53 protein-coding genes (2 of these 53 only partly in view) are annotated in these 55,642 nt (G+C 65.1%); 13 read left to right on the top strand and 40 right to left on the bottom strand.

What is annotated here, in order from left to right:
* Both PFLCHA0_RS07170 and yiaY read right to left on the bottom strand, forming a co-directional pair.
* Positions 1 to 198, bottom strand: the 5' portion of a protein-coding gene (locus PFLCHA0_RS07170; protein ID WP_015634481.1) for a PA3715 family protein. 540 nt of this gene lie to the left of the window's left edge; only the first 198 of its 738 coding nucleotides appear in the window; the start codon lies at positions 196 to 198; its stop codon lies off the left edge, out of view.
* Positions 199 to 356: 158 nt separating this feature from the next.
* Positions 357 to 1,505, bottom strand: a complete 1,149-nt coding sequence (gene yiaY / locus PFLCHA0_RS07165; RefSeq protein ID WP_011059741.1) for an L-threonine dehydrogenase — start codon at positions 1,503 to 1,505, stop codon at positions 357 to 359.
* Positions 1,506 to 1,663: 158 nt separating this feature from the next.
* Between yiaY and PFLCHA0_RS07160 the strand changes: the two genes are divergently transcribed.
* The gene (locus tag PFLCHA0_RS07160) at positions 1,664 to 2,683 is read left to right on the top strand and encodes a DUF4917 family protein (RefSeq protein WP_041752724.1); all 1,020 of its coding nucleotides are present in this window, start codon (positions 1,664 to 1,666) and stop codon (positions 2,681 to 2,683) included.
* 109 nt (positions 2,684 to 2,792) lie between these two features.
* Here the strand turns inward: PFLCHA0_RS07160 and PFLCHA0_RS07155 are convergent, their stop codons facing one another.
* A complete protein-coding gene (locus tag PFLCHA0_RS07155) occupies positions 2,793 to 3,335 on the bottom strand; it encodes a helix-turn-helix domain-containing protein (RefSeq protein ID WP_015634479.1) in 543 nt (180 codons plus the stop codon).
* A 161-nt stretch (positions 3,336 to 3,496) separates the two neighbouring features.
* Here PFLCHA0_RS07155 and PFLCHA0_RS07150 point away from each other — a divergent pair, with 161 nt between their 5' ends.
* Together PFLCHA0_RS07150 and PFLCHA0_RS07145 are read left to right on the top strand one after the other, a co-directional pair.
* Positions 3,497 to 4,279 (top strand): aldolase, encoded by a 783-nt coding sequence (locus tag PFLCHA0_RS07150; RefSeq protein WP_011059738.1) that lies wholly within the window; start codon positions 3,497 to 3,499, stop codon positions 4,277 to 4,279.
* A 31-nt stretch (positions 4,280 to 4,310) separates the two neighbouring features.
* Positions 4,311 to 5,198 (top strand): dihydrodipicolinate synthase family protein, encoded by an 888-nt coding sequence (locus PFLCHA0_RS07145; protein ID WP_015634478.1) that lies wholly within the window; start codon positions 4,311 to 4,313, stop codon positions 5,196 to 5,198.
* Positions 5,199 to 5,266: 68 nt separating this feature from the next.
* Here PFLCHA0_RS07145 and PFLCHA0_RS07140 read toward each other — a convergent pair whose 3' ends face one another.
* From PFLCHA0_RS07140 to PFLCHA0_RS07050, 19 genes are all read right to left on the bottom strand, one after another.
* Complete coding sequence (locus tag PFLCHA0_RS07140; protein WP_011059736.1) at positions 5,267 to 5,800, bottom strand: hypothetical protein; 534 nt, start codon at positions 5,798 to 5,800, stop codon at positions 5,267 to 5,269.
* Complete coding sequence (locus PFLCHA0_RS07135; RefSeq protein WP_041751997.1) at positions 5,800 to 6,444, bottom strand: hypothetical protein; 645 nt, start codon at positions 6,442 to 6,444, stop codon at positions 5,800 to 5,802. Before PFLCHA0_RS07135 ends, PFLCHA0_RS07140 begins: the two co-directional genes overlap by 1 nt.
* A 272-nt stretch (positions 6,445 to 6,716) precedes the next feature.
* The gene (locus PFLCHA0_RS07130) at positions 6,717 to 7,055 is read right to left on the bottom strand and encodes a YegP family protein (protein ID WP_015634476.1); all 339 of its coding nucleotides are present in this window, start codon (positions 7,053 to 7,055) and stop codon (positions 6,717 to 6,719) included.
* 62 nt (positions 7,056 to 7,117) lie between these two features.
* The gene (locus PFLCHA0_RS07125) at positions 7,118 to 8,449 is read right to left on the bottom strand and encodes an LLM class flavin-dependent oxidoreductase (protein WP_041752723.1); all 1,332 of its coding nucleotides are present in this window, start codon (positions 8,447 to 8,449) and stop codon (positions 7,118 to 7,120) included.
* Between the two features lie 13 nt (positions 8,450 to 8,462).
* Positions 8,463 to 9,890 (bottom strand): MFS transporter, encoded by a 1,428-nt coding sequence (locus tag PFLCHA0_RS07120; RefSeq protein ID WP_015634474.1) that lies wholly within the window; start codon positions 9,888 to 9,890, stop codon positions 8,463 to 8,465.
* Between the two features lie 130 nt (positions 9,891 to 10,020).
* Entirely contained in the window at positions 10,021 to 10,770 is a 750-nt protein-coding gene (locus PFLCHA0_RS07115) for a tRNA-dependent cyclodipeptide synthase (RefSeq protein WP_011059731.1), read from the bottom strand.
* 4 nt (positions 10,771 to 10,774) lie between these two features.
* The gene (locus PFLCHA0_RS07110) at positions 10,775 to 11,551 is read right to left on the bottom strand and encodes a 2OG-Fe(II) oxygenase (RefSeq protein ID WP_011059730.1); all 777 of its coding nucleotides are present in this window, start codon (positions 11,549 to 11,551) and stop codon (positions 10,775 to 10,777) included.
* A 292-nt stretch (positions 11,552 to 11,843) separates the two neighbouring features.
* The gene (locus PFLCHA0_RS07105; RefSeq protein WP_015634473.1) at positions 11,844 to 12,911 is read right to left on the bottom strand and encodes an aliphatic sulfonate ABC transporter substrate-binding protein; all 1,068 of its coding nucleotides are present in this window, start codon (positions 12,909 to 12,911) and stop codon (positions 11,844 to 11,846) included.
* A 52-nt stretch (positions 12,912 to 12,963) separates the two neighbouring features.
* Positions 12,964 to 15,432 (bottom strand): TonB-dependent receptor plug domain-containing protein, encoded by a 2,469-nt coding sequence (locus PFLCHA0_RS07100; protein WP_015634472.1) that lies wholly within the window; start codon positions 15,430 to 15,432, stop codon positions 12,964 to 12,966.
* 25 nt (positions 15,433 to 15,457) lie between these two features.
* On the bottom strand, positions 15,458 to 15,955 hold the full coding sequence (locus PFLCHA0_RS07095; protein ID WP_015634471.1) for a RidA family protein: 498 nt from the start codon (positions 15,953 to 15,955) through the stop codon (positions 15,458 to 15,460).
* An 88-nt stretch (positions 15,956 to 16,043) separates the two neighbouring features.
* Positions 16,044 to 17,621, bottom strand: a complete 1,578-nt coding sequence (locus PFLCHA0_RS07090) for a flavin monoamine oxidase family protein (RefSeq protein ID WP_015634470.1) — start codon at positions 17,619 to 17,621, stop codon at positions 16,044 to 16,046.
* Between the two features lie 266 nt (positions 17,622 to 17,887).
* Entirely contained in the window at positions 17,888 to 19,099 is a 1,212-nt protein-coding gene (locus tag PFLCHA0_RS07085; protein ID WP_015634469.1) for a dipeptidase, read from the bottom strand.
* 304 nt (positions 19,100 to 19,403) lie between these two features.
* Positions 19,404 to 20,366, bottom strand: a complete 963-nt coding sequence (locus tag PFLCHA0_RS07080) for an ABC transporter substrate-binding protein (RefSeq protein ID WP_011059724.1) — start codon at positions 20,364 to 20,366, stop codon at positions 19,404 to 19,406.
* A 12-nt stretch (positions 20,367 to 20,378) separates the two neighbouring features.
* Positions 20,379 to 21,188, bottom strand: a complete 810-nt coding sequence (locus PFLCHA0_RS07075; RefSeq protein WP_015634468.1) for a class II aldolase/adducin family protein — start codon at positions 21,186 to 21,188, stop codon at positions 20,379 to 20,381.
* 161 nt (positions 21,189 to 21,349) lie between these two features.
* Positions 21,350 to 22,288, bottom strand: a complete 939-nt coding sequence (locus PFLCHA0_RS07070; RefSeq protein WP_011059722.1) for a D-isomer specific 2-hydroxyacid dehydrogenase family protein — start codon at positions 22,286 to 22,288, stop codon at positions 21,350 to 21,352.
* Positions 22,285 to 23,490, bottom strand: coding sequence for an acyl-CoA dehydrogenase family protein (locus PFLCHA0_RS07065; RefSeq protein WP_015634467.1), 1,206 nt, complete (start codon positions 23,488 to 23,490; stop codon positions 22,285 to 22,287). Before PFLCHA0_RS07065 ends, PFLCHA0_RS07070 begins: the two co-directional genes overlap by 4 nt.
* Positions 23,487 to 24,266, bottom strand: a complete 780-nt coding sequence (locus tag PFLCHA0_RS07060; protein WP_011059720.1) for an ABC transporter ATP-binding protein — start codon at positions 24,264 to 24,266, stop codon at positions 23,487 to 23,489. Before PFLCHA0_RS07060 ends, PFLCHA0_RS07065 begins: the two co-directional genes overlap by 4 nt.
* Before the next feature lie 3 nt (positions 24,267 to 24,269).
* Positions 24,270 to 25,091: an ABC transporter permease gene (locus PFLCHA0_RS07055; RefSeq protein WP_015634466.1), complete on the bottom strand. Its 822-nt coding sequence runs from the start codon at positions 25,089 to 25,091 to the stop codon at positions 24,270 to 24,272.
* A 222-nt stretch (positions 25,092 to 25,313) separates the two neighbouring features.
* Positions 25,314 to 26,213 (bottom strand): LysR family transcriptional regulator, encoded by a 900-nt coding sequence (locus PFLCHA0_RS07050; RefSeq protein WP_011059718.1) that lies wholly within the window; start codon positions 26,211 to 26,213, stop codon positions 25,314 to 25,316.
* A gap of 106 nt (positions 26,214 to 26,319) precedes the next feature.
* On the opposite strand from PFLCHA0_RS07050, the gene PFLCHA0_RS07045 reads away from it, so the two are divergent.
* From PFLCHA0_RS07045 to PFLCHA0_RS07015, 7 genes are all read left to right on the top strand, one after another.
* Complete coding sequence (locus tag PFLCHA0_RS07045) at positions 26,320 to 26,949, top strand: cysteine dioxygenase family protein (protein ID WP_015634464.1); 630 nt, start codon at positions 26,320 to 26,322, stop codon at positions 26,947 to 26,949.
* On the top strand, positions 26,946 to 28,529 hold the full coding sequence (locus tag PFLCHA0_RS07040) for a rhodanese-related sulfurtransferase (RefSeq protein WP_015634463.1): 1,584 nt from the start codon (positions 26,946 to 26,948) through the stop codon (positions 28,527 to 28,529). The genes PFLCHA0_RS07045 and PFLCHA0_RS07040 overlap by 4 nt, the downstream gene beginning before the upstream one ends.
* 252 nt (positions 28,530 to 28,781) lie before the next feature.
* On the top strand, positions 28,782 to 29,330 hold the full coding sequence (locus tag PFLCHA0_RS07035) for an RNA polymerase sigma factor (protein ID WP_011059715.1): 549 nt from the start codon (positions 28,782 to 28,784) through the stop codon (positions 29,328 to 29,330).
* Positions 29,327 to 30,289, top strand: a complete 963-nt coding sequence (locus tag PFLCHA0_RS07030) for a FecR family protein (RefSeq protein WP_015634462.1) — start codon at positions 29,327 to 29,329, stop codon at positions 30,287 to 30,289. Before PFLCHA0_RS07035 ends, PFLCHA0_RS07030 begins: the two co-directional genes overlap by 4 nt.
* A gap of 123 nt (positions 30,290 to 30,412) precedes the next feature.
* Entirely contained in the window at positions 30,413 to 32,974 is a 2,562-nt protein-coding gene (locus PFLCHA0_RS07025; RefSeq protein WP_015634461.1) for a TonB-dependent receptor, read from the top strand.
* Positions 32,975 to 33,184: 210 nt separating this feature from the next.
* Complete coding sequence (locus PFLCHA0_RS07020) at positions 33,185 to 33,475, top strand: hypothetical protein (protein ID WP_225368733.1); 291 nt, start codon at positions 33,185 to 33,187, stop codon at positions 33,473 to 33,475.
* Positions 33,476 to 33,484: 9 nt separating this feature from the next.
* Entirely contained in the window at positions 33,485 to 34,105 is a 621-nt protein-coding gene (locus PFLCHA0_RS07015; RefSeq protein ID WP_015634459.1) for a hypothetical protein, read from the top strand.
* A 3-nt stretch (positions 34,106 to 34,108) separates the two neighbouring features.
* Here the strand turns inward: PFLCHA0_RS07015 and PFLCHA0_RS07010 are convergent, their stop codons facing one another.
* From PFLCHA0_RS07010 to PFLCHA0_RS06975, 8 genes are all read right to left on the bottom strand, one after another.
* On the bottom strand, positions 34,109 to 35,317 hold the full coding sequence (locus PFLCHA0_RS07010; protein ID WP_011059710.1) for an ABC transporter substrate-binding protein: 1,209 nt from the start codon (positions 35,315 to 35,317) through the stop codon (positions 34,109 to 34,111).
* Positions 35,317 to 36,324 (bottom strand): CobW family GTP-binding protein, encoded by a 1,008-nt coding sequence (locus PFLCHA0_RS07005; protein WP_015634458.1) that lies wholly within the window; start codon positions 36,322 to 36,324, stop codon positions 35,317 to 35,319. Before PFLCHA0_RS07005 ends, PFLCHA0_RS07010 begins: the two co-directional genes overlap by 1 nt.
* The gene (locus PFLCHA0_RS07000; protein WP_011059708.1) at positions 36,321 to 36,620 is read right to left on the bottom strand and encodes a hypothetical protein; all 300 of its coding nucleotides are present in this window, start codon (positions 36,618 to 36,620) and stop codon (positions 36,321 to 36,323) included. The genes PFLCHA0_RS07005 and PFLCHA0_RS07000 overlap by 4 nt, the downstream gene beginning before the upstream one ends.
* Before the next feature lie 13 nt (positions 36,621 to 36,633).
* Entirely contained in the window at positions 36,634 to 37,383 is a 750-nt protein-coding gene (locus PFLCHA0_RS06995; RefSeq protein WP_015634457.1) for an SDR family NAD(P)-dependent oxidoreductase, read from the bottom strand.
* Between the two features lie 96 nt (positions 37,384 to 37,479).
* The gene (locus PFLCHA0_RS06990; protein ID WP_015634456.1) at positions 37,480 to 38,241 is read right to left on the bottom strand and encodes an SDR family NAD(P)-dependent oxidoreductase; all 762 of its coding nucleotides are present in this window, start codon (positions 38,239 to 38,241) and stop codon (positions 37,480 to 37,482) included.
* 12 nt (positions 38,242 to 38,253) lie between these two features.
* On the bottom strand, positions 38,254 to 39,594 hold the full coding sequence (locus tag PFLCHA0_RS06985; RefSeq protein ID WP_011059705.1) for an MFS transporter: 1,341 nt from the start codon (positions 39,592 to 39,594) through the stop codon (positions 38,254 to 38,256).
* 28 nt (positions 39,595 to 39,622) lie between these two features.
* A complete protein-coding gene (locus PFLCHA0_RS06980) occupies positions 39,623 to 40,504 on the bottom strand; it encodes a polysaccharide deacetylase family protein (RefSeq protein ID WP_011059704.1) in 882 nt (293 codons plus the stop codon).
* A gap of 45 nt (positions 40,505 to 40,549) precedes the next feature.
* Positions 40,550 to 41,908, bottom strand: a complete 1,359-nt coding sequence (locus tag PFLCHA0_RS06975; protein ID WP_015634455.1) for an amidase — start codon at positions 41,906 to 41,908, stop codon at positions 40,550 to 40,552.
* Positions 41,909 to 42,303: 395 nt separating this feature from the next.
* On the opposite strand from PFLCHA0_RS06975, the gene PFLCHA0_RS06970 reads away from it, so the two are divergent.
* A complete protein-coding gene (locus tag PFLCHA0_RS06970; protein ID WP_011059702.1) occupies positions 42,304 to 43,305 on the top strand; it encodes a GntR family transcriptional regulator in 1,002 nt (333 codons plus the stop codon).
* Positions 43,306 to 43,438: 133 nt separating this feature from the next.
* On the opposite strand, the gene PFLCHA0_RS06965 is transcribed toward PFLCHA0_RS06970, so the two are convergent.
* Positions 43,439 to 43,744, bottom strand: coding sequence for a ribbon-helix-helix domain-containing protein (locus PFLCHA0_RS06965; protein ID WP_011059701.1), 306 nt, complete (start codon positions 43,742 to 43,744; stop codon positions 43,439 to 43,441).
* Between the two features lie 14 nt (positions 43,745 to 43,758).
* Positions 43,759 to 44,340 (bottom strand): DJ-1/PfpI family protein, encoded by a 582-nt coding sequence (locus PFLCHA0_RS06960; RefSeq protein WP_011059700.1) that lies wholly within the window; start codon positions 44,338 to 44,340, stop codon positions 43,759 to 43,761.
* A 196-nt stretch (positions 44,341 to 44,536) separates the two neighbouring features.
* On the opposite strand from PFLCHA0_RS06960, the gene PFLCHA0_RS06955 reads away from it, so the two are divergent.
* A complete protein-coding gene (locus PFLCHA0_RS06955) occupies positions 44,537 to 45,451 on the top strand; it encodes a DMT family transporter (RefSeq protein ID WP_041751995.1) in 915 nt (304 codons plus the stop codon).
* Here the strand turns inward: PFLCHA0_RS06955 and PFLCHA0_RS06950 are convergent.
* The 5 genes from PFLCHA0_RS06950 to PFLCHA0_RS06930 all read right to left on the bottom strand — a co-directional run bounded on the left by PFLCHA0_RS06950 (position 45,439) and on the right by PFLCHA0_RS06930 (position 49,927).
* Positions 45,439 to 46,656 (bottom strand): class I SAM-dependent methyltransferase, encoded by a 1,218-nt coding sequence (locus PFLCHA0_RS06950; protein WP_015634453.1) that lies wholly within the window; start codon positions 46,654 to 46,656, stop codon positions 45,439 to 45,441. The genes PFLCHA0_RS06955 and PFLCHA0_RS06950 overlap by 13 nt on opposite strands.
* 306 nt (positions 46,657 to 46,962) lie before the next feature.
* Positions 46,963 to 47,580 carry a TPM domain-containing protein gene (locus PFLCHA0_RS06945; protein ID WP_011059697.1) on the bottom strand — a complete coding sequence of 206 codons (618 nt, stop codon included), beginning with the start codon at positions 47,578 to 47,580 and terminating at the stop codon, positions 46,963 to 46,965.
* A 29-nt stretch (positions 47,581 to 47,609) separates the two neighbouring features.
* Complete coding sequence (locus tag PFLCHA0_RS06940; RefSeq protein WP_015634452.1) at positions 47,610 to 48,365, bottom strand: TPM domain-containing protein; 756 nt, start codon at positions 48,363 to 48,365, stop codon at positions 47,610 to 47,612.
* Positions 48,366 to 48,398: 33 nt separating this feature from the next.
* Positions 48,399 to 49,319 (bottom strand): TPM domain-containing protein, encoded by a 921-nt coding sequence (locus PFLCHA0_RS32050; RefSeq protein WP_015634451.1) that lies wholly within the window; start codon positions 49,317 to 49,319, stop codon positions 48,399 to 48,401.
* Complete coding sequence (locus tag PFLCHA0_RS06930; RefSeq protein WP_011059694.1) at positions 49,319 to 49,927, bottom strand: LemA family protein; 609 nt, start codon at positions 49,925 to 49,927, stop codon at positions 49,319 to 49,321. The genes PFLCHA0_RS32050 and PFLCHA0_RS06930 overlap by 1 nt, the downstream gene beginning before the upstream one ends.
* A 382-nt stretch (positions 49,928 to 50,309) precedes the next feature.
* Between PFLCHA0_RS06930 and bglX the strand changes: the two genes are divergently transcribed.
* Positions 50,310 to 52,601: a beta-glucosidase BglX gene (gene bglX / locus PFLCHA0_RS06925; protein ID WP_041116360.1), complete on the top strand. Its 2,292-nt coding sequence runs from the start codon at positions 50,310 to 50,312 to the stop codon at positions 52,599 to 52,601.
* Positions 52,602 to 52,844: 243 nt separating this feature from the next.
* Here bglX and PFLCHA0_RS06920 read toward each other — a convergent pair whose 3' ends face one another.
* The 3 genes from PFLCHA0_RS06920 to PFLCHA0_RS06910 all read right to left on the bottom strand — a co-directional run.
* Positions 52,845 to 54,002, bottom strand: coding sequence for a phospholipase D-like domain-containing protein (locus PFLCHA0_RS06920; RefSeq protein WP_015634449.1), 1,158 nt, complete (start codon positions 54,000 to 54,002; stop codon positions 52,845 to 52,847).
* A gap of 1 nt (position 54,003) precedes the next feature.
* The gene (locus PFLCHA0_RS06915; protein ID WP_015634448.1) at positions 54,004 to 54,585 is read right to left on the bottom strand and encodes a YceI family protein; all 582 of its coding nucleotides are present in this window, start codon (positions 54,583 to 54,585) and stop codon (positions 54,004 to 54,006) included.
* Between the two features lie 81 nt (positions 54,586 to 54,666).
* Positions 54,667 to 55,642, bottom strand: the 3' portion of a protein-coding gene (locus PFLCHA0_RS06910) for an OprD family outer membrane porin (RefSeq protein WP_015634447.1). 332 nt of this gene lie beyond the right edge of the window; 976 of the gene's 1,308 nt are visible here — the last part of the coding sequence; its start codon lies off the right edge, out of view; the stop codon is at positions 54,667 to 54,669.

Genomic DNA, 55,642 nt, shown 5'->3' with positions numbered 1-55,642 from the left:
GGTGTCGCTGGGGTCCGGAACCTGCTCGGACAGCAGGCTGATGCTCTGGTCGGCAAAGGCCGGCCAGTCCTTGCACAGGGAAAAGCCCGGGACTTCGGCATTGCGTGGCGGCGGCAGGCACTGGGCGGCGGCGGATGTGGCACCGGCCAGCAGGGCCAGGCTGCCCAGAAGCGGGGCCAGGGAAGAGCAACGGATCATTCACGACTCCTTGTGACAGGCGGATAGAGCGCCATTTCAGGTCGCACTATCCTCCGCGGCGCGGGCGCTTTCAACGCCGGGAGCAGTTGCTCGGGAGTCTGTGGTGCCGGGCGCGCGGATGAACCCTTCGCTGGCTTGCCAGCGAAGGGTCCCGTCCCTCAGAACGCGTTGCGGAAAATCTCCTCGATCTGCCGCTGATCCGCCGGACGCGGGTTGGTCAGGCCGCAGGCATCCTTGAGGGCATTGGCCGCCAATAGCGGAATGTCCTGCAACTTGGCGCCCAACTCGCGCAAACCGGCGGGAATCTCCACATCACGGGCCAGGGTGCGGATCGCCGCGATGGCCGCCTGGGCGCCCTCTTCCGGGCTGAAACCGCGAATGTCCGCTCCCAGCGCGTGGGCCACATCGGTCAGGCGCTGGGCGCATACCGTGGCGTTGAAGCTCTGCACATGGGGCAACAGCACCGCGTTGCACACGCCATGGGGCAGGTCGTAGAAGCCGCCCAGCTGGTGGGCCATGGCGTGCACGAAACCCAGGGACGCATTGTTGAATGCCATGCCGGCGAGGAACTGCGCATAGGCCATGTTCTCCCGTGCCAGCAGATCGTTGCCGTCGTGCACCGCCTGGCGCAGGTTGGCGCTGATCATTTCCACGGCCTTCAGGGCGCAGGCGTCGGTAATGGGGTTGGCCGCGGTGGACACATAGGCTTCCACCGCGTGGGTCAGGGCATCCATGCCGGTGGCGGCGGTCAGGCCCTTGGGCATCGCCACCATCAGTGCCGGATCGTTCACCGACAGCAACGGCGTGACGTTGCGGTCGACGATGGCCATTTTCACGTGGCGCGATTCGTCGGTGATGATGCAGAAACGGGTCATTTCGCTGGCAGTGCCGGCGGTGGTGTTGATGGCGATCAAGGGCAGTTGCGGCTTGGCCGACTGGTCGACGCCTTCGTAATCGCGGATCTGCCCGCCATTGGTGGCACACAGGGCAATGCCCTTGGCGCAGTCATGGGGCGATCCGCCGCCCAGGGAGATGACGAAATCGCACTGTGCCTGCTGCAATTGCGCCAGGCCCTGCTCGACGTTGGCAATGCTGGGGTTGGGCTTGGCACCGTCGAAGATCACCGAATCGATGTCCTGCATGGCCAGCTTCTCGGCCACCATGCTGGCCACGCCAGCCTTGGCCAGGCCCGTGTCAGTGACGATCAGCGCCTTGCGAAATCCATAGTTGCGGATGGCGCTCATGGCCTCGTCGAGACAGCCGATGCCCATGATGTTCACGGCTGGAATGAAAAAGGTGCTGCTCATCAGAAGGTCTCCCGGCGAATGCCGATTTCACGGTGTCGATGCAATGTTTGCCAAACAGGATCGACCGATCGGTCACCGGCGTTGTTGATCTGGCTCAAGGGTCGGTCGTGATAAAGTCGCCAGCCGAAATACCTCCAGCCTTGAGACCGATGACCGCGATGATGGATTTCCAGGAATTTGATGCCGAACTTGAAGACTGGAACGCCCTGGGTGCCAGCACACCGTTCAGTGGCCTGCTGATCGGCAACGGCGCCAGCCGTGCCGTGTGGGAAGACTTTGCCTACGACTCACTGTTCGAAAACGCTCGCACAGTGGAAGAAAAACCCCTCAGCCAGTCCGAGCTCAGCGTATTCGAGGCCCTGCAGACCCGCAGTTTCGAGCAGGTACTGGGCGCCCTGAAAACCACCAGCCGAGTCAACAAGGCCCTGGCAGTCAGCTCGGCGGCGCCGCGCAATCGCTACTACGCCATCAAGGAAGCGCTGATCAACACCGTGCACGCGGTGCACATTCCCTGGCGCCTGGTCCAGGAGCAGAGCCTGGCGGCGATCAACCAGGAACTGCGGCGCTATCCCACGGTGTTCACCAGCAACTATGACCTGCTCAACTACTGGGCCGTGCAACAGGACAGCCAAGGCATCGACGACCTGTTCCACGGTGCCGATCCGGCCTTCGAACTGGGCAGCGCCCCTAGCGCCCCGACCCGCATTCTCTACCTGCATGGCGGCCTGCACCTGGTGCGCAACCTGGACGGCAGCGCGCGCAAGCTGACCTCCACCGAAGGCACCCTGCTGGGCAGCTTCGCCATCAACAACACCCTCAAGACCCTGGACGACGTGCCGCTGTTCGTCAGCGAGGGGCCGCTGGCGGACAAGCTCAAGACCATCCGCAGCTCGGATTACCTGTCGTTCTGCTACCAGCAGTTGCTGGATCACAGCGGCGCGCTGTGCATCTTCGGCCACAACCTGGGGCCCCAGGACAGCCACCTGGTCCAGGCGATCCGCCAGTCGGCGACCCAGACCCTGGCGATCTCCATCTACCCGCGCAGCGCGGCGTTCATCCAGCACCAGAAACGCCACTACGCCAAGCTGTTCGAAGGCCTGGACCTGAGTCTGCGTTTCTTCGACTCCAAGACCCACGCCCTGGGCAACCCGGCCCTGTCGGTGCCCGTGGAGCGCTGAGCACTCCCGCCCTGTAGGAGCTGGCTTGCCAGCGAAGACGTCCGCCAGGGCGATGCATGTCTTGGTGCCCATTCGCCAACCAGCCGGCTCCTGGCGGTGCTGAACGCCTTCAGTCCTCGCTGCTGTGCACCACCACCAGCAACTGCGCCTGCTCGTCCCCCACGGAACGGATGCGGTGGGGTTTCTGCGCATTGAAGTGCAGTGCATCGCCACGGTTGAGAATCACCCGCTCGTTCATGAAATCCACTTCCACCTGGCCTTCGTGGACGAACAGGAACTCCTCCCCCAGGTGTTCCTTGAAGGTCTTGTCACTGAATTCCCGGGCCGGGTAGATGATGAACGGCAGCAGGTTGCGCTCGCTGACCTGATGGGCCAGCACCGCATAACCCGGGACCTGCCCATTGGCCGCCAGTGACTGGCGCTGGTCGCTGCGCACCAGGCTGTAGCTGTCGAGGCTGATGCTGTCCTCGGCGAACAGTTCCTCGACCTTGACGTTCAGCGCCTTGGCCAGCTTCAACGCGGCAGCGATCGACGGCGTGTTCAGCCCGCGCTCGACTTTCGACAGATAGCTCTTGGTCATCCCGGATTTCTCGGCCAGGGCTTCCAGGGTCACGCCCAGTTTTTTTCTCAGTAATTTCAAACGGATAGACATGTAGAGCGGTTAATCCATCTAGAAAACAACGATTGGCGCTTGCCAATGACACAAAGTGTCATATAGCCTCTTAAGTGTCATCGCAATTCACCAAGCGCCGTCGCAAGCAGCAGGTGAAGCGCAGATCCGACGTCCATTGCACTTCTCAAAGGACCTTCGACATGGCCAAGACATTAGCATTGCCCAAAGACCAACTGGTCAAGCAAGCCCTGACCCAGATGCAAAATACCCTGGCGGATAATACGTGGACCGACCGACAAAAGCTGGCCCTGACCTGCCGCATTCTGTTCGAGAACGGCCACGACTCGGGCCTCGCCGGGCAGATCACCGCCCGCGGCCCGCAACCGGGCACCTACTACACCCAGCAACTGGGCCTGGGCTTCGATGAAATCAGCGCCAGCAACCTGCTGCTGGTCAACGAAGACCTGGAGGTCCTCGAAGGCCACGGCATGCCCAACCCGGCCAACCGCTTCCACAGCTGGGTATACCGCGCCCGGCCGGACGTGAACTGCATCATCCACACCCACCCGACCCACGTCGCCGCGCTGTCGATGATCGAAGTGCCGCTTGCGGTGTCGCACATGGACCTCTGTCCACTGTACGAGGACTGCGCCTTTCTCGAAGCCTGGCCGGGGGTGCCAGTGGGCAACGAAGAAGGCGAAATCATCTCCGCCGCCCTGGGCGACAAGCGCGCGATCCTGCTTTCCCACCACGGCCAGCTGTCCACCGGCGCGAGCATCGAGGAAGCCTGCGTGATCGCTCAACTGATCGAGCGTGCGGCCAAGCTGCAACTGCTGGCCATGGCCGCCGGCACCATCAAGCCGATCCTCCCGGAGCTGGGCCGCGAAGCCCACGACTGGATTTCCAAGCCCAAGCGCCACAGCGCCGCCTTCAACTACTACGCTCGGCAAAACCTGAAAAAACACGCCGACTGCCTGAACTGATCCACCCCTTATGCCTTGCAGGAGTTGCACCATGCCTACTACCCAGATCCACGGCATCATCGGCTACACCGTCACCCCCTTCGGCCCCAACGGCGAAGGCCTGGACCTGGACGCCCTCGGGCGTTCCATCGACCGCATGATCGACGCGGGCGTCCACGCCATCGCCCCCCTGGGCAGCACCGGCGAAGGCGCCTACCTGAGCGACGCCGAATGGGACCAGGTCAGCGAGTTCAGCATCCGCCACGTGGCCAAGCGCGTGCCGACCATCGTCAGCGTCTCCGACCTGACCACCGCCAAGGCCATCCGCCGCGCGCGTTTTGCCGAAGCCAAGGGCGCCGACGTGGTGATGGTGCTGCCCGCCTCCTACTGGAAGCTCAGCGAAGCCGAGATCCTCGCTCACTACCAGGCCATCGGCGCCAGCATCGGCGTGCCGATCATGCTCTACAACAACCCGGCCACCAGCGGCACCGACATGTCGGTGGAACTGATCCTGAAGATCTTCCACGCCGTGGAAAACGTCACCCTGGTCAAGGAAAGCACCGGCGATATCCAGCGCATGCACAAGTTGCAACTGCTGGGCGAAGGCCAGGTGCCGTTCTACAACGGCTGCAACCCGCTGGCCCTGGAAGCTTTCGCTGCCGGTGCCAGTGGCTGGTGCACAGCGGCGGCGAACCTGATCCCGCAGCTCAATCTCGACCTCTATCAGGCCGTGCTGAGCAACGACCTGGCTCGCGCCCGGGCGCTGTTCTACCGCCAGTTGCCGCTGCTGGACTTCATCCTCAAGGGCGGTTTGCCGGCCACGGTCAAGGCCGGGCTGGAGCTCGCCGGGCTGCCCACCGGGGAGCCTCGCAAGCCGGTATTCGCACTGAACGAGGGCGGTCGCCAACAGTTGCAGACGCTGCTGCAGAGCCTGGGTTGATTTCCTGAAAAAAAGCCCGGACGGCTGACACCGTCCGGGCTTTGGCATGGGCCGCGATCACGCGTGGTTCAGTGACTGTCCAGCGCCACCGGGGCTTGGGCCTTGAACTGCGGGTCCTGCAGCATCTGCGCAATGAAGTCGTCGGTGATGCGCCGCACATGCTGGTATTGGCCGCCATCAGTGTTGGCCCAACCACGCCAGGAGCGGGTCTGGTTGCTGACCCGATACTTGGCCACCTCCTGGTCACCGCGGCTGACATGGAACATCACCTGGCTGTCCCAAGTGGTCCGGCCCGGTACGATAAACAAGGTCATGGCACTGAGCAGCCCCATGGGAATGTTCTGCCAGCCAAAGTAATCACTGTTGGCCATCACGATCACGTTGTAGCCATCGGCACTGAACCCCGGCTGCACCTGCTCGAAGGTGCCGCGACGACGCAGTTCGTCACGGATCAGGCCGGCAGGGATGGCCCCCATCACACTGACGCTGATCGCCGGTAGCCGCTGCTGATAATCCACCTCGGCCGGCTTGAGACTGTGGCTGGTCTGGCAACCGCCAAGCCCCAGCATCAGCACCATCAAAAACCACAATTGACTACGCATTACAGATCCCCCGACAGCATGGCCTTGAGCATCGACGCCTTGGGCCCCTGCTCCCTGACGATCAACGACGTGACCTCCTCCATCTTCTCCAGATCGACCCGTTGCAGGTCCGGCACCTGCGGGTATTTGGCGCGCACCAGGGCGGCGTCGCGCTCCAGGTGGTCGCTGTGCAGAAACACGCACTTGGCCCCCGACGCCGACAGGCAGCCGGCGCGAAAATCACCCAGGTAATAAGCCTTGCCGGCTTCCAGTTCCAACGGGATGGAGAAGTCTTCGCGGCTCCAGGCGGTGACGTTGCCGCGGTCGAAATGCAGGTTGTAGATCTCGTAGCGCCCGGGTTTGAGCGGCATCACGAACAGGCTGCCGATGCCGTGCCAGGTCTCGCGCACATCCCGTGGCGTGCGGCCGTAGATCTGGTTGTACAAGCGCGCCGAGGCGAACCCGTCACCGCCGCGCGGGCGAATCAGCAGCATTTGTTCGTTGGCGGTGTGCACCGCCTTCGGCCAGATGCCGACCACCCCCACCACATAGGCCACCCCCGACTGCGAGTCGGGGCGCATGCTCTCGGCAACTTTCGTGGAAGACAGGCTGTAGCAACCGCTCAACGCCAGCAGCGCGGCGAGTAATACGAGAGGGCGAATCATGAGGTCGCAGATCCCTTGGACAATGATTGATAACGTCAACCAGAGTGCCAGGCCTGCCGAGCGCCCGGTGACGGGCGCGGAGGATAAGGCAAATGATGGCATTGCGCCATAACTCCGCCGCCAATCGGCTGGCGGCCTGCCAGATCACAATACGCTGCCCTCGCCCGGCCTCCAGGCAAATGCCAGGTGCTTGTGAAAACCCGCTGGCAGCACAAAGCCCGAACGCTGCTTGGGTTCGGGCCTGGTGCTGTCGAGGGTGTGTGGAGCCGGGCCTAAACGGACGTCAGGTCCTTGATGTTGTGGCTGGGGCCGTTGGCCTTGACGCTGGCGATGCCCTTTTCCCGGGCCGCTTCCGAGGAATAGGTTTCACTGTTGCCGATGATCTGGTGGTTGGCCGCCTTGAGGGTGAAATAGGGTTTGCCATCCTTGGCGCTCTTGCGCTCGTAGCGCTCTTCCAGGGGACTGTTGGCCTGCACCGAGGCGATGCCGTTCTCGGCTGCGGCGCGGGTGGTGTACTGCTCGCTGCTGAGAATGACCTCGGCATTGGCCGCCTTGAGCACGAAGCGAAACTGGCCGTTGCTGCTTTTCTTCAACTCATACCATCCGGACATGCTGTAGCTCCTGGGTTGATCGATGGGCGTTGCGCCTTGAGAGTAAAGACTCTTTCAGCCATTCAGCCATTGCCCCGGTGGCTGAAGAAACGGTTTTCCACCCGCGCCAGCCCCAGGTGTTCGCGCAGGCTGTGGCCGGTGTAGCGCTGGCGAAACAGACCCCGGCGCTGCAGCTCGGGGGTAATCAGTTGCACGAAATCGTCGATGGCCCCCGGCAGATGGGTGAACAGCACATTGAAGCCGTCGGCGGCGTATTCCTGGTACCAGGTAGCCAGCTCATCGACGATCTGCCCCGGCGTGCCCACCAGTACCTTGTGCCCGCTGGCCGACAGGCTGCGCAGCAGTTGCGCCAGGCTCGGCCGCTCCCGGCGGATCAGTTCCTGCACCAGGTGCCGGCGGCTTTTATGCCGCTCGGTGGGGGCGGCATCGTCCAGCAACGGCACCTGCGCATGCAGGGGCAGATGCGACAGGTCGATACCCAGGTCCAGCAGGTAGGACAGGGCCTTGAGCTGTGCCTGAGGGTCCTGCAGTTCCTGCAATTGCTGGTACTTCTCCTCGGCTTCGTTGAGGGTGCGGCCCACCGTGGGGGCGATGCCGGGGAAGATTTTCAACTGCCCGGCATGACGCCCGTAAGCGGGAAGCCGTTCCTTGAGTTCGCGATAGAAAGCCTTGGCCTGCTGCAGGTCGGTCTGGGCGGTGAACACCAGCTCGGCGCAGCGCGCCGCCAGCTCACAGCCCGGCCCGGACGACCCGGCCTGGGCGATCACCGGCCAGCCCTGCAATGGCCGCGGTGCATTCAACGGCCCCTGTACCTGGAAGTACCGCCCCCGGTGCTGCAACAGGTGCATGCGCTCCGGGCGCAGCCACTGGCCGCTGGCCTTGTCCCGGGGAAAGGCGTCGTCGGCCCAGCTGTCCCACAGCCCGCTGGCCACACTGAAGAACTCCTCGGCCCGGGCGTACCGCTCGGCGTGGCTCAGGGGTTCGGGGTGGTTGAAGTTCTCGCCGCCGACCAGCCCGGTTACCAGGTTCCAGCCAGCCCGGCCCTCACTCAGGTGGTCCAGGGAGGCGAACTTGCGCGCCAGGTTGTAGGGCTCGTTGTAGGAGGTGCTGGCGGTGGCGATCAGGCCGATATGCCGGGTCACCACCGCCAGGGCCGGCAGCAGGGTCAGCGGGTCCCAGCGCAGGCTGTAGGAACTGCGGGCCAGTACCCGCGGGTCCAGGTCCCCCACCGCCACGTTGTCGTTGAGAAACAGGGCGTCGAAACAGCCCCGCTCCAGGGTTTGCGCGTAGTGCCGGTAGCGCTGGAAATTCAACGAAGCATCGGCATCCGCCTGGGGATGGCGCCAACTGCCGCCATGGGCGCCGGAGCCGGAGAGAAAGGCCCCCAGCCCCATCTGCCCGCCGCGCTCAGCCACGGCTGGTGCCCTCCTCGGCCGTCGGCACCGGCGCCGGGGCCGTGCGCAAGAGCAGGCTCACCGAGGCCCAGACCAGCAGCGTGACCACCGCCAGAAAGCCCATCACCGCGCGGTAACCATTGAGAAAGGCGCCCTGGGCATCGTCCAGCGGCGTGGCGGAAAAGTGATGGAACAGCCCCACCCCCACCGCCAGCCCGACACCGCCACCGACGTTGTGCAAGGTCATCAGCGAGCCCATGGCCACCGAGCCCACTTCCTGGGGCACCGAGGAAATCCCCAGCACCGTGGACGGCCCGAGAATGCTGGCCCACCCCAGGCCCATGACGACAAAGGCGCCCAGCAGATAAGGCAGCGAAGTCTGGCCATCGAAACCGGCCTGCAACAACGCCGACAGCACGAACAGCAGCAGCCCGGTCTTGATCAGCAGCGCCGGCCCCTTGCGATCCACCAGGCGCCCCACCAGCGGTGACAGCAGCGCCACCCCCAGGGTGGTGGGCAGCAACAGCAGGCCGCTGGCCTGCACCGTTTCGCCGCGGATCTGCGCCAGGTACAGCGGCATGACGAAAAACGCCACGCAGTAGAACAGCGCCAGGCCGAAACTGGCCGCCACCCCGGCAACGAAACGCCGGTTGGCGAACAGCTTGAGGTCGATGATCGGCGCGGCCACCCGCCGCTCCACCGCCAGGAATGCGCCCAGGGCCAGCACCGCCAGCGCCACCAGGGCCAGGGTCAGGGGTGAGCCCCAGCCCCAGCTGCCGCCCTGGACGATCACCAGCACCAGGCTCGGCAGGCCGATCAGCAACAGCAGCGCGCCCCAACCATCCAGGCGCGCCCCGGTCTCGGCCGAACGCGACTCCTTCACGCTGAAGCTGCAAATGCCCAGGCTCAGCAGTACGAAGGGCACGTTGATGAGAAAGATCCACTGCCAGCCGAAGGCACTGGTTATCAGCCCGCCCAACACCGGGCCGACCGCCAGCCCCACTCCATTGACCCCGAACAGCACGCCGAAGGCCCGACCCTGCTCGGCGGTCTCGAAGGTGCTGGAGACAATCGCCCCCGAGGCGGTATAGAGCACCGCGCATGCCAGCCCCTGGGCCACCCGCGCGCCGATCAGGGTATCGATCTGCCCCGCCAGCCCGGCCACCAGGGAGGCCAGGCCGAACACCGTCAGGCCGATGAACAGCACCCGCTTGCGCCCATGCAGGTCGGCCAGGCGCCCCACCAGCACCATGAAGCTCGACAGGGCCAGGATGAAGCCGTTGATCACCCATTGCAGGGCGTCCACCGAGGCCCCGAGGTCGGCCTGCAGGGCCGGTAACGCGGTGTTGACGATGGTGAAATCCACACAGCCGAGAAAACTGGCGATGCTCACACCGAGCAATGCCCACCATTTGCGTTGCTGTTGCGCAAAAACGCTCATGGAAACTCCTTGTCAGTCATAAAAAAACGCTCTGTAGGAGCCCGCTTGCCGGCGAACAGCCCCTTGAGTACGGCAACGCCGGCAGGGGCGCTTTCGCTGGCAAGCCAGCGCCTACATTGATCGCGGCGGATCAGATGGCGATGGCGCCGCTGGTCCAGTTGGGGTGAATGGCGCCGGGCAAGGTGAAGGGAATCGGGATCCCCCGCTTCTTGAACTTCAGGGGCAGCCAGCGCACCCGGTCCGGGCTGTGGGGTTCGATCAGCAACTCGCGGCTGGTGGCCATGGCCGTGGTCATCTGCTGCGGGTAGAGCACGTAGTGGTAACCCTCGTCGGCCCACAGCGGCAGGATGATCGGGATCTCTTCCAGGATGTACTCCCGGCACTGGGCCGCCGCCCGCTCGATGTCCGCGTGTTCGTCACGCAGGCGCAGGCGCTCGGTGAATACGCCGATGGTGCTGTCGATGGCGTCGCGCAGTTCCTCGCGCTGCTGGTAGACCTGGTTCAGTTGCTGGCGCAGCTCGGCATAGCGGTCGCTGGCCAGTTCCTGGTTCCAGCGGGTGATGTGGTACGGCACCCGCAGGCCGTCGAGGATGCTCTGGTTGCGCGCCAGCCAGGCATCGCCATCGCGGATCGCCGCCGACAGCGCCTCCCCGGGGGACTTGCCGTGCTTGTTGTGGCGTTGCAGGGTATCGGCCACCACCACCTTGACGTGGCTGAAGCCGGACTGGTTGATCAAGTGAATGGTGGACCGCAGCTTCTGGTCCTCGTGATATTCCTGGCCGACGCTGACCGCCAGTACCACGCGCTTGCCGTCGAATTCGTGCTCCTCGCCGCCCTTGTTGAAGTAGGCCTTGAGGTTGATTTCCTGCACCTTGCTCATGAGTTCAGCTCCAGTAGGCCAAAGGCTGGTGTTCGCCGTAGTAACCGATAAAGACCCCGAGGGTGACCCGGGTGCTGCTGGCCGAAGGGCGCACGGCGTGGATCAGCCGCGGGTTGAGGAGGATCAGGTCGCCAGGCTCGGGCTTGACCACGAAATCCGGCGGCGGCAGCAGGTGGCGTTCGATGCCGTAGGCCCGTTCGCCCTTGAGGCGGTTGTACTCCTGCTCGTCCGGCTCGATGCCCCAGATCTCCAGCTCGCCGCCATCCTCGGGGATCTCCAGGTAGATGTTGGTGGACAGCTGGGTCAGCAACTGCGGGCTGTGGCCCTCGGGGGCATTGCGTTCAAGCTTGTCGGTGTGGGGCGTGAGATCGACCCCCGAACCCTGGAAGCGGGCAATACCGACGAAACACTTCTGCCCGTCCACCTGCAACAGGTGCGCGCCCTGCGGCCAGACTTCGTCCAGCAGCAGGCGCAGTTCGTCGATGGGCGAGGCCAGTGGCCGGAACAGATTGCGGATCTTGCGAATGTTGGGCAGGGCCAGGGCGTGGTATTCGGCCCGGCTCTGCTCATCCTGGATCTCGATATAAGCCTTGCCGACCCGGACGAATTCCTGCTGCTGGCTGAAGGCACTGCGCAGTTCCTGCTGATACAGATGATCCCGCGCCACCTGCAAGGTATCCGGTGGGCAGAAACCTTTGAGCTGAACGCCGTAAGAGCGTTTTTCCACAACATCGAGGATATGCCGCGCTTCAAGTTTGTCGGCCGTAGTGACTGTGAACATGCAAGCTCCCTTAATTCCCTGGAAGTAGCGACGAAGTACAACATCGGTAGAACGTAATAATTTGTTTCAGGGCCACCTTAGGCAGTTGCGATGGCCTTGTGAAATATCCTTTATCTCTAATATCCAAACTTAAAAATGTATCGAAAATCAGGCAAATAGCGGCCACCACAGGCACTTTGAAAGTGCTGCGAGAAGATTATGAAATTTGCTGATAGTTAAATTAAGCGAAGGACATTATTGCTCTTTATTTATTTAAAACCTCCCGAGATCAATTAATAAAACTGCCACACACTCATTCAACTTCATTGAATTGAGCATCCATGTAAGCTGCGGCATCGAAAGTCTTCTGAATAATGCCCTCCTCGCGGTAGAGATCGGCGGTGTGCTGCACGTCCTCCACCACGGCCGGGCCTACGGCGATACGCCGGGGCACCGAGTAGCGATTGGAACGCTCATGCACCTCCACCGGCAAACCGCTGTAGCCGGCCTGGATCTTTGAAAACTCGCTCTGATGCTGGTTGGCCCAGGCATAGGCACGATCCAGGCGCTGCAGGAAGTCGGCGATCTGCTGCGGCTTGTCGCGAATCGCCTGGTCGTTGGCCACCAGCAGCATGTGCCCGGCGAACAGCCCTTCGCCACTGACCAGCACCCGGCTGCCGCCCTCCATCTGCACCATGCTGGTATAGGGGTCCCAGGTCGACCAGGCATCGGCCTGGCCGTTGCTCAGCAGGCTGCGGGATTCGGCCGGCTGGAGAAAGATGAACTGCGCATCCGCGCCGTGCAGGCCCACCGACCGCAGGGCGGCCAGGGCCAGGAAATGGCCGATGGAGCCCCGGGTGGTGGTGATGCGCCGGCCCTTGAGGTCGGCGGCCTGCTTCAGCGGCGAATCCTCCTTGACCACGATCGCCACCGCGGTCGGCGTGACCTTGAGCTTGATCACCCCCACGGTCTTGAGCGGCGCCCCGGCCGCGGCGGCAAACACAAAGGGCGCATCCCCCAGGCTGCCGATATCCACCGCCCCGGCGGCCAGGGCCTCGGCGGTGGGGGCCGCGGCAGCGAAGGAGGCGAACTCGATGGGGTACGGCACCTGCTCCAGCTCGCCTGCCGCCTGCAGCAGAATCTTCAGCGACTGCTTCTGGCTGGACACCCGCAGCGCCGGCTGCGCCAGTGCACTACCCAGCCACAAACACAACACCAGCCCTTGCAGGAGCCGGCTTGCCGGCGAACCGCCCCTGCCCCCTGCGCCCTTCATGCCGCCTTCGCTGGCAAGCCAGCTCCCACCAGGTAAACGACCTGCAGGACGCCACGGGTGTAGGAGCCAGCTTGCTGGCGAATGGCCCTTGAACCCTGCGCCAGTCATGCCGCCGCCTTCGCTGGCAAGCCAGCTCCTGCGAGAGTGATCGTGGTCATGCTCAGAACGCCAGGCTGACGCGGCTGTAGTAGTAGCCGCCGCCCAGGCCATAGGGCGAGAACATTCCGTATTCATAGGTTCCCGCCCAGGCCTTGAGGCCGATCTTGTCCGGGTACACGTCGAACAGGTTGTTGGCGCCCACGGCCACGGTGAGGTTCTGGGTCACGTCGTAGGCCACGTCCAGGTCGGTGATCCACTTGGCGCTGTAGGTGCGATCGTTGCTCGGGATGTTCGAGCCTTCGGTGTACTCGCCAAAGCGGGTCAACTGCAGGTTGGTGGTCCAGTCGCCGACCTTGTAGTTGCCGGAGAGGATCCACTTGTCCTTGGGCGTGGATTTAGTCAGGTCGATCTGCTGCTGGCGGTCGAACAGCACATACCCCGCCCCCAGGCGCGACAGGGCCGCCGGGGTGTCCGCCAGGTCGCGGATGGTGGTCTTGTTGTGGTTGTAGGCGACGCTCCATTTCGCCGTGCCGTACTCGCCGAAGGACTGGCGGTAGTCCGCCACCAGGTCCACGCCCTTGGTCCGGGTGTCGGCAGCGTTGGTGTAGTACTGCCCGGCGAGGTTCGGCGAGAGGCCGTTCTCCACCAGGATCTGCGACACCGCCGGGCCCTTGAGGATGCCGGTCTGGAGAATGCGCTTGTCGATGTCGATCAGGTAGAAGTCGGCCGTCAGGCGCAGCCGATCGGTGGGCTCGGCGGTGAACCCCAGGCTGTAGTTGCGCGAGGTTTCCGGCTCCAGGTCCTTGGCGCCCAGGGCCACCGCTTCCGGCGAGTTGGGGCGCATCTGCTTGGTACGCACCGAGGTGGTGGTGCCACCGGCGCCGAATTCGGTGACCGTGCTGGTGGTGGAAAAGACGCTCTGGGCCAGGGACGGTGCACGGAAACCGTTGCTCACCGCGGCCCGCACCGCGTACCCGGGGAGGAACTCGTAACGGGTGGTGAGCTTGCCGCTGGTGGTGTCGCCTACCCCTAGGTTGTACTTCTCGTAGCGCGCCGCCGCGCCGACGTACCAGTTGGGGGTGATGTTCAGGCCCAGGTCGATATAGGCCGCCTCACTGTGGCGCTTGAGGCTGTAGGCATCTTCCGGGGTCGTGCCGTTGACCGAGAACAACCCCGGGTCCGGCACCACACCGGCGAAAGGCCCGGTGTTGGGGACATAGCTGCCCTGGTTGTAGGAGTTGGCCTCGCCCTCCTCCAGCGCATATTTCTCCCAGCGGTATTCCACGCCGAAGGAGGTTTCCAGCGGGCTGCTCCAGCCGATGTCCAGGGCCCGGGAGAAGTCCAGGTTGTTGGTCCACTGGTCGAACACCAGGTTGCCCAGGTGGAAGTCGTGCTGGCTGTAGGGGCCATTGGAAATGTTCAGGTTGTTGGCCGTGTCGAGCACGCCGCGATCCTTGCCGTAGGTGCTCGACAGGTCCCAGTCCCAGCCACCGAGCAGGCCCTTGGCACCACCGGCGACCTGGAAATCGGTCTCGTGGATTTCCCGCCGCGCCTGGCCGCCGTTGGGGTAAGGCGCATTGGGAATGCCCGCCAGGCTGGTGATGTCGGTGGGCTTGCGGTGCCCCAGGTCCTTGTTGCTGTTGCGGTAGCTCAGGGTCGAGAACGAGTACAGCTTGAGGTCGTCCTCCAGAGGCAGCTCGGCGTTGTAGGCCAGGCTGGTGGTGCGATCGCGGCCCAGGCCGTACTCGGTGCCCCAGCCCTGGCGATTGCTTTCCCGGGGGTCCGGCGAGCCGTCGGCCTGCTTGAAGTACAGCTGACCGCTGGCGGCACTGGAGCGCTCGTAGGGTTCCTGCAGCTTGGCGTCCCAGGACAGGTTGATGAAGCCGCCGTTCTCTCCCAGTTTGTTGCCCCAGTTGAAGGCTTCGTGGCCGGTGGTGCCGTCGCCGTCGTAGTACTGGCCCAGGGTGGTGTCGGAGGTCAGGCCTTCGGCATTGCGCTTGAGGATGATGTTGATCACCCCGGCGATGGCGTCGGAGCCGTACTGCGCCGCCGCGCCGTCGCGCAGCACTTCGATGCGCTCGATGGCGGCGGTGGGAATCAGGTCCAGGTCCACCGGCACCGAGGCGTTGCCGACCCGTGCGCCGTTGTTGATCAGCGCCGAGTTGTGCCGGCGCTTGCCATTGATCAGCACCAGCACCTGGTCGCCGCCCAGGCCGCGCATGCTCACCCCGCGCACCAGGAACGCCGTGCCGCCGCCGTTGATGGTCGGTACGTTGAACGACGGCAGCAGGCGCCCGAGCATTTCTTTCAGGCCGTTCTGGCCGATGCTGCGCAACTGCTCGCTGTCGATCACATCGATCGGCGCCGGGCTGTCGGTCACCGTGCGTTGCTGGCTGCCGCGCACCCCGGTGACCACCACCGTGCCCAGGGTTTCATCGGCCGCCAGCAGTTCGGCGGGCAGCGCCAGGCCCAGCAGGCCAAGGCTCAGGGGGGCCGCGCCGAAGAGGATTTTATGCAAGGAAATACTCATGACTTCAGATCCTTTGACAGGCGGCTCAGCGCGCTCGGGCGGCAACGGTTTCGACTTCGATCAAGGCGCCGGGCAGCACCAGCCCCGCCACTTGCACCGTGGTCCGGGCGGGCTTGAGCGGCTGCTTCTGGGTGCCGAAGAACTCGCGGAAGGCCACTTGCAGGCCGTCGAAATCCAGCTTGCCGCCCAGGGCCGGGTCCCCTACCAGGTAGATGCGCAGTTGCACCACGTCCCCCAGGGTCAGGCCCTGGCTGGCGAGGATCGTCTCCACCTTGCGCAGCACCACCCGGGCCTGGGCCTCGGTGTTGCCCTCGGCGTGGATCTGCTCCTTGGACGCCTTGGGGTCCACCGGGTCCGGCAGCAGCCCGGAGAGGTAGGTCACCTCGCTGTTGGCGGGCAGGGTCACCGATTGCAGGATCGGCGAATTGGGGTAGCTGGACGGCACGCGCTGGATTCCCGCGGCCCAACTGCTGCTGGCGGCGAACAACAGCCCCAGCCCTACGACGGTGTTTTTCAAAGACATGCAAAGACGCTCCCAAGGTTGTGTGTGCCAGCCTCGGAGGTCCGCTACCCGGCATGGGTTACCGCTGTTGTGTGAGTGCTCGGCTTTTTCAGGCCGTTTGCTGTAGCGACGAGCCTTGCGCCCGTTGGAAAAGTTGCCGCACCACCCGCCGCGCCGCGCCGGCGGCGGCTTCCTGCCAGATGCCCACGCCGCTGTGGGCCAGGCCGTCGCTGGTGAGGTAGACCCGGCCCTGGGGCTGGTTGAGCAGGCCGTAGTCCGGCTCGGCCACTTCATGGCTGATCCAGGGGCCGAAGTTGTAGGGGATCTTGCTCCAGGCAATCACCAGCGGATTGCGCAGTTCCTGGCTGTGCCCGGGGTGCAGGAGCTCCACCGCCTGACGGGAAATCTCGATCTGCTGGGCCAGGGTTTTCTCCCCGAACCGTCGGGCGGTTTCGCCGTTGTTGTAGGCCGCCACCAGCACCCCTTCGGCCTGGTTGAAACCGCCGCTGGGGTACCACAGCCCGGAGGCTTCCTGGTTGATGAACGACAGCCCGCCGTAGATCTGGTACTGGCTTTCCCAGAAGCGCCGCGACTGCCAGGCCACCTTGTTGGCGTAGCCGAACTGCACCGCGCCGATGGCCTGGCGCACCGGGGCGCTGAAGTTGTTCTGCACCTTGGCCAGCAGCGGCAGGGGCAGGCTGCTGATCACGTAGTCGGCCTTGAGGTTGTGGGTGCGGCCGGTGCGCCGGTCCAGATAGACCACTTCGGCGCTGTCGGCCTGGTTGCTGATGGAGCGCACCTCGCTGTGCAGCCGCAACTGGCCTTTCAGGCGCCGGGCAAAGGCCTGGGGAATGCGGTCCATGCCCCCCACCGGCTGGAACATGGTGGGCGAGAACTCCGGGTATTCGTCGATCATCAACGCCGTGGTCAGCGCCGGGTTGAGCAGGGTCTGCAACGGCAGCGGATCATTCTTCTGCGCCAGCTGGTCGCCGGCGCCGGGCCAGACCTTGTAGCCGGAGCGGGCCGAACCCAGGTACTCCAGCTTGTCGGAAAGATCACCCCAGGTTTTCAGGAAACTCAGCAGGTTGCTGCGATCGGCTGGTGTCAGCTCCTGATCCAGGGCATGGCGATTGACGGCCTTGGCCAGCAGCTCGGAAAAATGCCCGCGGCTGTCATTGACCGCCTGGCGGATCTGCAACGCCGGCTGGTCAAGGTCCGGACGCACCAGGGCGTTGCGGCTGGTATTGACCAGCACCTCCAGCTCCACCCCCAGCTCGCGGCAGTAGCCGAGCATCAACTGATGGTGGCTGGGCAGACGGCCGGCCCCGGCATTGAGGTAGAACCCCTCCCCGAATTGCGCGACCTGGGTGCTGCCGTCGCTGTACTCCACCCGATCGCCACCACGCACCGTCCAGTTGCGCCCGCCGACCCGGTCCCGGGCTTCCAGCAAGGTCACCTTGAACCCGGCCTTGCTCAACTCGTAGGCGCTGACCAGGCCACCGATCCCGGCGCCGATCACCACCACGCTGGCCCCCTTGCCCAGCGCCGCCGTGGGCAGCGCCGCGTAGTTTTCCTCGAACGCTTCGGCCGTTGCGCTGGCGCCGAACAGGCCCATGACCGCACTCGCCGCCTGGACCCCGCCGACAGCGGCAATACGGGCGATCAATTGTCTTCTGGTCAGTGGCATGCAAGCGCTCCCTGCTGCGGATGGATAGTGCGTTCGGTTATAGATCGGCGACTTATGCAGTCACTTGGGTCTATGTGAAGCCATCCTAGGGGCGCTTATTTAATAAGAGAAATACATTTTAAGCATATGCAAATATTACTTTGTTTCATATTCAAGCCAAAAGATTCTGCGCTCCGCGCATAGCCCTGCGCCTGGCCGTGCCTGGCCATACTCGCCCCGCCAGGAACCGGCTTGCCAGCGAAGAAGCCCCACGGCTCGCGCCGGCATCAGCGCCCCTTCGCCGGCAAGCCGGCTCCTACGGCCTGGGCGGCGTCGAGAACGCGCAACAAGTTGCCGCCCCAGATCTTCGCCAGGTCCGCTTCGCTGTAGCCCGCCGCCAACAGGCGCTGGGTAATCCGTGGCAGTTGCGCGACATCTTCGAGCCCCTGTACCCCACCACCGCCGTCCCAGTCGGCGCCGATGCCCACATGATCCGGGCCGACCACTTCCAGGATGTGCAGCAGATGGCGCAGGTAATCGTCCAGGCTGGCCCTGGGCTGCGGGTAGCGGGCTTCGACCTGGCGAATGCGTTCGGCCAGGTCCGCCACCTGTTCCGGGCTCATGCTCGCCGCCAGGCGGAACTCGCGGTACAACGGCCCTAGGGCCTTGTCCCGCTCGGGATTGGGCGCAAGGTTGATCAGGTCGCTGGGAAAGCTGTTGACCTGCACCACACCGCCCCTGGCCGCCAGTTGCCGCAGGCGCCGGTCATCCAGGTTGCGTGGATGGGCGGTGATTGCACGGCTGCTGGAATGGGAGGCAATGATCGGCGCCCTCGACAGCGCCAGGACCTGGTCGAACACCTGGTCCGAGGCATGGGAGACATCCAGCAGTATCCCCAGGCGATTGGCCTCGGCCACCAGCTCCCGGCCCGCCGGGCTCAGGCCGCGCCACTGCGGCAGGGCGGTGGCCGAGTCGGCGAAATCGTTGTTGGCCGAGTGCACCAGGCCGAGCATGCGCAGGCCCTGGCGGTAATAGGTGTGCAAGCGTGCCGGATCGGCGGCCAGGGGCTGGGCGTTTTCCATGCTGATGAAAACCACACGCTGGCCACGGGCGACGATGGCCGGTACATCGCCAGCCGTCAGGGCCAGGGCGAAATCATCGGGGTGGGCGCCCAGCAGGTCGCGGATCCGCGCCAGCACCGCCAGCCCATGTTCGCTGGCCAGGGCCCGGCCTTCGGCGGTGAGCGGCCCCTGGGGGGTGAAAATGGCCCAGAAACCGCCGTCCAGGCCGCCCTCTTTCATCCGTGGCAGATCGACCTGGGACAGGTCGTCCTGGTAGCGATGGCGCTGGGTGATGTCCCAACCGGGGCGGGCCAGTTGCATGGGGGTATCGAGGTGGCTGTCGAGCACGATCAGGCGCTGGTGCAGGGCTTGGGCGGGGCTGTCGGCCAAGGCCCAGGGGCTGGCCAGCGCCAGGCACAGCAAGGTTCGGGTAAACATGCGGCCTCCTGGCCAATGAAAGAATTTCCCCCCGGATCGCAAGAGCTGGCTGGCCAGCGAAAGCGTCATCCTGGCCAGCGCAAGGCTTGAGGGCCTCTTCGCCGGCAAGCCGGCTCCTACATGGGGTGTCGGGTGTTCCGTAGGAGCTGGCTGGCCAGCGAAAGCGTCACCCTGGCCAGTGCAAGGCTTGAGGGCCTCTTCGCCGGCAAGCCGGCTCCTACATGGGGTGTCGGGTGTTCCGTAGGAGCTGGCTGGCCAGCGAAAGCGTCATCGCCCTTTCGCCGGCAAGCCGGCGGCTACAGGCTCAGGTCCAGTGGAAGCTGCGGTCCCACAGGCCGGATACATCCAGTTGCTGGGGCAGCACGCCGGCCTCGAAGAACAGGTCGGCCACGTCCTGCTGGGATTTCACCGCTGCGTCGTCCACCGGTTGCAGCAGGCGCGGGCCGCTCTGGGCCCGGTACTGGGCAAGGAACACTTCCCGGGGCATGCCGAGAATCTGCGCGCTCCTGGTCGCCCATTCCTCGGGGTGGCTGGCAATCCACTGCCAGGAGCGGTACTCGCGCAGGATGTAGTCGGTGATCGCCGCGTGCTTGGCCGGGTCGGCGATGCTCTGCTGGTTGGCGGCGATCACGTAGTTGCCGGACAGGTAGCCCTGGCCGGTCTTCAATACCCGGGCCCCGGCCCGCAGTTCCGCCAGCTGGATGAAGTAGCCGAAGCTGACCCAGGCATCCAGGGCACCGTTCTGGAACGCGGCGAAACCGTCCTGCGCAGTCAACGCCATGGGCACGATATCGGCAAAGCCCAGGCCCTGCTCCTTCAGCGCCTTGAGCAGAAAGTAATGGGAACTGGTGGAGCGGATATAACCGATGCGCTTGCCCTTGAGCTCGGCCACCGACTGCACTGCAGAGCCCTTGGGCACGATGAAGGCCTGGTTGTTGACGTCGCCGGTGAGCACCGCGATCAGCTTCACCGGGGCGTGGTTCTTGATCCCGAAGATCGGCGGGATCTCGCTCATCGGCGAGATGTCCAGGGTGCCGCTGACCAGGGCCTCGAAGCTCAGGTTGCCGCCGGTGAACTCAGCGTACTTGACCTTGTAGGGCGGCGGCTCGATGCCCGCCTCGGCAAAGAAGCTCGGCGCCGCCCCCTTGTAGGTGGCGACGTTCAGGGTGACCCCGGACAGGTCCACGGAGGCTCCCAGGCCCAGGCGCGGCAAGGCGGCGGCCAGACCGGCCAGGGCCGAGAGTTGGAGAAAATGACGACGCTGCATGGGCAATGGTCCTTAATCGAGAAAGTCTGGTTCTTCGCGCACAATCCGCTCGCGGTAAGGCTGGAAACTGAACCAGCCGCCAAACTCGGTGCCGACCTGGCGTGCGGTGTGGCGCGCCACCTCATGGGGAATGGGCCGCGGGGTGCCGGCAGCTTCCGCCAGCAGTTGAGTCTGGGCGGCGTTGTCCATGGCGATGAAGCGCCACACCGCCGCCTCGACGGTTTCACCCACGGTGAGCAGGCCGTGGTTCTGCAGGATCAGCGCCTTGCGCCCCGCCAGTGCGGCGGCGATCCGCGCGCCCTCGCTGGCCTCCAGCACCACCCCGGAAAAGTTGTCGAACAGCCCGTGCCTTTCATAGAAAGCGCAGGCGTCCTGGGTCAGCGGATCGAGCAAGCGCCCCAGGCTCGACCAGGCCTTGCCGTACAGCGAATGGGCATGGGCCGCGGCGACCACCTCGGGATGGGCTTCATGCAGCGCCGCATGGATGGCGAACGCCGCCAGGTTCAACGCGCCCTCGCCTTCGATCACCGCCCCTTCGGGGTTGACCAGCAACAGGTCGCGGACCCGTACATGGCCGAAATACACCCCCACCGGGTTGACCCAGAAATGGTCCGGGCGCCCCGGGTCACGCACCGTGATATGCCCGGCGCCGCCCATGTCGAACCCCAGCCGGGCGAACACCCGGAACGCCGCGGCCAGGCTCTGCTTGCGCTGCAGGCGCTCCAGCTCGACGGTGGCCTGCTGGGGCGGATGCTCCCAGCGAAAAACCGTATGGCCATCGCGGGGCAAGTCATACACCGCGGGGCGAAAATGTGCGGTCATATCCGCTCTCCTTGAAATTGTCGAAAAGGCCCGCTGGGCCTTGCTTGGCGACCGCCCGCCGAACCTTCAGCGGCCTTGAGAACCCCGGCGCCCCTTCGGGCCGTGCGCTGCCTGCGGCAGCGGCTACACGAAGCGCTGCCGGCCAGGGCTGGAACCGCGCGTTAGTAGCCACGCTGGATCTCCACCGGGTTTTCCAGGGGTAAACCATCGCCCCAGCGCTGGAGATTGCGTCCCAGCAGGCGCGCGATATTCAGGTAGACCCGGGGCGAATTGGCCGAGGTGTGGGGCGACAGGCGAATACCCGGGTGGCGATAGAAAGGATGCCCCTCGGGCAACGGCTCGGGGTCGGCCACGTCCAGGCTGGCCAGGGCGATGCGCCCGGTGTCCAGGGCCTGCAACAGCGCCGGCTGATCGATCAGCGCACCGCGAGCGATATTGATCAGGTGCAACCCTGGCTTGGCCGCTGCCAGTACATCGGCATCAATGATGCCCCGGGTCTGCTCGGTCAACGGCACCGCCAGCAGCAGGTGATCGGCGCGGGCAAACAGCTCCTGCAGGTCGGCCACCGCCTCCACCCCGGGCACCTCGAACGGCTGCGCCGAACGCCGCAGGGCCAGTACCTGCATGCCCAGGGCCTGGGCCTTGGGCGCCAGCTCCCGGGCGATGCTGCCAAAGCCGAACAGCCCCAGGGTGCTGCCGGCCACCGAGGCCAGCGGCCGTTGCTGCCAGTGCTCGGCGCGCTCGATCCACACCTGGGGCAGTTGCTTGGCGGCGGCGAAGATCGCCGCCAGGGCAAACTCGGCAATGCTTTCGGCGGTGCTGCCTCGGGCACTGGCCACCGGCAGGTCCTGGAACAGCCAGCGAGGAAAATAATCCAGGCCCGAAGTCACCAGTTGCACGAAGCGCAGGCCAAACGGCCAGCCCGCCGGCGGCACTGGCGCGTTGCGAAAATCGGCGTGGGGCGCGGCCAGCAGCACTTCGATATCGGCGGGCAAGCCACACGGCAGGCCCCGAGGCAGGCTCAATACTTCCACCCCCGGCAGCCACTGGCGCAACTGCTGGTTGAAGTGCTCGTCGAGCTGGCTGGCGATGCGCGTCACGCCTGGGCTCCGCGGCTGGGCAAGGCAAAGGCGGCGCGCCCCACGGCACCGAGAATCGCGTCGTTCTGCGGGGTATGAATGCGGCTGCACAGCACATCGCGGTAATGCCGCTCGATGGGGTTGCCCCGGGCCAGCCCGGGGTTGCCGATGGCTTCGATGCCCAGCTCCACGGCGCTGATGGCGTTGCTGGTCACCAGGTATTTGATCTGGGTCGCCTCCCCCGGGGCGATCCGCCCTTCGGCGGCGGCATCGAGCAGCACCCGGTTGTTGAGCAGCAAGGCGTCGATGCGCCCGATCAGTTCCTGAAAGCGCGGCAGGCTCGACAACGGTGCGCCAAGGTTGGCCGGGGCACGCTGGGCCAGCCAGCCCAGCAGCCAGTCGCGCGCGGCCCGGGCCACGCCGTCGTAGATGGCCGAGAGCAGCACCGCCAGCCAGAGCACGCCCTTGCTGTCCAGCTCGGAGGGCCGGGGCACGTGGGCCGGTTGGATATCCACCGCCTGTTCCTCGGGCACGAACACCTCATCGAAGATCACGTCGTGGCTGCCGGTGGCGCGCATGCCCAGGTGGTCCCAGGTTTCCTCGACGCTGATCCCGGGGCTGTCACGGTGGACCAGCCAGGTACCCACTTGCGGCTCGGCCTCGTCACTGCGGGCCCAGACCGCCAGCCAGGTCAGCCCGGGAATGCCGGTGGAGTAGATCTTGCGCCCGCTGAGCAGCCAGCCACCCTCGACCCGTCGTGCCAGGGTCGCCGGCAAACCGCCCCGGGCCGGCGTACCCAGGTCCGGCTCGACCCGCAGGGCGTTGATCAGGGCACCCTCTTGCACCGCCTCCCGGGCCACGCGCTGGCGCAGGTGCAGCGGCCAGGCCGTGTTCTGTTGCAGGCGCGTGTGCTGCAGGTACTGCATCACCAGCACCAGCGCGGTGGAAGGCTCGCCCCGGGCCACGGCGCCTATCACTCGTCGCGCCTGGGCCAGGGTCGCCTCGCTGCCGCCCAGGGCCCGGGGCACGGTCAGGGCCAGCAGGCCATGCTGGTGCAGGCGTTGCAGGTTGGCGTGGGGAAATTCGCTGTGACGGTCGTAGTGCGCTGCGGTGGCGGCGAATTCTTCACTCAGTTGCTGCAGCAGGTCGGCGAACTCGCTGGAGTCTGGATCAGGGACGGGACGGGACACGGACGGAGACGGTTGCACGCTGGAAAGGCTCATCGGCTGGCAGTCCTGCTCAAGGGAAGGGAGATGTCGACGGCCGGCTCGGCCTCGGTTTCCACACCCAGCAGTTGCAGCAACCGCGCGCGCAGTGCCTGGAACCCAGGGGTGGAGGCCTGACGCGGACGCGGCAGGCGGATTGGCAATTGCTCGGCGATTTGCCCGTTGGCCAGCACCAGCACCCGATCGGCCAGCAGCAGCGCCTCGTCGACATCGTGGGTCACCAGCAGCACCGCCGGGGTGTGCACCCGCCACAGGCGGATGATCAGTTGGTGCATGCGGATCCGGGTCAGGGCGTCCAGAGCGGCGAAGGGCTCATCCAGCAGCAACAGGTGCGGCTCGCGTACCAGGGCCCGGGCCAATGCCACTCGCTGGGCCTCGCCGCCGGACAAGGTGCCTGGCCAGGCATTGAGCCGGTGGGCCAGCCCGACCTCCTCCAGCGCTGCCTCGGCCCGCTCCCGGGCCCCGGCCCCACGCACGCCCAGGGCAACGTTGCGCCACACGCGCTTCCAGGGCATCAACCGTGGCTCCTGGAACACTGCGGCCATGGCCGAAGGCACCTGCAACTGGCCCTGGTCGATGGGTTCCAGCCCGGCCAGGGTTCGCAGCAAGGTGGTCTTGCCCGAACCGCTGCTGCCCAGGAGGGCCACGAACTCCCCGGGAGCGATGTCCAGATCCAGGCCATCGAGCACCGCCTGCCCGGCAAAACGCCGGGTGATCCGGCGGCATTCGACGGCAGCGCGCAGGCGGCCCTGCTGGGGCAATGACAAAGTCATGGGTCAGTTCCTGATAAAGGTCGGGCGCCAGGCCAGGGCGCAACGTTCGAGGCCGCGCACCAGCCCGTCGATGCCCAGGCCGAGCACGCTGTAGACCAGGAGGCAGATGACGATCACGTCGGTGCGCATGAAGTCCCGCGCGTCGTTGACCAGGTAGCCGATACCGGCGCTGGCGTTGATCTGCTCCACCACCACCAGCCCCAGCCAACTGATGCCGAAGGCATAGCGCAGGCCGACGAAGAACGCCGGCAGAGCCCCGGGCAGGATCACGTGGACGATCAGTTCCCAGCGTTTGAGGCCCAGCAGGGTCGCGGCCTCCACCAGCTTGGGATCGAGGCTGCGAATGCCGGAAAACAGCGTGAGGTAGATAGGAAAGGTAGTGCCCAGGGCGATCAGCGCGATCTTCGGCGTCTCGCCCACGCCGAACCAGAGAATGAACAGCGGCACTATGGCCAGGAACGGCAGGGTGCGCAGCATCTGCATGGGGGAATCGATGGCGAGCTCGCCGCGCCGGGACAACCCGGCCACCAGGGCCAGGAGCGTGCCCAGGCTGACACCGATGGCCAGGCCACTGAGGGCGCGCTTGAGGGACACCCACAGGTGCCCGGCCAGTTCGCCGCTGCCGAGCATCTGCCACAGGGTGCCGCCGATGGTACTGGGAGCGGCGATGATCCGCGCCGGCAACAGCCCGCTGCGCGAGGCCAGTTCCCACACCAGCAGAAGCAGCAACGGGCTGACCAGGCGCAGCAGCAGGTTGCCCAGGAGTTGGTATCCGGGGCGCTCGGCCCAGCGACGGGACGAGGTGAGGGGGGCTGGCGCAGGCATCGCAACATCCTTATTTCAGCGCGTTCGAGCCCCATGCTAACTACATAAAAAACGTCCGTGAAATTCGTTTTGGTTCTAACTTAATATACAAAAATTGCATTCAATGATTGCCAAGACATGCAAATCAATAATCAAAAACAATCCGAAGGAGCCGGCTTTCCGGCGAACAGCCCCCTGCGGTTTGCGCCGGCCTTGAGGGCGCCTTCGCTGGCAAGCCAGCTCCTACGGCGCAGCCTTGCCGACGCGGGCGGCGACCATCTCGCCGAACATGCTCACCGGCTCTTGCAGGTTGCCGAGGAACCGCGGGTGGACCAGCCACAGGTCGATCACCGGCTTGAAGTCGCTGACCGGGACGATCTCCAGCTTGTCCCGATGGCTGCTGTTTTCCAGCAGCGGCAGCGGCACCAGGCCATAGCCCAGGCCATTGGCGATCAACCCCAGTTGCAGCTCGGTGCCGAAGGTTTCCAGGTTGATCTGCAACGACAGCCCCTGTGCGCTCAGCGCCCGTTGCAGGCCGGCACGAAAGCCGCAGCCGTCCGGGTTCAGCACCCAGCCGCGCTGGTAACAGTCGGCCAGTTTGCACGAGCGCTTGCGCACCTCGCCCTTGGCCGCCACCACCACCAGGTTCATGCTGCCCAGGGAACGGCCCACCACCCCTTCGGGGAAGACCTTGCCAGCGGGAAACAGCGCCGCCACCACATCCAGCTCACCGTTCTCGACCTTGCTCAACAGGTGGCTGCCCCAGCCCGTGGCCACCGAGGTCTGCAACTGCGGATACAGCGCCTTCAACTGGCTCAGGGCATCGAGCAGCACCACATCGCCGATGGTCTGCGGCACGCCGATGCGCAGGGCACCACTGGGGGCGCCGTCATTGGCCACCAGTTCATTCAGCGCGTCGATGCTGCGCAGCACTTCCAGGCACTGGCCATAGACCCGCAAGCCCATGCTGGTGGGCTTGAGCGGCTTGGTGTTGCGGTCCAGCAATTCCACCCCCAGGGCTTCCTCGAAATTCTGCACCCGGCGGGTAATGGCTGGCTGGGTCAACTGCAGGGCATCGGCCGCCTGGCTGATGGTCTGGCAGCGGATTACCGCCACGAACGCATTCAGATCATCTATCTTCATTCTTTTTTCGCATAATAAATGACTGGAAAAATGTTCGATAAGAATAATACCTTTTAGCTCGCCCGTGTAGTTCGCGTCATTTGCCTTGTGTCCACGGAGGGAGCCCATGCCCCACAACGCCACGACAGTCGCCATCGAATCAGCCAACTTCGCCCGCCTGCGGGACTTTATCGCCGCTCTGGCCGAGCTGCTGGACAGCCATCCCGATGAAGCCCGGGTGCTGGACCAGGGCGCCGCGCTGCTGCACCAGCTGGTGAGCCAGGACGACTGGCTGCCCGCGGCCTTCGCCCAGCCGGATCCGCAGCGCTACCAGCAGTTCCTGCTGCATGCCGACTCGCGCCAGCGCTTCTCCATCGTCAGTTTCGTCTGGGGCCCTGGGCAGCGCACACCGATCCACGACCACCGGGTCTGGGGCCTGATCGGCATGCTGCGCGGCGCCGAGGACAGCCAGGGGTTCGAACGCCTGGCCGACGGCCGCCTGCAGCCTGCCGGCGCGCCGCTGCGCCTGGTGCCGGGCCAGGTGGAAGCGGTGTCGCCACGCATTGGCGACATCCATCAGGTGAGCAATGCCCATACCGATCGGGTATCCGTCAGCATCCATGTGTATGGCGCCAATATCGGTGCCGTGCAGCGCGCCGTGTACGACCTGGACGGCCAGGAAAAACCCTTTGTCTCCGGCTACTCCAACCATTTGCTGCCTAACCTCTGGGACTTGTCGAAGGAGCCCCTGCAATGACCGATTTCCCGACCCGCAGCCCGGCACAGATCCGCCAGGCCCTGCTCGACCGCCAGGAGCTGGCACTGATCGATGTGCGTGAAGAAGCGCCCTTCGCCGAGGCCCACCCGCTGTTCGCGGCCAACATCGCGCTGTCGAAACTGGAGCTGGAGGTGTATGCGCGCATCCCCCGCCGCGACACCCCGATCACCCTCTACGACCAGGGCGAAGGGCTGGCCCAGCGCGCCGCCACGCGCCTGCGGCAACTGGGCTACAGCGATGTCGCCCTGCTGGCAGGCGGCCTGGAGGGTTGGCGCAGCGCCGGCGGCGAGCTGTTCAAGGACGTCAACGTGCCGAGCAAGGCCTTTGGCGAACTGGTGGAAGCCGAGCGCCACACTCCGTCCCTGGCCGCCGAGGAGCTCCAGGCACTGCTCGACCAGCAGGCCGACCTGGTGGTGCTCGATGCCCGGCGCTTCGACGAATACCAGACCATGAGCATCCCCGGCAGCACCAGCGTGCCCGGGGCCGAACTGGTGCTGCGGGTGCGTGAGCTGGCCCCCGATCCCCGCACCCGGGTGGTGGTCAATTGCGCCGGGCGCACCCGCAGCATCATCGGCACCCAGTCCCTGGTGAATGCCGGCATCCCCAACCCGGTGGCGGCACTGCGCAATGGCACCATCGGCTGGACCCTGGCCGGGCAGAAGCTCGAACACGGTCAGAGCCGGCGCTTCAAGGCCATCAACGAGGCCCAGCGGGCCCCAGCCCAGGACGCCGCTCGGGCCGTGGCCGACCGCGCCGACGTGGCACGCATCGACCTGGCCCAGTGGCGGCGCTGGCAGGCCGACCCCAAGCGCACCAGCTACCTGTTCGATGTGCGCACCCCGGAGGAATTCGCCGCCGGCCACCTGCCCGGCGCCCGCTCCACCCCCGGTGGGCAACTGGTGCAGGAAACCGACCACTTCGCCAGCGTGCGCGGTGCGCGCCTGGTCCTGGTGGACGACGACGGCGTGCGCGCCAACATGAGCGCTTCCTGGCTGGCCCAGATGGGCTGGCAGGTGGCGGTGCTGGACGGCCTGCGCGACAGCGACTTCAGCGTGCGCGGCCCCTGGCAGGCGCCACTGCCGGACACCTCGCCGGCCGAAGAAATCAGCCCCCGCACCCTCGCCACCTGGCTCCAGGAGCCCGGCACCCTGGTACTGGACTTCACCGCCAGCGCCAACTACGTGCAGCGCCACATCCCCGGCGCCTGGTGGGCATTGCCCAGCCAGTTGCAGGAAGCCCTGGCCCAGTTGCCACAGGCGGAGCGCTATGTCCTGACCTGCGGCAGCAGCCTGCTGGCGCGCTTCGTGGTGCCGCAGCTGCAGGCCCTGACCCAGCGTCCGGTGTTCCTCCTCAGCGGTGGCACCGCGGCGTGGATCGAAGCCGGCCTGCCCGTGGAAGAAAGCCGCCAGCAACTGGCTTCACCCCGGATCGACCGCTACCGGCGCCCCTATGAAGGCACCGACAACCCGAAAGAAGCCATGCAGGGCTACCTGGACTGGGAATTCGGCCTGGTGGCGCAGTTGGGCCGGGATGGCACCCACGGCTTCTTCGTCATCTGAACCGCTTCGCTGGCAAGCCAGCTCCTACAGACCCCGCCTCTGCACTGTAGGAGCCGGCTTGCCGGCGAAGAGGCCGCAGGCCTGGCATCGCTCGCAAGGGCACCCTCGCGGGCAAGCCCGCTCCTGCGAGGAGGGGTATTTCGGGCGCGTAGGCGGTGCTGGTGGATCATCAATCGGCCTGGATGGCAAATAGCAATAATTCTCGATATCATTCGCGACCTTGTGCTCACCGCGTCGTCAAGAAGGATATCCATGTCTCGCTCCAAGCCCGACTCTGCGTCGGCGGACTCTGTTCGCGGGTTCTATGCGGACATCCTGCATTTCCTGCGTAAACGCACGGACAACGCCAGCGACGCGGCGGACATGACCCAGGACGTGTTCACCCAATGGCTCGACTACCGTGACCGGGCCCAGGTCGAACAGCCCCGGGCCTTCCTGTTCCAGATGGCACGCAACCTGCTGCGTGATCATTGGCGGCGCCAGCAGGTACGCTCCCGGGCTCATCAGGACGGGCACCACGAGCAAAGCCTGGACAACGAACCCCTGGCCGACGAGCAGCATGAGCCCCTGCCCGCGGCCCAGCGCCTGCAACGCCTGGAACAGTTGAAAGAAGTCCTCGCCCAACTCTCGCCGCGCCGCCGCGAAGCCCTTATGCTGCACCGCTTCGAAGGGCTGAGCCAGACGCAGATCGCCGAGCGCATGGGCATTTCCGTGAGCATGGTGGAAAAACACATCGCCTTTGCCCTGCTGCACTGCAAGCAGCACCTACAACGAGAAAACGGCAAGGAGCAGCCTGAATGACCCGCTTTTCCGGCACCCACAACGACCTCGACAGCGAGCAGATCGACGCCGAGGCCGCCAGCTGGTTCGCCCGCAACCGCAACGACCCGGACCGCGCCACGCGCAAGGCCTTCGATACCTGGGTCAGCGAGCCGGCCCACGCCCGGGCCTATGCCGAGTTCGAAGAACTGTGGGTCGATCTTGCGCAATTGCAGCAACTGAGCCGGCCCATTCCCCTGCCCCGGCGCAAGCCCGCCCCCTGGCGCCCGGCCCTGGCGGCGGCCGCGGCGGTGCTCTGTGCGGTGCTGGCAGTCAACCTGGGCACGCCCCAGGGACCCTACATCCAGCAGGTGGCGGCCCAGGAAAAGGGCGCCCGCGCCTTCAAGCTGCCCGATGGCAGCACCCTGTACGTCAACGCCAACACCCAGGTGAAAGTGGATTTCAGCGCCCAGCAGCGTGATATCTACCTGCAACAGGGCCAGCTGTACCTGGAAGTGGCCGCCGACAAGGAGCGCCCGCTGTGGGTGCACAGCGGCGCGGCCAAAGTGCGGGTGGTGGGCACCGCCTTCGACGTGCGTCGTGGCCAGCGCCAGCTGGTGGTCAGCGTCGCCCACGGCCAGGTGGCCTTCAGCCCGGACGGCAAGCCCGGGGAGTTGACCCTGCTCGGCGCCCGCCAGCAAGCCACCTATGACCTGCACAAAGGCACCCTGCGCCAGCAGACCCTGGACAGCGATGAGGTCGCGGACTGGCGCAGCGGGCACCTGGCCTTTCGCAACCGCGACCTGGCCAGCCTGGTGGATGAGTTGAACCTGTATCGGCGCCAGCCGGTGCAACTGGCCGAGGGTTCGCTGGGGGCCTACAAGGTCTCGGGCAACCTCGATGTCAACGACCCCGACGCCCTGATCAAGGCACTGCCCGTGCTGATTCCGGTAAAAGCCGTACCCCTGGCCGACGGCCAGCTGAGGCTCGAGGCTCGTTGATCCAACTCATATGAGAATATTTTGCATTCGCATATGAGGTTTTTTTTCACTGCCGCGTCTTCCTCCCGTCTGCGATCTGTACGCAGCGCTTTTTTTGGCCTTTAAGCCGCTCTGGGGGAAGTCATGTTTCGCGCGCTCTTGCCTGTTCCGTTAGTCCGTACCCGCCCTACCCTGCTCGCCGCCTGCCTGGCATTCAGCCTGCAGGCCTACGCCGGGCCGCTGCATTTCCAGTTGCCGGCGCAGCCTCTGGCCGCGTCCCTGAGCCAGATCGCCCAGCAGGCGAAGATCCAGCTGCTGTTCGATGAGCAACTGCTGCGCAACGCCAAGGCGCCGGCCCTGCAGGGTGACTACAGCCCGGAAGAGGCGATTCGCACCTTGCTGCAGGACGGTCGGTTCAACCTGGTGAAGGTCGACAACACCTACATCGTGCGCCCTGCCGACACCAACCTGAGCAGTGGTTCGGCCCTGCAACTGGGGGCCATGAGCGTGATCGGCAACGGCACCGAAGTGGACTCCTCGAGTGTCGGCCGCTCGACCCTGAACCAGGCGGAAATCGATCGCCACCAGGCCACCAACGTGGTCAGCCTGATCGACACCCTGCCCGGCGTGAGCCTGGGCGGCTCGCTCAAACCCGGCGGCCAGACCATCAACATCTGGGGCCTGGGGGATGCCGAAGACGTACCGATGAGCGTTGATGGCGCCACCAAGAGCGGCTTCGAACGCTACCAGCAGGGTTCGGTGTTCATCGAGCCGGAGCTGATCAAGCGCATCGAAGTGGAAAAAGGCCCGCACTCCCCCGAGACCGGCAACGGTGGTTTCGGCGGCACCGTGCACATGGAGACCAAGGACGCCCCGGACCTGCTGCAGGAAGGTCGCAACGCCGGCGCCATGGTCAAGTACGGCTACAGCAGCAACAGCCATGAACAGGCCTACACCGGCGCGGTGTACGGCCGTACCGATGATCACCGCTTCGATGCCCTGGCCTACTGGACCAAGCGCGACGGCGACGACATGAAGATCGCCAGCGCCCAGCCCGACCCCCGCAACGCCTACCCGATCAACCCCAAGCGCCTGCCCAATACCGCCCAGGACATGGAAGGCGAGCTGTTCAAGCTGAACATGCAACTGACCGACGAACATCGCCTGGGCTTCAGCTACATGCGCTCCAACAGCGACATCTGGGCGCCCTTCTCGGCCAAGAGCTACCCGACGCCACCGAGCCAGAGCGACATCAACAAGTACGGTTATGACGGCGCCACCCGCCGCTTCCTGGCCCAGCGCAATACCATCGACACCACCTGGATCGCCAAGTACCAGTACACCCCCGTGGACAATCCATGGATCGACTTCGAGGCCAAGTACTCCGATTCCACCACCGACCAGACCGACGAACGCGGGCCGAACGCCTTCTTCCAGCCGGCCTCCGGTGGCCGCAAGATCACCGTGGGCTATGACGACAAGATCCTGGCCCTGAAAAACACCAGCCGCTTCAGCACCGGCCCGCTGGAACACGCGCTGACCAATGGCATCCAGATCCGCAAGCACACTCGCGAAGTGGACATGTGGATGCCGGGCAAGACCTATGAAGTGCCCAAGTACAACTACGGCCACTACCAGCCTGGCTTCATGCCCCACGGCAAGGTCGACAACAATGCCTTCTACATCCAGGACGCCATCACCCTGGGGAATTTCACCCTGACCCCGTCCCTGCGCTACGACCATGTGCGCAACCGCGGCGAGAAGAACGACGCACCGTTCTACAACAGCCCCGACCCGGTGGCGGGCCACGATTACGGCGACAAGACCTACACCGGCTGGTCGCCTCGGCTGTCGGCGTTCTGGACAGTGACCCCGCAATTCGCCCTGTTCGCCGACTACAGCAAGACCTGGCGCGCGCCGGTGATCGACGAGCAGTACGAGGTCCAGTCGGCTGCCTCCACCCGTTCCGCCACCAGCCGAGACCTCGACCCGGAACGCATCACCGCGTTGCGCGCCGGTAACATCACCAGCTTCTCCGACGTGTTCACCCAGGCCGACCGCGTACAGGTGCGTACCACGCTGTTCCACAACACCATCAAAGACGAAATCATGAAGAACCTCGGGATCGGCTGCCCCGAGCAACTCAGCAGCGGCAAGAGCATCGGCCAGGTGTGCAACCAGCCGACCATAGGCGTCTACCGCAATATCGGCGACCTGACCATCAAGGGCTTCGAGGTGGAAAGCTTCTACGACTCGACCTACCTGTTCGGCTCGCTGTCCTACTCGTGGATTACCGGTAAGCATGAAGGCGCCTACACCAACCCCTGGGGGCCGAACGTCTGGGCCCGGGACATTCCGCCACGCAAGTGGGTGGCCAGCCTGGGGGTGAAGATTCCACAGTGGGATGCGCAAGTGGGCTGGCAGGGCCAGTGGGTGCGCCAGACTGACCGGGTACCCAGCGACATCTATGCCGGCGGCCCGGCCAGCGCCCTGGGCGACGCCTACTGGGACCAGTACAAGAACGACCGCTACAACGTGCACGGCCTGTTCGCCAACTGGAAACCCCAGCAGCCTTACCTCAAGGGCACCGAAGTCAACTTCACTCTGGACAACATGTTCAACCGTGACTATCGCCCACCACTGAGCGGCGATAACGCATCCAGCCTGGGGCGCAACGCCAAGATCAGCGTGACCCGCTTCTTCTGACGGCAACTGGCTGCGGTGCATCGGACGCACCGCAACAGGCCAGCCGTTGGCCATCACGGATGTATTGCAAACCGTTAGCCAAGCCCTGCCGCCCGCACCTGCCGGGCTAAGATCGACTCCCCTCTGAAAACCGCTGAAATGCCTTTGGGCACTTTCAGTCAACTTCCCATTGATTCCGTACGACACTTGTCGTACAAACCAAAAGACGTCATGGACAGAGGCTTCAGGAAGGTCAGGCGGGACCTGATCAATGCCTTACAAAGCGGCCACTATCTGCATGCCGCGCGCGGCTCGATCGAGGTCAAGAACCTGCTGGCCACCGGCGAGATCTCGACCAGTCAACTGATCGAGGTCATCAATGCCTGCAAGGGCCAGGACCACAGTTGCAGCGCCCACCACAGCGTCCCGGGCATCGCGGTCCACGTGCTGAAAAAGGCCGGCTGGTACATCAAGTTCTACTTTATCGAGCCAGATGCGTGGTTCATCAGCGTTCACCGATGAGGGCAACCCATGAAACTCTTTCTGCAAGGCGACCGGGGCAAGGCGCTCTGCGAGCATTGCCAACAGGTCGTCGGCATTACCTACCTGCGGCGCGACGTCCCTTTCAGCGACGGCCATGGCCTGGCCCGGGACATCCTGGTGGGGGTTTGCGACCTCTGCGCCACGGTGGTGGCCATCCCGCCCCAGTCCACACCGGCGATCAAGGAAGCGCGCAAGCAGTCATTGACCTCCATCGAGGCGCGGCTGCCAGCGGTCTACCTCGATGTACTGGATGCGGCGATGCACTGCGTGGCCCCGGATGCCGGAGTGCAGATGCGCAAACTGTTCCTCGGCTACTACTTCAGCGCCCCCGCCGCGTCTTCCCTGGAGCAAGTGCAAAGCGGCTTCGTCGCGTACCTGGCCGAGCAGGCCGAGGCCCGCCAGTTGCCTGCCGTGCATGCCATGAAACGCCTGTCGCTGAAGGTCAACCACTATGTGGCCGAGGATCTTGCACGCCTGCTGCAAACCACCCGGATGACCCAGACCGAGCTGCTGAAAGCGCTGATCGCGCAGATGCGCCTGGATGTGCTCGAAGGCGGCAACCCCGCGGTGATCGCCGACCTGCGCCAGCTGGCGCGCCTGGGGCTTTGACCTTCAGCCTTTGCCCCGGCCCGCGACCCGCCCCGCCCGCAGGAAATCCCCCCAGCGCCGCACCAGGTAGTTGTGCTCGTCCATCACCGAGTTCCACACGGCGATATGCCCCATGCGCTGCTGGTAGGAACCGCCATCGCGGGTCTCGCCGATATCGATCAGCGGTTCGCCGTCGCTGCCCGGCAACTCTTCCCGGGCCGGTTTGCCGGCGTACCAGTAATCCCACTCGGCGCTGCTCAGGTGATCGCGGGTACGCGCCGGGTTGCCGATGTAGTAGCCCTGGCGTGCCATCACCGCACCGGGCCAGCCCGACAGCCACCAGTTGAGGTAGGCATAGGCTGCATCCAGCACCGCGCCCTTGGCGTGGCGCGACAACGACAGCCCGCCGAACCAGGCGCGGTAGCCTTCCTTCGGCACTGCCAGGCGGTATTTGACCCCCGCCCGGTGCAGGCGCATCAGCGTCGGCGACCACAGGCTCTGGATATCGATGCGCGGGCTGAGCATCAGTTGCGCGGCCTCTTCATCGTCCGACCAGAACGCCGCGAAGTGCCCTTCACGCTGCTTGCGCACCAGGATCCCTGCCAGCCGGTCGATCTCTTCGATGCTCAGGTTGCCGATGTCCTTGAAGGATTCCAGGCCACAGCCCTGCACCGCCAGGGCGGCGTCCAGGGCACCGATCGCCGCATCGCTCTGCAAGGCAATGCGCCCGCTCCAGGCCGGCTCCAGCAGCCAGCCCCAGCTTTCGTTGGCGCTGGAAAAACCCGCCGGCAGGCGCTCCGGGCGGTAGGCGAAACTGTCGGCGTTGTGGGTCAGCGGCAGCATGCTGATGCGCTCGCTGGCCGTGCTGCCCAGGCTACCGTCGTGCTGCACATAGAGCCGTTCGCTGGGCACGCTGCCACTGCCCAGGCGATCGTCCGGCGACAGGCGCCCACGCTTGGGCAGATCGTTGATCTCGTGCCACAGGGCAATGCGCCGGGTATCGATGGGCTGGATCGCCTGGGCCGGCCAGACAAAATCGACGTTGTGAAACCACTGGTCATAGAGGTCGTAGCTGTCCGGCTGCATCACCGCGATGCGCTGGGCCTGCTCCACATCGTGTACCTGATACACCAGGCGGATGCCCAGGTCCTGCTCGGCACGCACCCGCAGGGATTCGAGCAGGGTCACCGAGGTGCCCAGCACCCGCAGGGTGACTGGTTGCGTCGCCGCCATCAGGCACCCTCCCCGGCGGCCGGGGCGAAACTGCGGGCGAACACCTCGAAGGAGCGACGTAGTTGTTCGGGCTCCAGCCCGCGCAGGATAAACACCAGCCGCGAGCGATGGTCGGCACTGGGCCAACGGGGCAGATGCACGGGTGCGTGCAGGCAATGCTGCACGCCATGGATGACGATGGGGGCCTGGTTGGCGTTGATGTTGAGCAATCCTTTCACCCGCAGAATTCGTTCGCCGTGGCATCTTAGCAGCATCGACAACCAGACCCCGAAGCCCACCCAATCCAGGGCTTGCTCGAACTCCAGGCTGCACACTTGCGCCGCGCCATGCTGTGGCGCAGCCGCTTTGAGTGGCCCCTGCAACTGCCAGCGCGCCACTTCCCGCTCTGCCGTCGCACCGCGCAGCCCCTCCCCCAGCAACAGCTGATCGCCACTCTGGATCGCCTGGGTCAGCAACAGGGGCGCCCCGGGATTGAGCCGCTGCAAATGCTCGCGCAATGCCGCCTGGGTTGCTTCGTCGACACAATCGGTCTTGCTCAGCAGCAAGCGATCCGCGGCCGCCACCTGGGCCAGCCACTCCGGGTGCAGGCGCTCCTGCAACGCCGCGTGGCTGGCGTCCACCAGGGTCACCAGCAGGCCGATGTGCACCCGCCCGCGCAATTGCGGATCGTTGTTCACCGTGGCCAGGATCGGCGCCGGGTCGGCCAGCCCGGTGGTTTCCAGCAGCACCCGGCGAAAGGCCGGAACCTCGCCCCGGCTACGCCGCGCCAGGAGCGCCAGCAGCGCCTCTTTCAGTTCGCCGCGAACCGAACAGCAGACACAGCCGCTGGGCAGCAGCACCGTGTCCGGCGCCACCTCCTGCACCAGCAAATGATCGATGCCGATATCGCCGAACTCGTTGATCAGCAGCGCCGTGTCCCCCAGGCTCTGGTCCTGCAACAGGCGGTTGAGCAAGGTGGTCTTGCCACTGCCGAGAAACCCGGTGATGACGTTAAGGGGCATGCTCATGGCTGTTGCTCCAGGTGCTTGAGGATCACAGGGTCGAGAGGATCGAGGGGCCGGCCGAGCATGGATTCGGCCAGGCTCCACAGCTGCTCCAGGCCGCTGGCCAGTTCCTGGCGGCCGGTAGCCCCCAGCAGCAGATAGGCCGAGCCCTGGAAGTCTTCGACCTTGAGCCGCAACGGCACCAGTACCCGGTTGATCGCGGCGATTCTGCGCAAGCGTTCGCGACGCCGGGGCAGTTCATCCCCCAGCGGATCGCTCCAGTGCACGTCTTCGCCCAGCAGCCCGCATAACCCGCACATGTTCAGCCCTCCTTCATGGCATGACGTCCCCGGAGTTCGGGCCCAGGGTCTGGCCGACGAACAGGTTGCCCCCCGGCTCGCTGGCCAGCAGCACTGCGGTGGGCGCCACTTCATCGGCCAGGCCGAAGCGCCCCAGGGGCAGCTCGGCGGCCTTGGCGGTTTTCCAGGCGCTGCTGATGCCAGACACCAGCGGCGTCTCGATCGGCCCCGGGGCGATGGCGTTGACCAGCACATTGTCCATGGCCACTTCCAGGGCCAGGGACTTGGTGAAGCCGATGACCCCGGCCTTGGCCGCGGCGTAGTGGGTCAGCTCGGCGCCGCCCTTGATTCCCAGCTGCGAGGCGACATTGATGATCCGCCCCCAACGCTGCGCCAGCATATGGGGCAAGGCCCGCTGGCTGGCGACGAAGACGCTGGTGAGATCGACCCGCAGCATGTCGTTCCACATCTCGATGGACAGATCGACGCAGCGCGCCTGGGTCAGCATGCCGGCGTTGTTCACCAGGATATCGATACCGCCAAAATGCTCGACACAGGCATCGACTCCGGCCTGGGCCCCTTCGACACTGCCGACATCGGCCACGCATTCGACGACTTCAGCGCCCAGCTCGCGGCAGGCTTGGGCGCTCTCGGCCAGGCGCGCGGGGTCGCGGTCAGCCAGCAGCAGGCGTGCTCCCGCCACCGCGTAGGCCCGGGCGATAGCGGCGCCGATACCGCTGCCGGCGCCGGTGATCACGGCGCGGCGGTTGTGCAGGTGTTGCATGGGACTTTCTCCTTCAAGGGTGTGCGGTTCGCTGGCCAGCCAGCTCCTACGGAGGCGGTGAGCCGCCTGCACGAGCCGGCTGGCTGGCGAAGGGGTTCAATCCGGCCAGCGCACCGTCAGGCCGCCATCGATGACGATGCTTTGCCCGGTGAGGTAGCTGGACTCCTCGCTGGTGAGAAAGCGCACCAGGGACGCCACTTCATCGGCCCGCCCGACCCGGCCCAGGGGGATGGCGCGGGCCGCCTTGGCCAGGCCTTCCGGGCCCAGGGAGTTCTGGCTGTCCAGCGACTGCGGGGTCTCGATCAACCCCGGGATCACCGCGTTGCAGCGAATGCCCCTGGCCGCCAGTTCCACCGCCAGCGAGCGGCACAACCCCGGCACCCCGGCCTTGGCCGCTGCATAGTGAGCGTGGTCCTGCCAGCCGTAGACGCCACCGGCAATCGACGAAATCGCCACCAGGGCACCGCCCTCACCCATGTGTTTGACCGCCGCGCGGAAGGTGCGCATGACCCCGGTCAGGTCCACATCGAGCATGGCGTTCCAGGCCGCGTCGGTCATGTCTAGCAAGGGTGCGCGGCGCAACAGGCCGGCATTGGCCACGGCGTAATCGAGGCGGCCAAAGTGCGCCACGGCCTGCTCGGCCAAGGCGTCCACCGAGGCGCTGTCGGTCACGTCCAGGGGCAGCATCAGGCAGTGCCCGCCCGCCTCGGCCACGAGGTCGCGGGTGGCTTGCGGGTCATGGGGGTCGGCGGGGAAATACCCGCCCACCACCGCCACACCGGCCCGTGCATAGGCCACGGCCAGGGCCTGGCCGATGCCGCTGGCGGCACCGGTGATCACGGCGACTTTTTGAGTCATGGATAACTTTCCTTATTGAACGGATTCAGGACGCACATGGCGCGCGGCGAACATCAGCGCACCGGAGAGGAAACAAGGCAGCGCGCCGAAATACAGCGCCGAGGTCTGCCAGTCGCCACCGGCGGACAGCACCTGGGTGGCGCCGAAACCCGCCACCACCGCGCCGATCGGCCCCATGGCGTGGATGATCGCGCCGCCGGTGGCGCGGATGCTGGTAGGGAAGCTTTCGCTGATGAAGAACAGCGCCGCCGAGTACGGGCCGATCAGGAAGAACAGGCCCAGGCTGTAGAGACCCACCACCATCGGCATGTTGCTCGGGCCGTAGAGCATGCCGGCGAACGACAGGCCGCCGAGCATCCAGCCCAGGCCGATGACATTGCGCCGGCCGATCTTGTCGCCCATCCAGCCGTGGCTCAGGTAGCCGCAGTAGCCCACCAGGTTGGAGAGCACCAGGATGATCAGCGAGTTCTCGAAGGAGATGTGGTGCACGCTGACGATCACCGACGTGCCGAGCACGCTGAACACCTGGATCGCCGCCCAGTTGAGCAGGATCGCCGCGCCGATCACCAGGGTCGCGCGCCGCGCCGGGCCACGAAAGGCCGCAGCCAGGCCGGCCTTGCTGTGCTCGTCATAGTCCACGCCATAGGTCAGCGCCACCGCCTGGGCCTCGCTCACCGAACCACTTTTGCGCAGCTGGCTGATGCGCTGGTGGATCTGGAACTGCGGGCTCTCCTTGAGCTTGCGCGCCATCACCGCAATGACGATGGCCGGGATCGCAGCGAAGATGAAGCAGCCTTGCCAGCCGATGATCGGCAGCAGCACCGCGGTCAACCCGGCGGCGATCAGCGCCCCCACCGGCCAGCCACCCTGCACCAGGCTGTAGATGAAGCCCCGGCGCTTGGCCAGTTGCGGGTCGTCGGATGCCGCGTACAACTCGCTGAGGTAGGTGGCGTTCACCGTTTCCTCGGCATAGCCCAGGCCGCCCAGGGAGCGGATCAGGATCAGCGGCGACTTGCCCCAGGCGCCGCCGATGGCGGTCAGCGCCGAGCAGATGGCCGAGCCGCTGACGGTGAAAATGATGCCCATGCGCCGGCCCAGCTTGTCCACCAGCGGCCCGATGGCCAGGGCCACCACCGCGGTGCCCACCGCCACCCAGGTGGCGATCTCGGCCTGCTCGACCTCGCCCCAGCCGAAGTGCCGGCCGATCTCCGGCAGCAGGGTGCCAAACAGAATGAAGTCGTACACCGCAAACACCCAGGCGAAGAAGGCGATCCAGGTGGCGAAGCGCACTTGGGCCGGGGTCAACTGCTGGGGTTTCCAGCCAGTCAGGTCGAGCTTGTTATAGATAGACATCAGTCACGCCTCGATGAAGTGGCCGGGGTCAGCGGTTGCGCGGGTGGCGGCGGATAAAGTCGTCGGCGATCTCGTCGAAGGTGACGAAGCGCACGCCGGCATGGCTCTGGATGTGTTCGATCAGGCGTTCGAGCATCAACAGCACTTGCGGGCGGCCGGAGACGTCGGGGTGGATGGTCATGGTGAACACCGCGTGCTCATGCTCGCGGTAGACCCAGTCGAACTGGTCGCGCCACATTTCCTCCAGGTGCCGCGGGTTGACGAAACCGTGGCTGTTGGGCGCCTTCTTGATGAACATCATCGGCGGCAGGTCGTCCAGGTACCAGTTGGCCGGGATCTCCACCAGGTCGGTTTCCTGGCCCCGCACCAAAGGTTTCATCCAGGTGTCGGGGTGCTGGCTGTAGTCGATCTTGGTCCAGCTGTCGCCGACCCGCACGTAATAGGGATGGAAGTCGTTGTGCATCAGGCTGTGGTCGTACTTGATGCCCTTTTTCAGCAGCAGCTCATTGGTCACCTTGCTGAATTCCCACCAGGGCGCAACGTAGCCGGTGGGGCGCTTGCCGGTGACCCGGGTGATCAGCTCGATGGATTTGTCGAGGACGATCTCTTCCTGTTCCGGGGTCATGGCGATGGGGTTTTCGTGGCTGTAGCCGTGCACGCCGATCTCGTGGCCGGCCTCGGCAACCGCCTTCATCTGCTCGGGAAAGGTCTCCATGGAGTGGCCGGGAATGAACCAGGTGGTGCGCAGGCCATAACGCTCGAACAGCTTGAGCAGGCGCGGCGCGCCGACCTCGCCGGCGAACAGGCCGCGGGAGATGTCGTCCGGCGAATCCTCGCCGCCGTAGGAACCGAGCCAGCCGGCCACCGCGTCCACATCGACACCAAATGCACAGAGAATTTCTTTAGCCATGAGCGGCCTCCAGTGATTGCTTGTGGTTGAAAAAAATCGTCGGAGCTAGCGCGGCAACGCCGCCTCCAGCGCCAGGGCCGCATCCAGCAGTTGCCGGTCATGGCCCTGGGGCAGGCTCAGCAACAGCCCGGTGGGCAAGCCCTGGGCATCGCGGCCGCTGGGCAGGGCCACGCCGGGCATGTCGAGGAAACTGCCGGGCATGGTCAGGCGCAGGGTCGCCAGGTTGGTCCGGGCAAAGAGCTCTTCGTCCTGCTCCAGGGGCGCCAGGGGCGGCGCCACATGGGCCACGGTGGGGGTAATCAGCACCGCGCCGTCCAGTTCGTCCTGCACCTGTTGCTGCAACTGGCGCCGCGCCTGGTACAGCCGCAGCAACTGGCTGGCGGGCATCTGCCGGGCGCTTTCCAGGCGCCGTCGCACCCGCGGATCGAGCTGTTCGGCGTACTCGCTGTCGAGCAACGGCTGGTGCAGGGCGAAGGCTTCGGCGGCGCCGAGCCAGCCTTGTTCCTGGATCAGTTGCAGGGTGGCTTGCAGGCTGTGCAGCGGCCGTTGCTCCACCAGCGCCCCGGCCTGTTGCAGGCTTTCGATGACCACCAGCAGATTGGCCCGCACGGCGGCCTGGGTACGGCTGTCGTCAAGCACTTGCGAATCGACCCAGAAGCGTTGCCCGGCCAGGCTGCGGGGCGACGGCAATTGCCGGGGGTCGCCACCGCGCAACAGCCCGTCGATCAGCCAGGCATCGCGCACGCTGCGGGTCAGCGGCCCGAGGCTGTCGAGGCTTTCGGCCAGGGGAAACACCCCCTCGCGGTCATAGCGCAGGGAGGTGGCGCGGTAGCCCACCAGGCCATTGAAGGCTGCGGGAATGCGGATCGAACCGGCAGTGTCGGTGCCCATGGCGATCGGCACGATACCGGCCGCCACCGCCACCGCGGAACCTGCCGAGGAACCACCGGGAATCCGTGGCTGGGCATCACTGTGGGGGTTGATCGGAGTGCCGAAGTGCGGGTTCAGGCCGAGCCCGGAATAGGCGAACTCACTGAGGTTGGTCTTGCCCAGGCTGACCAGCCCGGCCCGGCACAGCTGCCGTACGCTGGGCGCATCCACCTTGGCCGGCGGCGCCTCGCGACGCACCTGGGCGGCGGCGGTGGTGATACTGCCGGCCAGGTCGAACAGGTCCTTCCAGGCCAGGGGCACGCCATCCAGCAGGCTCAGCGGCTGGCCGGCCCGCCAGCGGGCAGCCGCCGCCTCGGCCTCGCGCCGGGCCCGGGCCGGGCACAGGGAAATGAACACATGGGGCGTTGCCTCGGCCAACGCCAGGGCCTGCTCCAGAACCTGGACCGGATCGGTGCGGCCCGAGGCAAAGGCTTGCGCCATGGCCGTGGCGTCATTCAGCGAATCAGGGGGCATGGATCACTCCGCAAAAATCTAAAAATGTACTAAATATTAAAATGTACATTTTATACAGAGCAGATTCCGTGCCAGCTCAAAACGCAGGGAGCACCGCGTGCTTTCGGAAAATCCCCCAGATTCGCCTGTAATAGCGAGCCAGATTGGGCTACTGACAGAGATCGCGCGACGACCGACGGAGAAAATCCTCGCCCAAGGGTCTGCCATTGAAATAATGTATCTTTTATTAAAAAGTACATTTTGGTGCAGAAAGGTAACAACCCACCCAGGGCGGCCCCAGGACGGGGCAACCAAACGTGGCACTCAGTGACACTTGGCAACTGTGAGAGAATCCCCGGCCACCGCGGCCCGGCAACGGGCTCGTCACCCACCGGCAACAGCCCCTAGAGGAACCGATGAAAGCAGTGTCAGCAGAGGACCCGCGCACCGCATCGCGCTACGCCATGATCCGTCAGGTCTTGCGCGACGCCATCCTCCAGGGCACCGCCCTGCAGGGCCTGGTGCTGCTGGAAGCGCCCCTGGCGGAACTGTTCGGCACCAGCCGAGTGCCGGTGCGCAAGGCCCTCGATCTGTTGCACGGCGAAGGGCTGATCAGCCGTTTTGACGGCCGCGGCTACCTGATCAACCCCCAGGGCCTGGAGATCGAACCGCTGCGCCTGCCCCTGAGCCATGCCCACCTGGGGCTGGCCAGCGACGAAGAACTGGTGGACACCCGGCCCCTGGGGGAACGGATCTACGAAGAACTGGGCAGTGCCCTCTCCACCTGCATCGCCTTCGGTCACTTTCGCCTCGACGAACAGGCCGCAGCCGAGCACTACGGCGTCAGCCGCGCGGTGGTCCGCGAAGCACTGATGCGCCTGCGCGATCGCGGCCTGGTGGAAAAGGAACCCTACTCCCAATGGCTGGCCGGACCGCTGACCGCCCGGGAAGTCACCGAAGACTACGAACTGCGCGCCTGCCTGGAACCCGAAGCCCTGCGCCAGAGCGCGCCGGGCCTGGGCCGCGAACGCCTGGAACAGATGCTGGAACGGGTGACCCAGGCGCAACAGGCCGAGCACTGTGGGCTGGAGGCCCTGGAACGCCTGGAAGAAGACCTGCACCAGCAATGCCTGGGCGGCTTGCAGAACCGCAAGATGGCGGCGCTGATCCGTCAGGCCCAGAGCCCGATGATCATCAACCGGATCTTCTACCGCCTGCTGGGCATCGGCGCCGACCCGGCGATGCTCGCCGAGCACCGACTGATCCTCGAACTGCTGCTGCACGGTGCCTACGACGCTGCGGCCCTGAACCTCAGAGAACACCTGCAACGCGCCCGCCAGCGCATGTTGCAACGCCTCAAAGTGCTGTCGGTGCTCCCGGAACCGGAACTACCCGGCTTCCTCAGCAAAATCAGCTGAGCCCCGTAGCCGCTGCCGAGCCCGCGAGGCTGCGCAAAGGTCCGCAGGACCTTGCCTGGCGATCGCCTGCCAAACCTCCGGCGGCCCTCAGAACCCCGCGTCCCTGCGGGCCTTTCGCAGCCTGCGGCAGCGGCTACAGTGCGTTGCGCTTTACCAGGCTGAGGTCGGGGACGGTGCTGCGGCGCTGGCTCAGGTAGCGGGTGCAACTGACCCGCAGGAAGGAGGCGAAATTCACCACTTCGCCACGGTAATCCATGACCTCTTCATACAGCTTGGCGATCAGCTGGTTGGTGGTCATGCCGTCCACTTCGGCGATCTCGCTGAGGATGTCCCAGAACTGGTTTTCCAGGCGCAAGGTCGTGACCACGCCACAGATGCGCAACGAGCGAGAACGGGATTCGTAGAGAATCGGGTCGGCTTTGACGTACAGCTCGCACATGGCGTGGCCCTCGCTTACAGGGTGATTTTGGTGCCCAGCAGGCCCAGGAAACCGGCCAGCCAACTGGGATGCGCCGGCCAGGCCGGGGCGGTGGCCAGATTGCCTTGAACGTGGCCCTGCGTCACCGGGATATCGATATAGGTGCCCCCCGCCAGCCGAACTTCCGGGGCGCAGGCCGGGTAGGCGCTGCATTCGCGGCCTTCGAGGATGCCGGCCGCCGCCAGCAGTTGCGCGCCGTGGCACACCGCGGCAATCGGCTTGCCAGCCTGGTCGAATTCCCTGACCAGTTGCAGGACCTTTTCGTTCAGGCGCAGGTATTCCGGGGCACGGCCACCGGGGATCAGCAGGGCGTCGTAATCGCTGGACTTCACTTGGGCGAAATCGAAGTTCAGGGCAAACAGATGGCCCGGCTTTTCGCTGTAGGTCTGGTCGCCCTCGAAGTCGTGGATCGCCGTGCGCACGGTCTGCCCGGCGCTCTTGTCGGGACACACCGCATGCACGTTGTGACCGACCATCAGCAGGGCCTGGAACGGCACCATCACTTCGTAGTCTTCGACGTAATCGCCAACCAGCATGAGAATCTTTTTCGCGGCCATGGAGTGGACTCCTTTCAGTGAAAGACGGGGGCGCAAGGAGTATTCAAGGTAGCCCCAATCCACCGGCCCGGGTAATAACCCGGTACTACAGCGACAACTGTACGGACAACTCTGCACCCAGCTGTAGCACCAGGATCGCGCGGCTTTATGGCTAGATGCAGGCACCTGTGTCCCTGTACGAATTCTGGTAGCCATCATGTCCTCGCGCGAAAACACCGGCATGGCCCTCGGCCTGCTGGGTGTCATCATTTTCAGCCTGACCCTGCCCTTCACCCGGATAGTGGTGGAGCAGATGCACCCCTTGCTCAACGGCCTGGGCCGCGCGCTGTTCGCGGCGATCCCGGCGGCCTTGCTGCTGCTCTGGCGCCGGGAAAGATGGCCGACCTGGAAACAGGTCAAGGGCCTGAGCGTGGTGATTCTCGGGGTGATCCTCGGCTTTCCAGTGCTTTCGGCCTGGGCCATGCAGACCCTGCCCGCGTCCCACGGCGCGCTGGTCAATGGCCTGCAACCGCTGTGCGTGGCGCTGTATGCGGCGTGGCTGTCCCACGAGCGGCCGTCGAAGGCCTTCTGGGCTTGCGCCGCCCTGGGCAGTGCGCTGGTGCTGGGTTATGCGCTGCTCAGTGGCGCGGGCAGCATCCAGGCCGGTGATGTGCTGATGCTCGGGGCGATTGCCGTGGGCGGCCTGGGTTATGCCGAAGGGGGCCGGCTGGCGCGGGAGATGGGTGGCTGGCAGGTGATCTGCTGGGCTCTGGTGCTGTCCACGCCGCTGCTGATCGGACCGGTGTGGTACCTGGCGGCGCAGCACCAGGGGGCGATTTCCATGAGGACCTGGTGGGCCTTCGGCTACGTTGCGCTGTTCTCGCAGTTCCTGGGTTTTTTCGCCTGGTATGCCGGGCTGGCCATGGGCGGAATTGCTCGGGTGAGCCAGATCCAGCTACTGCAGATCTTCTTCACCATCGCCTTTTCCGCCCTGTTCTTCGATGAACAGGTGCAGCCCATTACCTGGGTGTTCGCGGTGGGCGTGATCCTTACCGTGGTCCTGGGGCGCAAGACCGCGGTGCGCCCGGCCACACCGCTGCCCACGCCGCCGGCCAGCCCTCAGCCGAGGTAACCGTCGGCCTTGAGCAGGGTTTCCAGGCAATGTTCGCTGATCTGGTAGAAGGCCTTGAGCTCTTCGATCCTGGCCAGCAACTGGCTGGGATCCTGCGGTTCGGCACGCTTGACCGCCAGAATCATCTTGTTCTTGTTGGTGTGCTCCAGGGAGATGAATTCAAAGACCTTGGTTTCATAACCGCAGGCTTCGAGGAACAGCGCCCGCAGGCTGTCGGTGACCATTTCCGCTTGCTGCCCCAGGTGCAGGCCGTATTGCAGCATCGGCTTGAGCAGCAGCGGGCTCTGGATCTGCTGGCGGATCTGCTTGTGGCAGCACGGCGAGCACATGATGATCGCCGCGCCGGAGCGGATACCGGTGTGGATCGCGTAGTCGGTGGCGATGTCGCAGGCGTGCAGGGCGATCATCACTTCCAGCTGGCTGGGGGCCACGCTGCGCACGTCACCGCACTTGAACACCAGGCCCGGGTGCTCCAGGCGCTGCGCGGCGGCGTTGCACAGGGTCACCATGTCTTCACGCAACTCGACGCCGGTGACTTCGCCCTCGGCCTTGAGGGTATTGCGCAGGTAGTCGTGGATGGCGAAGGTCAGGTAGCCCTTGCCGGAGCCGAAGTCCGCCACCCGCACCGGCTGGTCGAGCTTGATCGGCGAGCTGCCCAGGGCGTGGCTGAAGACCTCGATGAACTTGTTGATCTGCTTCCACTTGCGTGACATCGCCGGAATCAGCTCATGCTGCTTGTTGGTCACCCCCAGGTCGGCGAGAAACGGCCGGCTGAGGTCGAGGAAGCGGTTCTTCTCCCGGTTGTGCTCGGCGGACGGCGCATCGCGCTGGGTTTGCGGCTTGCCCTTGAACAGCGAACTCTTGCCCTTCTTGCTGTATTCGAGCTGTACCTCGTCGGTGAGGGTCAGCAGGTGGGCGTTCTTGAACGCAGCCGGCAGCAGCTCGGCGATGGCGGCGATGCCTTCGTCCAGGGAGAAGTTCTTGGTGATGTCCCGGGTCTTGTAGCGATAAACGAAGGACAGGCACGGCTGCTCCTTGACCGTCAGTTGCTTGATGATCAGGCGTTGCAGGTCCGCCTCCGGGCCCACGTGCTTGGCCAGTACCAGCTTGATAAAGGCGTTCTGCGTGAGGCTGGTGTCGAGCAGTTGCAGGAACTGGGCGTGATGATCCGGCGCGGGGCGGGCGGAAGGTGCGGTAACAGACATGGGGGCGGGAGCCTCGGGCGATGCGCGGTGTCGATCAGGGAATGGCGGGTATTTTAGGGAGCAAGCCCCGCCGGGGCACGAAGTTATTCACCCGACGGTAAAAAATCCTCGCCCGAGGGCGGTGCAAGGCTCAAGGAGCTGTTCGCCGGCGAGCCGGCTCCTACAAGAACAACACCGGTATCGCACCGCTGTAGGAGCTGGCTTGCCAGCGAAGGCGTCCCCAAGGGCGGTGCAAGGCTCACGGGCCTCTTCGCCGGCAAGCCGGCTCCTACACAGGTAGCACGCCATAGTCCCCAGCTGGGTGGGTCAGTTGAGCACCACCAGGCGGTTGGGCAATTCGTTGCGTACCTGGGTCAGGGGCACATGGGTCTTGAGCAACTCGCCGCTGGCTTCAATGCAATCAAGGAAGCCCTGCAGGGTCTGGCCTTGCCGGACCTGCTGGGTAAAGGCCTGGACAATCGCGTTCCAGTGCTTGTTGTCCAGGCGCCTGGAAATGCCTTCGTCCACCAGGATCTCCACATAGCGCTCGGCTTCGCTGACAAAGATCAGCACCCCGGTGCCGCCCACGGTGTGGTGCAGGTTCTGTTCGAGGAACTGGCGCCGGGCCAGGTTGGAAGCGCGCCAGTGACGCACCGATCGCGGAATCAGCCGGGTGGTGACCCGCGGCAGGCGGAACACCAGGCACAAGACGATAAAGGTCGCCCACTGCGCCAGCAGCAACAGGTGCATGTTCAGCCAGCCGGTGGCGTAATGCACCAGCCCCGGCACCACCAGCGCCAGCAGGCTGGCCCAGAGCAGCGGGATATAGGCGTAGTCGTCGGCCCGGGCGGCCAGCACCGTCACCAGTTCGGCGTCGGTCTGCTGTTCCACCCGGGCGATGGCTTCGGCCACCTGCCGTTGTTCGAATTCACTGAGTAATGCCATGTCGTTGGATTTCCGCTTTTTATTGTCAGTTACCAGCCGCCGGAGGAACCGCCGCCGCCAAAGCTGCCGCCGCCACCACTGAAGCCGCCCCCGCCGCCGGAGCCACCACCAAAACCGCCGAAGCCACCGCCTCCGCCACCGCCGCGCCCACTGGTGGTGGTGATCAAGCCGAGCGCCTGCGCCACCATGATCACCAGGATGAACAGCAGCACCAGGAAGATGAACAGCAACGGGTGACGCTGGACAAAGTCGTCCTGGCTGCTGCTATCACCGCTGTCATACACCGTGGTCGGCTCGTCCAGCGGCGTGCCGCCCAGCACCAGGAGCATGGCCGAGACCCCGTCGCTGATGCCCTTGCTGAACTGCCCGGTCTTGAACGCCGGGGTGATCACCTGGTTGATGATCACCGAGGCCTGGGCGTCGGTCAGACGATCCTCCAGGCCGTAGCCCACTTCGATGCGCAGCTTGCGCTCGTCCCGGGCGACGATCAGCAGCGCGCCGTTGTTCTTGTCCTTCTGGCCGATGCCCCAGTGGCGCCCCAACTGGTAGCCGTATTCCTCGATGCTGGCGCCTTGCAGGTCCGGCAGGGTTACCACCACCAGCTGTTCGCCGGTGGCCTGTTCGTGGGCTTGCAGTTGCCGGGTCAGCAGAGCGCTGGTGGTCGGCTCGATCATCTGCGCGTCGTCCACCACCCGCCCGCTCAGGGCCGGGAACTTCAGCTCGGCCTGGGCCGAGACCGCAAAGACCCAGAGCAACAGCACCAGGCCAATTTTATAGAGTCGCATCAGCACCTCGTCCTTAATGATTGTCCGCTTGTGCTACCAACTGCCGGACGCCCCGCCACCGCCAAAACTGCCACCGCCCCCACTGAAGCTGCCCGAGCTTGAACTGGAGCTGGAACTGCTGGAGTCGAACCAGTCGAACGCACTGCTGCTCGAACCGGTGTCGCGCTCGGCCCTGGTTTCGCGCCTGGCCGAATCGCCGCTGGCAACAACCGGCGAGTCATCGCCGCTGCGCCATTGGGTCAGGAACCCGAACAACGGTACACCGACGAACACCAGGTAGAACAACCTCTCGAACCACCACATCCACTCGATGTTCTGGTACCAGCTTTTCTCCACCGAGCGGTACACCAGCATCGGCCGGTCGGTGGACGACAGTACGTTCACGATGGACGTGGCCCCGGCAATGATCCCCGAGGAATACAGGTCGTCCTTGAAGTACGGAATGATCGAACCATCGATGATGAAGTGGGCCACCATGTCGTTGAGCCGCCCCTCCAGGCCGTAACCGACCTCGATCCGCACCTTGCGATCGTCCTTGGCCACCAGCAGCAGGACGCCGTTGTTCTTGTCCTTCCGGCCGATCCCCCAGTGCCGGCCCAACTGCAGGCCGAACTCCTCAATGCTATGGCCACCCAGGCTAGGCACCGTGGCCACCACGACCTGGTCGGTGGTGGTCTGCTCGAGCCGCTCCAGCATCTGCGCCAGGTAGACCTGCGCCGATGGCGTGAGCAACTGCGCGGTGTCCACCACCCGCCCGGTCAGCTTGGGAAACAGGCGTTCAATCGGTGCCGCTGTCGCAGTGGTCGGTGCGGGCTCGACCTGGACAGCGGGTTGCGACGAACGCAACGGCACCCCATCCGTGGGTGTGGGCCCGGGTGGTTGCGCCAGTACGGCGCCACCCACCAGCCAAAGCCACAGCAGCGCGCCTTGCAGCACGCGCCGCCCGGGGCTCATCAGAATTTAACTTGCGGCGCTTTGTCGGCGTCGGGGCTGGTGGCCTCGAAGGATTCACGCACCGGCATGTCGCTGTACATCAGGCTGTGCCACAGGCGGCCGGGGAAGGTACGGATCTCGGTGTTGTACTTCTGCACCGCCAGGATGAAGTCGCGACGGGCCACGGCGATGCGGTTCTCGGTGCCTTCAAGCTGGGATTGCAGGGCCAGGAAATTCTGGTTGGCCTTGAGGTCCGGGTAGCGCTCGGAGACCACCATCAGGCGGCTCAGGGCACCGCTCAACTGGTCCTGGGCCTGCTGGAACTGCTTGAGTTTTTCCGGGTTGTCCAGGGTGCTGGCGTCCACCTGGATCGAGGTGGCCTTGGCCCGCGCCTCGATCACCGCGGTGAGGGTCTGCTCTTCGTGCTTGGCGTAGCCCTTGACGGTTTCCACCAGGTTGGGGATCAGGTCGGCGCGGCGCTGGTACTGGTTCTGCACCTGGCCCCAGTCGGCCTTGACCTGCTCGTCCAGGGTCGGAATGTTGTTGATGCCGCAGCCGCTGAGCAGGCTGGTAAGCAGCAACAAGGCAGCGATGGGCCAGCTCGAACGCAGGCTTTGAGTGATGTTCATGGGTGAGGCTCCTTGCACAACCTGATTGAAATGAAGCTTTTGCCCGCTTTCACACATCCTGTGGGCAAAATCTGCCTGCGCCACTGGAATGCATCGGGCTGATGGGCTAAAAGATGCCCAGCGCGAAAAAGAGTTCAGAAATAAGGCGGTGTGAAAACGTCGCGAGTGAATGCAAGACAAGGCAAAAACAGGCGAGGAAGCGGAGTGTAGGAGGCTACATGAGCATTCCGAGCCTGTTTTTAACGCCGTATTGCCGAACGCAGCAGTTTTCACACCGCCTGAAGTGTGCGGGAATTATCTGAACAACAATAGTCGCTCCCTAAATTTTGGCTGTTCGACGCGTCACTCATGCGTCGGTCTTGAGCCCTTGAGAACAATATTCATGAAGAAGCTGTGTTTGCTGGGCCTGCTGGTCAGCCTGGCCAGTCACCCTGTATTGGCCGAAACTGCCCCGGTCCCCCTGGAAAACAAAGAAGCCTTTATCAGCGACCTGCTCAAGCGCATGACCCTGGAAGAGAAGATCGGCCAGCTGCGGCTGATCAGCATCGGCCCGGAAATGCCCCGCGAGCTGATTCGCAAGGAAATTGCCGCGGGCAATATCGGCGGCACCTTCAACTCCATCACCCGCCCGGAAAACCGGCCGATGCAGGACGCGGCCATGCGCAGCCGGCTGAAGATCCCGATGTTCTTCGCCTACGACGTGATCCACGGCCACCGGACCATCTTCCCCATCAGCCTGGCCCTGGCCTCCAGCTGGGACATGGATGCCATCGGCCGCTCCGGGCGCATTGCCGCCAAGGAAGCCAGCGCCGACAGCCTGGACATCACTTTTGCACCGATGGTCGATATCTCCCGCGATCCGCGCTGGGGCCGTACCTCCGAAGGCTTTGGCGAAGACACCTACCTGGTCTCGCGCATCGCCAAGGTCATGGTCAAGGCCTACCAGGGCCAGAGCCCGGCCCTGCCGGACAGCATCATGGCCAGCGTCAAGCACTTCGCCCTGTATGGCGCGGTGGAAGGCGGTCGCGACTACAACATCGTCGACATGAGCCCGGTGAAGATGTACCAGGACTACCTGCCGCCCTACCGCGCGGCAATCGACGCCGGCGCCGGCGGGGTGATGGTGGCCCTGAACTCGATCAACGGCGTGCCCGCCACCTCCAACACCTGGCTGATGAACGACCTGCTGCGCAAGGAATGGGGCTTCAAGGGCCTGGCGGTGAGCGACCACGGGGCGATCATCGAACTGATCCGCCATGGCGTCGCCAAGGACGGACGTGAAGCGGCCAAACTGGCGATCAAGGCCGGCATCGACATGAGCATGAACGATTCGCTGTACGGCAAGGAGCTGCCGGGGCTGCTCAAGTCCGGCGAGATCGAACAGAAGGACATCGACAACGCCGTGCGTGAAGTGCTGGCCGCCAAGTACGACATGGGCCTGTTCAAGGACCCGTACGTGCGCATCGGCAAGGCCGAGGACGACCCCGCCGACACCAACGCCGAAAGCCGCCTGCACCGCAGCGACGCCCGGGATATCGCGCGGCGCAGCCTGGTGCTGCTGAAGAACCAGAACGACACCCTGCCACTGCAGAAAACCGCCAAGATCGCCCTTGTAGGCCCGCTGGCCAAGGCGCCGATCGACATGATGGGCAGTTGGGCCGCCGCCGGGGTGCCGGCGCAATCGGTGACCCTGTACGACGGCATGCGCAATGTACTGGGAGACAAGGCCCAACTGGTGTACGCCCGGGGCTCCAACATCACCGCCGACAAGAAGGTGGTGGACTACCTGAACTTCCTCAACTTCGATGCCCCGGAAGTGGTGGACGACCCGCGCCCGGCGCAGCAGATGATCGACGAAGCGGTGAAGGCCGCCCGGCAATCGGATGTGATCGTGGCCGCGGTGGGTGAATCCCGGGGCATGTCCCACGAATCCTCGAGCCGCACCGACCTGCACATTCCTGCCAGCCAGCGCGACCTGATCAAGGCCCTCAAGGCCACCGGCAAGCCACTGGTGCTGGTGCTGATGAATGGCCGGCCGCTGTCGCTGCTGGAAGAAAACCAGCAGGCCGATGCGATCCTGGAAACCTGGTTCAGCGGCACCGAAGGTGGCAACGCCATCGCCGACGTGCTGTTCGGCGACTACAACCCGTCGGGCAAGCTGCCGATCACCTTCCCCCGCTCCGTGGGGCAGATCCCCACCTACTACAACCACCTGACCATCGGCCGGCCGTTCACCCCGGGCAAGCCGGGCAACTACACCTCGCAGTACTTCGACGACACCACCGGCCCGCTGTTCCCGTTCGGCTATGGCCTGAGCTACACCAGCTTCAGCCTGTCGGACATGGCCCTGTCCTCCACCACCCTGAACAAGAGCGGCAAGCTCGACGCCAGCGTGACGGTGAAGAACACCGGCAAGCGTGACGGCGAAACCGTGGTGCAGCTGTACATCCAGGACGTGGCCGGCTCGATGATCCGCCCGATCAAGGAATTGAAGAACTTCCAGAAAGTCATGCTCAAGGCAGGTGAAGAGAAAGCCATTCACTTCACCATCACCGAGGACGACCTGAAGTTCTACAACGCGCAGCTCAAGTACGCCGCAGAGCCGGGCGACTTCAATGTGCAGATCGGCCTGGATTCCCAGGACGTCAAGCAACAGAGCTTCGAACTGCTCTGAGCCTGCCAGCGGCCGGCGCAGGACCTGCGCCGGCCGACTCCTTCTGTAATCCCCACAATCGCTGCAATATCTGTAGCCGCTGCCGAGCCTGCGAGGCTGCGCAAAGGTCCGCAGGACCGTGCTTGTCGATCTCCCGCCAAACCTCCATCGGACTCACGACCGCCGCGACCGCTTCGCGCTCGTTCGCAGCCTGCGGCAGCGGCCACAGCCAGCCGTGTCAGCCGTGACAGTCAGCCACGTGAGTCAGCCGCGCCGATCCAGCAGGTTGACCACCAGACGGTCGACCCAACCCCAGATCCGCTGCTTGATCCGCCGCCACAGCGGTCGCTTGCGCCACACCGCCAGGCTGACTTCCTCGCTCTGGGCAAAGTCGGCGTCAAAACTCGCCACCACTGCCTGGGTCAACGCAGGGTCCAGGGCTTCCAGATTGGCTTCCAGGTTGAAGCGCAGGTTCCAGTGGTCGAAGTTGCACGAGCCCACGCTCACCCAGTCGTCCACCAGTGCCATCTTCAGGTGCAGGAAACGCGGCTGGTACTCGAAAATCCGCACCCCGGCCTTGAGCAGGCGCGGGTAGTAGCGGTGCCCGGCATAGCGCACCGCCGGGTGGTCGGTGCGCGGCCCGGTCAGCAGCAGGCGTACGTCGAGGCCCCGGGCCGCCGCCTTGCGCAACGAACGGCGCACCGACCAGGTGGGCAGAAAATACGGGGTCGCCAGCCAGATGCGCCGCTGCCCGCTGCTCAGGGCCCGGATCAGCGAATGCAGGATGTCGCGGTGTTGGCGGGCGTCGGCGTAGGCCACCCGGCCCATGCCCTCGCCGGTATCGGGCAGGCGCGGCAGGCGTGGCAGGCCGAAATCGGCACCGGGCTTCCAGGCCCCGCGATACAGGTTGGCGCTCCATTGCCGGTCGAACAGTTGCTGCCAGTCGCTGACCATGGGGCCGGCAATCTCCACCATCACCTCATGCCAGTCGCAGCTGTTGTCCTCGGGCTTCCAGAACTCATCGGTGACTCCGGTGCCGCCCACCACCGCCAGGGCCTGGTCCACCAGCAGCAGCTTGCGATGATCGCGGTACAGGTTGAGAAAGCCCTGGCGCCATTTCAGCCGGTTGTAGAAGCGCAGCTCGACACCGGCCTCGGTCAGGCTGCGGCGCAGGGCCTGGGTAAAGGCCAGGCTGCCGTAGTCGTCGAACAGGCAGCGCACCCGCACCCCGCGCTGCGCTGCCTGCACCAGGGCCTGGACCATGGCCTCGGCGCAGGTCCCGGCTTCCACCAGGTACAGTTCCAGTTCCACCTGGTGCTGGGCGCGGGCAATGGCCACCAGCATCCGCGGGAAGAACTGCGGGCCGTCGATCAGCAACTCGAAGCGGTTGCCTTCGCGCCAGGGGAACACCGCTGCGCGCATGTCAGCGCGCCGTGAAGATCAGCACCGCACCCACCGGCACCGAGAAACTGATGGCCGACAACCCGGCCATCTTGCGCAGGCTGTCGAGGCCGGGGGCCAGGTTGAAGTCCTCGGCGTTAAGCACCAGAGGCTCCAGGGTCACCACCTGGAAGCGCCGGTCATCCAGGCGGGTGGCCAGCAGTTCGGCGTTGTAGGTGTGTTCCTGGCCGTGCAGGGCGACGGTGACCGGCAGCAGCAATTCGATCTGTGCGCCGGGGGCCAGGTCGTTGATCGGTCGCAGGTTGATCTGTGCACTGATCCGCGCCTCGGGAAACTGGGCGATCTGGAACAGTTCCTGGCGCATGCGCTCATCGCGCAAGGGAATCCCGCTGCTCACCGACTCCAGTTCGATCTGCAACTGCGCCTGGCCCTTGCCATCGACCTTGCCATGCAGCACCAGAAAGCGCTGGACCTCGGAAACACTGGCGTTCTTGGTGGTGACGAAGGACACGCGGGAAGATTCGTTGTCCAGGTACCAGTTGGCCTGGGCCGGCAGGGCCAGTACCCCGAGCAGGCTGAAAAGAAGGCGGATCGGCGTACGCATGCAAGCTCCCATGTACAGAAGGCGCCACCTTAACCGCCCGCCAGAAGGCTGGCAAACGTCACGGCAGGCGGCGCAGTAGAGCTAGAAGCGGTAGGTATAGTTCAGGTAGAAGCGTTCGGCGCTATGGCTGATGATGCCTGCCGGTCCTCCGGAGAGGCTCTGGCGCTGGATGCCGTCGGGCTCCCCGTGGGTACGAAAGCGCCCGTGCAGCCAGGCGACATCGAGCCCATCGAACCAGCCGTCGAAGGCATAGCGCAGCACGCTCTGAAATTCCCGGCGGGAAAAACCTGCGTAGCCTTTGGCGTGATTGGAGGCAGCGTAGTGCATATCCAACTTCAGCCGCGGCAAGCCGAAGTCGGCGAAATCCATGCCTCCCAGCAGCTTGAACATCTCCTCGTCCTGCAGGCCGAAGTAGTAGAACAGCTTGCCGCTGCTGTTCCAGGTGCCGTTGTCCTGGGCGAAGAAGGTGCGGTCATAGTCGTCACCCCAGACCTTGTTCCAGGTCAGCCCGGCGTAGTAGCGGCTGAACCGGTACTTGAACAGCAGATCCAGATGCCGAGCATCGTGAGAGCGCTCCGCCTCATACAGGCCGCGCACGCCGGAATACTCGAAGCGCTTGCCGGCATCCTGTTGGCGCCCCCAGATGGCATACACATCGATGCCGCGCTCGGGGGCCAGTTCGAAACTGTGGGTCAGTTTCACCGAGGACGCGCGCAGGTAGTCCCGGGCCACGCCGTATTCAAGCTGCAGGTTGCTGCCACCAGGCAACACATGACCCAGGGCATAGAGCCGCAGGTCATCGATCCTCTGCCCTCGATAGTTGCGCAGGTCCTGGCTCCAGCCCGAGTCGTTGCGCGGGCTGAAACCGTCGATGCGGCTGAAGTTCAGGCTCAGCGCGCCACGCTCGTAGCTCAGGTCCTGGCCCAGGGTGGCCGCCGGCAGGATGCGCGAATAGCGATCGTCGCGGTAAAGCTGGTATTGCCGGCTTTTTTTCCCCACTCCGGCGCTGAAGGTTCCGGCTTCATCCACCCAGCGCCCACGCAGGTACAGCTCGAGT

Source organism: Pseudomonas protegens CHA0 (assembly GCF_000397205.1).
In the GTDB taxonomy this organism is placed as follows: Bacteria; Pseudomonadota; Gammaproteobacteria; order Pseudomonadales; family Pseudomonadaceae; genus Aquipseudomonas; species Aquipseudomonas protegens.
Note: the sequence above shows the minus strand (reverse complement) of the source record. Positions and strands in the feature narration are given on the sequence as shown.

Bases quoted from the DNA above. Each gene is read 5' to 3' on its own strand.
- yiaY (WP_011059741.1), bottom strand. From the start codon at position 1,505: ATGAGCAGCACCTTTTTCATTCCAGCCGTGAACATCATGGGCATCGGC.
- PFLCHA0_RS07160 (WP_041752724.1), top strand. From the start codon at position 1,664: ATGATGGATTTCCAGGAATTTGATGCCGAACTTGAAGACTGGAACGCC.
- PFLCHA0_RS07155 (WP_015634479.1), bottom strand. From the start codon at position 3,335: ATGTCTATCCGTTTGAAATTACTGAGAAAAAAACTGGGCGTGACCCTG.
- PFLCHA0_RS07150 (WP_011059738.1), top strand. From the start codon at position 3,497: ATGGCCAAGACATTAGCATTGCCCAAAGACCAACTGGTCAAGCAAGCC.
- PFLCHA0_RS07145 (WP_015634478.1), top strand. From the start codon at position 4,311: ATGCCTACTACCCAGATCCACGGCATCATCGGCTACACCGTCACCCCC.
- PFLCHA0_RS07140 (WP_011059736.1), bottom strand. From the start codon at position 5,800: ATGCGTAGTCAATTGTGGTTTTTGATGGTGCTGATGCTGGGGCTTGGC.
- PFLCHA0_RS07135 (WP_041751997.1), bottom strand. From the start codon at position 6,444: ATGATTCGCCCTCTCGTATTACTCGCCGCGCTGCTGGCGTTGAGCGGT.
- PFLCHA0_RS07130 (WP_015634476.1), bottom strand. From the start codon at position 7,055: ATGTCCGGATGGTATGAGTTGAAGAAAAGCAGCAACGGCCAGTTTCGC.
- PFLCHA0_RS07125 (WP_041752723.1), bottom strand. From the start codon at position 8,449: ATGGGGCTGGGGGCCTTTCTCTCCGGCTCCGGCGCCCATGGCGGCAGT.
- PFLCHA0_RS07120 (WP_015634474.1), bottom strand. From the start codon at position 9,890: ATGAGCGTTTTTGCGCAACAGCAACGCAAATGGTGGGCATTGCTCGGT.
- PFLCHA0_RS07115 (WP_011059731.1), bottom strand. From the start codon at position 10,770: ATGAGCAAGGTGCAGGAAATCAACCTCAAGGCCTACTTCAACAAGGGC.
- PFLCHA0_RS07110 (WP_011059730.1), bottom strand. From the start codon at position 11,551: ATGTTCACAGTCACTACGGCCGACAAACTTGAAGCGCGGCATATCCTC.
- PFLCHA0_RS07105 (WP_015634473.1), bottom strand. From the start codon at position 12,911: ATGACTGGCGCAGGGTTCAAGGGCCATTCGCCAGCAAGCTGGCTCCTA.
- PFLCHA0_RS07100 (WP_015634472.1), bottom strand. From the start codon at position 15,432: ATGAGTATTTCCTTGCATAAAATCCTCTTCGGCGCGGCCCCCCTGAGC.
- PFLCHA0_RS07095 (WP_015634471.1), bottom strand. From the start codon at position 15,955: ATGTCTTTGAAAAACACCGTCGTAGGGCTGGGGCTGTTGTTCGCCGCC.
- PFLCHA0_RS07090 (WP_015634470.1), bottom strand. From the start codon at position 17,621: ATGCCACTGACCAGAAGACAATTGATCGCCCGTATTGCCGCTGTCGGC.
- PFLCHA0_RS07085 (WP_015634469.1), bottom strand. From the start codon at position 19,099: ATGTTTACCCGAACCTTGCTGTGCCTGGCGCTGGCCAGCCCCTGGGCC.
- PFLCHA0_RS07080 (WP_011059724.1), bottom strand. From the start codon at position 20,366: ATGCAGCGTCGTCATTTTCTCCAACTCTCGGCCCTGGCCGGTCTGGCC.
- PFLCHA0_RS07075 (WP_015634468.1), bottom strand. From the start codon at position 21,188: ATGACCGCACATTTTCGCCCCGCGGTGTATGACTTGCCCCGCGATGGC.
- PFLCHA0_RS07065 (WP_015634467.1), bottom strand. From the start codon at position 23,490: ATGAGCCTTTCCAGCGTGCAACCGTCTCCGTCCGTGTCCCGTCCCGTC.
- PFLCHA0_RS07060 (WP_011059720.1), bottom strand. From the start codon at position 24,266: ATGACTTTGTCATTGCCCCAGCAGGGCCGCCTGCGCGCTGCCGTCGAA.
- PFLCHA0_RS07055 (WP_015634466.1), bottom strand. From the start codon at position 25,091: ATGCCTGCGCCAGCCCCCCTCACCTCGTCCCGTCGCTGGGCCGAGCGC.
- PFLCHA0_RS07050 (WP_011059718.1), bottom strand. From the start codon at position 26,213: ATGAAGATAGATGATCTGAATGCGTTCGTGGCGGTAATCCGCTGCCAG.
- PFLCHA0_RS07045 (WP_015634464.1), top strand. From the start codon at position 26,320: ATGCCCCACAACGCCACGACAGTCGCCATCGAATCAGCCAACTTCGCC.
- PFLCHA0_RS07040 (WP_015634463.1), top strand. From the start codon at position 26,946: ATGACCGATTTCCCGACCCGCAGCCCGGCACAGATCCGCCAGGCCCTG.
- PFLCHA0_RS07035 (WP_011059715.1), top strand. From the start codon at position 28,782: ATGTCTCGCTCCAAGCCCGACTCTGCGTCGGCGGACTCTGTTCGCGGG.
- PFLCHA0_RS07030 (WP_015634462.1), top strand. From the start codon at position 29,327: ATGACCCGCTTTTCCGGCACCCACAACGACCTCGACAGCGAGCAGATC.
- PFLCHA0_RS07025 (WP_015634461.1), top strand. From the start codon at position 30,413: ATGTTTCGCGCGCTCTTGCCTGTTCCGTTAGTCCGTACCCGCCCTACC.
- PFLCHA0_RS07020 (WP_225368733.1), top strand. From the start codon at position 33,185: ATGGACAGAGGCTTCAGGAAGGTCAGGCGGGACCTGATCAATGCCTTA.
- PFLCHA0_RS07015 (WP_015634459.1), top strand. From the start codon at position 33,485: ATGAAACTCTTTCTGCAAGGCGACCGGGGCAAGGCGCTCTGCGAGCAT.
- PFLCHA0_RS07010 (WP_011059710.1), bottom strand. From the start codon at position 35,317: ATGGCGGCGACGCAACCAGTCACCCTGCGGGTGCTGGGCACCTCGGTG.
- PFLCHA0_RS07005 (WP_015634458.1), bottom strand. From the start codon at position 36,324: ATGAGCATGCCCCTTAACGTCATCACCGGGTTTCTCGGCAGTGGCAAG.
- PFLCHA0_RS07000 (WP_011059708.1), bottom strand. From the start codon at position 36,620: ATGTGCGGGTTATGCGGGCTGCTGGGCGAAGACGTGCACTGGAGCGAT.
- PFLCHA0_RS06995 (WP_015634457.1), bottom strand. From the start codon at position 37,383: ATGCAACACCTGCACAACCGCCGCGCCGTGATCACCGGCGCCGGCAGC.
- PFLCHA0_RS06990 (WP_015634456.1), bottom strand. From the start codon at position 38,241: ATGACTCAAAAAGTCGCCGTGATCACCGGTGCCGCCAGCGGCATCGGC.
- PFLCHA0_RS06985 (WP_011059705.1), bottom strand. From the start codon at position 39,594: ATGTCTATCTATAACAAGCTCGACCTGACTGGCTGGAAACCCCAGCAG.
- PFLCHA0_RS06980 (WP_011059704.1), bottom strand. From the start codon at position 40,504: ATGGCTAAAGAAATTCTCTGTGCATTTGGTGTCGATGTGGACGCGGTG.
- PFLCHA0_RS06975 (WP_015634455.1), bottom strand. From the start codon at position 41,908: ATGCCCCCTGATTCGCTGAATGACGCCACGGCCATGGCGCAAGCCTTT.
- PFLCHA0_RS06970 (WP_011059702.1), top strand. From the start codon at position 42,304: ATGAAAGCAGTGTCAGCAGAGGACCCGCGCACCGCATCGCGCTACGCC.
- PFLCHA0_RS06965 (WP_011059701.1), bottom strand. From the start codon at position 43,744: ATGTGCGAGCTGTACGTCAAAGCCGACCCGATTCTCTACGAATCCCGT.
- PFLCHA0_RS06960 (WP_011059700.1), bottom strand. From the start codon at position 44,340: ATGGCCGCGAAAAAGATTCTCATGCTGGTTGGCGATTACGTCGAAGAC.
- PFLCHA0_RS06955 (WP_041751995.1), top strand. From the start codon at position 44,537: ATGTCCTCGCGCGAAAACACCGGCATGGCCCTCGGCCTGCTGGGTGTC.
- PFLCHA0_RS06950 (WP_015634453.1), bottom strand. From the start codon at position 46,656: ATGTCTGTTACCGCACCTTCCGCCCGCCCCGCGCCGGATCATCACGCC.
- PFLCHA0_RS06945 (WP_011059697.1), bottom strand. From the start codon at position 47,580: ATGGCATTACTCAGTGAATTCGAACAACGGCAGGTGGCCGAAGCCATC.
- PFLCHA0_RS06940 (WP_015634452.1), bottom strand. From the start codon at position 48,365: ATGCGACTCTATAAAATTGGCCTGGTGCTGTTGCTCTGGGTCTTTGCG.
- PFLCHA0_RS32050 (WP_015634451.1), bottom strand. From the start codon at position 49,319: ATGAGCCCCGGGCGGCGCGTGCTGCAAGGCGCGCTGCTGTGGCTTTGG.
- PFLCHA0_RS06930 (WP_011059694.1), bottom strand. From the start codon at position 49,927: ATGAACATCACTCAAAGCCTGCGTTCGAGCTGGCCCATCGCTGCCTTG.
- bglX (WP_041116360.1), top strand. From the start codon at position 50,310: ATGAAGAAGCTGTGTTTGCTGGGCCTGCTGGTCAGCCTGGCCAGTCAC.
- PFLCHA0_RS06920 (WP_015634449.1), bottom strand. From the start codon at position 54,002: ATGCGCGCAGCGGTGTTCCCCTGGCGCGAAGGCAACCGCTTCGAGTTG.
- PFLCHA0_RS06915 (WP_015634448.1), bottom strand. From the start codon at position 54,585: ATGCGTACGCCGATCCGCCTTCTTTTCAGCCTGCTCGGGGTACTGGCC.